Origin of the sequence: Paenibacillus sp. FSL R5-0713, assembly GCF_037973325.1 — a bacterium.
GTDB lineage: Bacteria > Bacillota > Bacilli > Paenibacillales > Paenibacillaceae > Paenibacillus.
In genome coordinates, this window is sequence record NZ_CP150229.1 from 461372 (window position 1) to 519042 (window position 57671).

The 57671-nt window shown below is 47.3% G+C and carries 58 protein-coding genes and 2 riboswitches (2 of these 60 running past the window's edge); of the genes, 47 read left to right on the forward strand and 11 right to left on the reverse strand.

The window, feature by feature from the left end:
* The 5 genes in view from MKZ12_RS02210 to MKZ12_RS02230 are tightly spaced (at most 46 nt apart) and all read left to right on the forward strand, a layout consistent with a single transcriptional unit that may run on beyond the window.
* Nucleotides 1-1355 carry the 3' portion of an ABC transporter ATP-binding protein gene (locus MKZ12_RS02210; protein WP_339258501.1) on the forward strand. It extends 145 nt beyond the left edge of the window, so only the last 1355 of its 1500 coding nucleotides appear in the window; its start codon lies beyond the left edge, outside the window; the stop codon is at nucleotides 1353-1355.
* Nucleotides 1352-2419: an ABC transporter permease gene (locus MKZ12_RS02215; RefSeq protein WP_017691012.1), complete on the forward strand. Its 1068-nt coding sequence runs from the start codon at nucleotides 1352-1354 to the stop codon at nucleotides 2417-2419. Before MKZ12_RS02210 ends, MKZ12_RS02215 begins: the two co-directional genes overlap by 4 nt.
* The gene (locus MKZ12_RS02220; protein WP_076332630.1) at nucleotides 2403-3326 is read left to right on the forward strand and encodes an ABC transporter permease; all 924 of its coding nucleotides are present in this window, start codon (nucleotides 2403-2405) and stop codon (nucleotides 3324-3326) included. Before MKZ12_RS02215 ends, MKZ12_RS02220 begins: the two co-directional genes overlap by 17 nt.
* Nucleotides 3327-3372: 46 nt before the next feature.
* Entirely contained in the window at nucleotides 3373-4044 is a 672-nt protein-coding gene (locus tag MKZ12_RS02225) for a sulfite oxidase-like oxidoreductase (protein ID WP_210109989.1), read from the forward strand.
* Between the two features lies 1 nt (nucleotide 4045).
* Nucleotides 4046-4813, forward strand: a complete 768-nt coding sequence (locus MKZ12_RS02230) for a nucleoside phosphorylase (RefSeq protein WP_339258503.1) — start codon at nucleotides 4046-4048, stop codon at nucleotides 4811-4813.
* A 436-nt stretch (nucleotides 4814-5249) separates the two neighbouring features.
* Here MKZ12_RS02230 and MKZ12_RS02235 read toward each other — a convergent pair whose 3' ends face one another.
* The 3 genes from MKZ12_RS02235 to MKZ12_RS02245 all read right to left on the reverse strand — a co-directional run bounded on the left by MKZ12_RS02235 (nucleotide 5250) and on the right by MKZ12_RS02245 (nucleotide 7028).
* Nucleotides 5250-5927 (reverse strand): hypothetical protein, encoded by a 678-nt coding sequence (locus MKZ12_RS02235; protein WP_133386949.1) that lies wholly within the window; start codon nucleotides 5925-5927, stop codon nucleotides 5250-5252.
* 108 nt (nucleotides 5928-6035) lie between these two features.
* Nucleotides 6036-6554: a hypothetical protein gene (locus MKZ12_RS02240; protein WP_105601542.1), complete on the reverse strand. Its 519-nt coding sequence runs from the start codon at nucleotides 6552-6554 to the stop codon at nucleotides 6036-6038.
* A gap of 288 nt (nucleotides 6555-6842) precedes the next feature.
* Nucleotides 6843-7028, reverse strand: a complete 186-nt coding sequence (locus tag MKZ12_RS02245) for a hypothetical protein (protein ID WP_076329734.1) — start codon at nucleotides 7026-7028, stop codon at nucleotides 6843-6845.
* Between the two features lie 135 nt (nucleotides 7029-7163).
* Here MKZ12_RS02245 and MKZ12_RS02250 point away from each other — a divergent pair, with 135 nt between their 5' ends.
* From MKZ12_RS02250 to nfsA, 9 genes are all read left to right on the forward strand, one after another.
* Complete coding sequence (locus tag MKZ12_RS02250) at nucleotides 7164-7451, forward strand: hypothetical protein (RefSeq protein ID WP_339258506.1); 288 nt, start codon at nucleotides 7164-7166, stop codon at nucleotides 7449-7451.
* 100 nt (nucleotides 7452-7551) lie between these two features.
* Nucleotides 7552-7737, forward strand: coding sequence for a hypothetical protein (locus MKZ12_RS02255; protein ID WP_036616704.1), 186 nt, complete (start codon nucleotides 7552-7554; stop codon nucleotides 7735-7737).
* Between the two features lie 122 nt (nucleotides 7738-7859).
* The gene (locus MKZ12_RS02260; RefSeq protein ID WP_339258508.1) at nucleotides 7860-8351 is read left to right on the forward strand and encodes a GNAT family N-acetyltransferase; all 492 of its coding nucleotides are present in this window, start codon (nucleotides 7860-7862) and stop codon (nucleotides 8349-8351) included.
* Between the two features lie 167 nt (nucleotides 8352-8518).
* Nucleotides 8519-8875: a metal-sensitive transcriptional regulator gene (locus tag MKZ12_RS02265; protein WP_091018657.1), complete on the forward strand. Its 357-nt coding sequence runs from the start codon at nucleotides 8519-8521 to the stop codon at nucleotides 8873-8875.
* 60 nt (nucleotides 8876-8935) lie between these two features.
* Nucleotides 8936-9136, forward strand: coding sequence for a copper ion binding protein (locus MKZ12_RS02270; RefSeq protein ID WP_339258509.1), 201 nt, complete (start codon nucleotides 8936-8938; stop codon nucleotides 9134-9136).
* 227 nt (nucleotides 9137-9363) lie between these two features.
* A complete protein-coding gene (locus MKZ12_RS02275; RefSeq protein WP_339261287.1) occupies nucleotides 9364-11841 on the forward strand; it encodes a heavy metal translocating P-type ATPase in 2478 nt (825 codons plus the stop codon).
* A gap of 353 nt (nucleotides 11842-12194) precedes the next feature.
* Nucleotides 12195-13352 (forward strand): ABC transporter permease, encoded by a 1158-nt coding sequence (locus tag MKZ12_RS02280; protein WP_339258511.1) that lies wholly within the window; start codon nucleotides 12195-12197, stop codon nucleotides 13350-13352.
* 170 nt (nucleotides 13353-13522) lie between these two features.
* On the forward strand, nucleotides 13523-14122 hold the full coding sequence (locus MKZ12_RS02285; protein ID WP_091018425.1) for a TetR family transcriptional regulator: 600 nt from the start codon (nucleotides 13523-13525) through the stop codon (nucleotides 14120-14122).
* Entirely contained in the window at nucleotides 14115-14858 is a 744-nt protein-coding gene (nfsA, locus tag MKZ12_RS02290) for an oxygen-insensitive NADPH nitroreductase (RefSeq protein ID WP_339258513.1), read from the forward strand. The genes MKZ12_RS02285 and nfsA overlap by 8 nt, the downstream gene beginning before the upstream one ends.
* 132 nt (nucleotides 14859-14990) lie before the next feature.
* On the opposite strand, the gene MKZ12_RS02295 is transcribed toward nfsA, so the two are convergent.
* From MKZ12_RS02295 to MKZ12_RS02315, 5 genes are all read right to left on the reverse strand, one after another.
* A complete protein-coding gene (locus MKZ12_RS02295; RefSeq protein WP_339258515.1) occupies nucleotides 14991-15797 on the reverse strand; it encodes a TatD family hydrolase in 807 nt (268 codons plus the stop codon).
* Between the two features lie 105 nt (nucleotides 15798-15902).
* Nucleotides 15903-16811, reverse strand: coding sequence for an ABC transporter ATP-binding protein (locus tag MKZ12_RS02300; RefSeq protein ID WP_339239239.1), 909 nt, complete (start codon nucleotides 16809-16811; stop codon nucleotides 15903-15905).
* A gap of 39 nt (nucleotides 16812-16850) precedes the next feature.
* Nucleotides 16851-17609, reverse strand: a complete 759-nt coding sequence (locus MKZ12_RS02305; protein WP_339258517.1) for an ABC transporter permease — start codon at nucleotides 17607-17609, stop codon at nucleotides 16851-16853.
* A complete protein-coding gene (locus MKZ12_RS02310; protein ID WP_017690996.1) occupies nucleotides 17609-17899 on the reverse strand; it encodes a thiamine-binding protein in 291 nt (96 codons plus the stop codon). Before MKZ12_RS02310 ends, MKZ12_RS02305 begins: the two co-directional genes overlap by 1 nt.
* Before the next feature lie 224 nt (nucleotides 17900-18123).
* The gene (locus MKZ12_RS02315) at nucleotides 18124-19164 is read right to left on the reverse strand and encodes an ABC transporter substrate-binding protein (RefSeq protein WP_339258519.1); all 1041 of its coding nucleotides are present in this window, start codon (nucleotides 19162-19164) and stop codon (nucleotides 18124-18126) included.
* Between the two features lie 219 nt (nucleotides 19165-19383).
* A riboswitch (TPP riboswitch) is annotated at nucleotides 19384-19496 on the reverse strand.
* Between the two features lie 237 nt (nucleotides 19497-19733).
* On the opposite strand from MKZ12_RS02315, the gene MKZ12_RS02320 reads away from it, so the two are divergent.
* Entirely contained in the window at nucleotides 19734-21134 is a 1401-nt protein-coding gene (locus MKZ12_RS02320) for a phospholipase D family protein (protein ID WP_339258521.1), read from the forward strand.
* A 207-nt stretch (nucleotides 21135-21341) separates the two neighbouring features.
* Nucleotides 21342-21776 carry a hypothetical protein gene (locus MKZ12_RS02325; RefSeq protein ID WP_339258522.1) on the forward strand — a complete coding sequence of 145 codons (435 nt, stop codon included), beginning with the start codon at nucleotides 21342-21344 and terminating at the stop codon, nucleotides 21774-21776.
* 360 nt (nucleotides 21777-22136) lie between these two features.
* Here the strand turns inward: MKZ12_RS02325 and MKZ12_RS02330 are convergent, their stop codons facing one another.
* Entirely contained in the window at nucleotides 22137-23372 is a 1236-nt protein-coding gene (locus MKZ12_RS02330) for an MFS transporter (protein ID WP_339258523.1), read from the reverse strand.
* A gap of 388 nt (nucleotides 23373-23760) precedes the next feature.
* Here MKZ12_RS02330 and serS point away from each other — a divergent pair, with 388 nt between their 5' ends.
* On the forward strand, nucleotides 23761-25059 hold the full coding sequence (gene serS / locus MKZ12_RS02335; RefSeq protein WP_339258525.1) for a serine--tRNA ligase: 1299 nt from the start codon (nucleotides 23761-23763) through the stop codon (nucleotides 25057-25059).
* 230 nt (nucleotides 25060-25289) lie between these two features.
* Here serS and MKZ12_RS02340 read toward each other — a convergent pair whose 3' ends face one another.
* Nucleotides 25290-25493, reverse strand: a complete 204-nt coding sequence (locus MKZ12_RS02340; RefSeq protein WP_339239248.1) for a hypothetical protein — start codon at nucleotides 25491-25493, stop codon at nucleotides 25290-25292.
* 180 nt (nucleotides 25494-25673) lie between these two features.
* Between MKZ12_RS02340 and MKZ12_RS02345 the strand changes: the two genes are divergently transcribed.
* The 25 genes from MKZ12_RS02345 to sdaAA all read left to right on the forward strand — a co-directional run bounded on the left by MKZ12_RS02345 (nucleotide 25674) and on the right by sdaAA (nucleotide 51259).
* Entirely contained in the window at nucleotides 25674-26780 is a 1107-nt protein-coding gene (locus tag MKZ12_RS02345; protein ID WP_339258526.1) for an Ig-like domain-containing protein, read from the forward strand.
* A gap of 381 nt (nucleotides 26781-27161) precedes the next feature.
* Nucleotides 27162-27713, forward strand: a complete 552-nt coding sequence (locus MKZ12_RS02350; RefSeq protein ID WP_339258528.1) for a GrpB family protein — start codon at nucleotides 27162-27164, stop codon at nucleotides 27711-27713.
* Nucleotides 27714-27717: 4 nt separating this feature from the next.
* Complete coding sequence (locus tag MKZ12_RS02355; protein ID WP_339258530.1) at nucleotides 27718-28125, forward strand: DUF2809 domain-containing protein; 408 nt, start codon at nucleotides 27718-27720, stop codon at nucleotides 28123-28125.
* Between the two features lie 28 nt (nucleotides 28126-28153).
* Entirely contained in the window at nucleotides 28154-28711 is a 558-nt protein-coding gene (locus MKZ12_RS02360; protein WP_339258532.1) for a GNAT family N-acetyltransferase, read from the forward strand.
* A 51-nt stretch (nucleotides 28712-28762) separates the two neighbouring features.
* Nucleotides 28763-29092 (forward strand): DUF952 domain-containing protein, encoded by a 330-nt coding sequence (locus MKZ12_RS02365; RefSeq protein WP_339258533.1) that lies wholly within the window; start codon nucleotides 28763-28765, stop codon nucleotides 29090-29092.
* Between the two features lie 67 nt (nucleotides 29093-29159).
* On the forward strand, nucleotides 29160-29750 hold the full coding sequence (locus MKZ12_RS02370) for a DUF1572 family protein (protein ID WP_339258535.1): 591 nt from the start codon (nucleotides 29160-29162) through the stop codon (nucleotides 29748-29750).
* Nucleotides 29747-30340: a histidine phosphatase family protein gene (locus MKZ12_RS02375; RefSeq protein WP_339239256.1), complete on the forward strand. Its 594-nt coding sequence runs from the start codon at nucleotides 29747-29749 to the stop codon at nucleotides 30338-30340. The genes MKZ12_RS02370 and MKZ12_RS02375 overlap by 4 nt, the downstream gene beginning before the upstream one ends.
* A complete protein-coding gene (locus tag MKZ12_RS02380) occupies nucleotides 30341-31183 on the forward strand; it encodes a DUF2785 domain-containing protein (protein ID WP_339258537.1) in 843 nt (280 codons plus the stop codon).
* A gap of 26 nt (nucleotides 31184-31209) precedes the next feature.
* Nucleotides 31210-31926, forward strand: coding sequence for a 5-oxoprolinase subunit PxpB (pxpB, locus tag MKZ12_RS02385; protein WP_339258538.1), 717 nt, complete (start codon nucleotides 31210-31212; stop codon nucleotides 31924-31926).
* Complete coding sequence (locus MKZ12_RS02390; protein WP_339239259.1) at nucleotides 31923-32957, forward strand: biotin-dependent carboxyltransferase family protein; 1035 nt, start codon at nucleotides 31923-31925, stop codon at nucleotides 32955-32957. The genes pxpB and MKZ12_RS02390 overlap by 4 nt, the downstream gene beginning before the upstream one ends.
* Before the next feature lie 5 nt (nucleotides 32958-32962).
* Nucleotides 32963-33751, forward strand: a complete 789-nt coding sequence (locus MKZ12_RS02395) for a 5-oxoprolinase subunit PxpA (protein WP_339261288.1) — start codon at nucleotides 32963-32965, stop codon at nucleotides 33749-33751.
* On the forward strand, nucleotides 33748-34206 hold the full coding sequence (locus MKZ12_RS02400; protein ID WP_339258540.1) for an NUDIX domain-containing protein: 459 nt from the start codon (nucleotides 33748-33750) through the stop codon (nucleotides 34204-34206). Before MKZ12_RS02395 ends, MKZ12_RS02400 begins: the two co-directional genes overlap by 4 nt.
* Before the next feature lie 641 nt (nucleotides 34207-34847).
* The gene (locus MKZ12_RS02405) at nucleotides 34848-35264 is read left to right on the forward strand and encodes a pyridoxamine 5'-phosphate oxidase family protein (protein ID WP_074093246.1); all 417 of its coding nucleotides are present in this window, start codon (nucleotides 34848-34850) and stop codon (nucleotides 35262-35264) included.
* A gap of 475 nt (nucleotides 35265-35739) precedes the next feature.
* Nucleotides 35740-37983: a bifunctional 2',3'-cyclic-nucleotide 2'-phosphodiesterase/3'-nucleotidase gene (locus tag MKZ12_RS02410; RefSeq protein WP_339258542.1), complete on the forward strand. Its 2244-nt coding sequence runs from the start codon at nucleotides 35740-35742 to the stop codon at nucleotides 37981-37983.
* Nucleotides 37984-38199: 216 nt separating this feature from the next.
* Nucleotides 38200-39258: an EAL domain-containing protein gene (locus tag MKZ12_RS02415; protein ID WP_339239262.1), complete on the forward strand. Its 1059-nt coding sequence runs from the start codon at nucleotides 38200-38202 to the stop codon at nucleotides 39256-39258.
* 173 nt (nucleotides 39259-39431) lie between these two features.
* A complete protein-coding gene (locus tag MKZ12_RS02420) occupies nucleotides 39432-41519 on the forward strand; it encodes a methyl-accepting chemotaxis protein (RefSeq protein ID WP_339258544.1) in 2088 nt (695 codons plus the stop codon).
* Between the two features lie 187 nt (nucleotides 41520-41706).
* Nucleotides 41707-42999: an arsenic transporter gene (locus tag MKZ12_RS02425; protein ID WP_339258546.1), complete on the forward strand. Its 1293-nt coding sequence runs from the start codon at nucleotides 41707-41709 to the stop codon at nucleotides 42997-42999.
* 1020 nt (nucleotides 43000-44019) lie between these two features.
* Nucleotides 44020-44946 (forward strand): phosphate ABC transporter substrate-binding protein PstS family protein, encoded by a 927-nt coding sequence (locus MKZ12_RS02430; protein ID WP_339258548.1) that lies wholly within the window; start codon nucleotides 44020-44022, stop codon nucleotides 44944-44946.
* A 142-nt stretch (nucleotides 44947-45088) separates the two neighbouring features.
* Nucleotides 45089-45997 carry a phosphate ABC transporter permease subunit PstC gene (gene pstC / locus MKZ12_RS02435; protein WP_100528178.1) on the forward strand — a complete coding sequence of 303 codons (909 nt, stop codon included), beginning with the start codon at nucleotides 45089-45091 and terminating at the stop codon, nucleotides 45995-45997.
* A 2-nt stretch (nucleotides 45998-45999) separates the two neighbouring features.
* On the forward strand, nucleotides 46000-46887 hold the full coding sequence (pstA, locus tag MKZ12_RS02440; RefSeq protein WP_339242887.1) for a phosphate ABC transporter permease PstA: 888 nt from the start codon (nucleotides 46000-46002) through the stop codon (nucleotides 46885-46887).
* A gap of 12 nt (nucleotides 46888-46899) precedes the next feature.
* Nucleotides 46900-47655 carry a phosphate ABC transporter ATP-binding protein PstB gene (gene pstB / locus MKZ12_RS02445; RefSeq protein WP_339239266.1) on the forward strand — a complete coding sequence of 252 codons (756 nt, stop codon included), beginning with the start codon at nucleotides 46900-46902 and terminating at the stop codon, nucleotides 47653-47655.
* Between the two features lie 242 nt (nucleotides 47656-47897).
* Entirely contained in the window at nucleotides 47898-48875 is a 978-nt protein-coding gene (locus tag MKZ12_RS02450; protein ID WP_339258550.1) for a phosphotransferase, read from the forward strand.
* Nucleotides 48876-49228: 353 nt separating this feature from the next.
* Nucleotides 49229-49351: riboswitch (glycine riboswitch) on the forward strand.
* Nucleotides 49346-49540, forward strand: coding sequence for a hypothetical protein (locus MKZ12_RS02455; protein ID WP_339258552.1), 195 nt, complete (start codon nucleotides 49346-49348; stop codon nucleotides 49538-49540). It overlaps the preceding riboswitch by 6 nt.
* A 62-nt stretch (nucleotides 49541-49602) precedes the next feature.
* Nucleotides 49603-50292 (forward strand): L-serine ammonia-lyase, iron-sulfur-dependent subunit beta, encoded by a 690-nt coding sequence (sdaAB, locus tag MKZ12_RS02460; protein ID WP_253429474.1) that lies wholly within the window; start codon nucleotides 49603-49605, stop codon nucleotides 50290-50292.
* The gene (gene sdaAA / locus MKZ12_RS02465) at nucleotides 50282-51259 is read left to right on the forward strand and encodes an L-serine ammonia-lyase, iron-sulfur-dependent, subunit alpha (RefSeq protein ID WP_339258553.1); all 978 of its coding nucleotides are present in this window, start codon (nucleotides 50282-50284) and stop codon (nucleotides 51257-51259) included. The genes sdaAB and sdaAA overlap by 11 nt, the downstream gene beginning before the upstream one ends.
* A 173-nt stretch (nucleotides 51260-51432) precedes the next feature.
* Here sdaAA and MKZ12_RS02470 read toward each other — a convergent pair whose 3' ends face one another.
* On the reverse strand, nucleotides 51433-53193 hold the full coding sequence (locus MKZ12_RS02470) for an alpha-glycosidase (RefSeq protein ID WP_339258555.1): 1761 nt from the start codon (nucleotides 53191-53193) through the stop codon (nucleotides 51433-51435).
* Between the two features lie 235 nt (nucleotides 53194-53428).
* Here MKZ12_RS02470 and MKZ12_RS02475 point away from each other — a divergent pair, with 235 nt between their 5' ends.
* The 5 genes from MKZ12_RS02475 to MKZ12_RS02495 all read left to right on the forward strand — a co-directional run.
* Nucleotides 53429-54112 (forward strand): response regulator transcription factor, encoded by a 684-nt coding sequence (locus MKZ12_RS02475; protein ID WP_253429484.1) that lies wholly within the window; start codon nucleotides 53429-53431, stop codon nucleotides 54110-54112.
* Between the two features lie 56 nt (nucleotides 54113-54168).
* Nucleotides 54169-55680: a HAMP domain-containing sensor histidine kinase gene (locus tag MKZ12_RS02480; RefSeq protein WP_339258556.1), complete on the forward strand. Its 1512-nt coding sequence runs from the start codon at nucleotides 54169-54171 to the stop codon at nucleotides 55678-55680.
* A gap of 85 nt (nucleotides 55681-55765) precedes the next feature.
* The gene (locus MKZ12_RS02485; protein WP_339239272.1) at nucleotides 55766-56680 is read left to right on the forward strand and encodes an ABC transporter ATP-binding protein; all 915 of its coding nucleotides are present in this window, start codon (nucleotides 55766-55768) and stop codon (nucleotides 56678-56680) included.
* A complete protein-coding gene (locus tag MKZ12_RS02490) occupies nucleotides 56677-57393 on the forward strand; it encodes an ABC transporter permease (protein WP_339258558.1) in 717 nt (238 codons plus the stop codon). Before MKZ12_RS02485 ends, MKZ12_RS02490 begins: the two co-directional genes overlap by 4 nt.
* 1 nt (nucleotide 57394) lies before the next feature.
* A protein-coding gene (locus MKZ12_RS02495) for an ABC transporter permease (protein WP_339258560.1) crosses the window boundary here: on the forward strand, nucleotides 57395-57671 show its 5' end (the start). 458 nt of this gene lie beyond the right edge of the window; the window shows 277 of its 735 coding nt (coding positions 1-277); its start codon is at nucleotides 57395-57397; its stop codon lies off the right edge, out of view.

The following is a 57671-nucleotide window of genomic DNA, read 5'->3' on the forward strand; positions in this document are numbered from 1 at the left end:
ACGGTATGGAACAGCCTACGTCAGGAACAATCAAAGTCCGTGGACGCGAAGTGAGCTTCGCTACGCCGTCCCAGGCGATGGCAAGTGGCATCGGTATGGTGCACCAGCATTTCATGCTGTTCCCTTCCTTTACGGTGGCGGAGAACATCGTGATTGGACGCGAACCGGCAGCGGCAGGTGTATTTGACCGTAAAAAAGCAGCGGCCCAGGTGAATGAGCTTGGTAAACAATATGGCATGCCGGTTGACCCGTGGAAAAAAGTATCCGAGTGCCCGCTTGGCATGCAGCAGCGTGTTGAAATTCTCAAGGTGCTGCATCAGGGCGCAGACATCATTATATTGGATGAACCTTCGGCAGTACTGACGCCTCTGGAAGTAAAGGAACTGCTCGCGAACATGAAATCACTCGCTAAGCTGGGCAAAACCTTTGTACTAATCACGCACAAGCTGCAAGAAGTCATGGATGTAGCCGACCGGATTACGGTACTTCGGGATGGTCAGGTAACGGGTACGCTCGAAGCCAAGGATACACATGTGGAGGAATTATCCCGTCTGATGGTTGGTCGTGAACTTGTGCGTATGGACAAGCAGCCATCGGTTCCTGCCGAAGCGGTGCTTCAGGTGGAAGGGGTCAATCTGTCTGGCGCCAAGGATCGTTCGGCGCTCAAGGAGATCCATATGGAGGTTCGTAAAGGCGAAGTCGTTGGCATAGCCGGTATCTCGGGTAACGGCCAGTCGGAATTAATTCAGGTGATTGCGGGACTGCGTAAGGCGGACAGTGGTCGCGTTGTGCTCTCCGGGCAGGATACAACCAATTGGCCTGTACGGCGCATTCGGGAGCATGGACTTGCTCATATCCCGGAAGATCGTTATATGTGGGGAGCGGCCAAAGATGCGAGTGTTCGCGAGAACGGGCTGATGGGACATCATCATCGCTTGCAGTCGCGCGGTATCATCAAAGCGAAAGCAGCAAGAACAATGGTAGAAAGTTGGATCAAACAGTTCAGCATCAAGACGGGTTCTGCGGAAACCAAGGCACAGTTTCTGTCTGGAGGTAATTTGCAGAAGCTGATTGCCGCTCGTGAATTCGCACAGGATACACCGTTTCTAATTGCAGCCGAACCGACTCGTGGTGTGGATATCGGAGCGATGGAGACGATTCATGCCGAATTGCTACGTAAACGCAGTGAGGGTGCAGGTATTCTGCTCATTTCATCGGAGTTGTCTGAGATTTTGCAATTATCGGATCGCATTATAGTGATGTATGAAGGCGAAATTGCCGGAGAACTGAGAGCAGAGGAAGCGACGGAGGAACAGATCAGTTTGTTAATGGCAGGAGGGAAAGAGCGGATATGAATCGGGTAAAAGAAACACTTCGCGGACTCGTACAGCCGCTGCTTGCCGTATTCATCGGTCTGATTGCAGGGGCTGTGGCGATTCTGATTGTTGGCGGTAATGTGGTGGATACGTATGCGGAGATGTGGAAAGGGGCCTTCGGCAACTTCTACTTCTTCACCAATACACTGGCTCGTTCCACACCGATCATCCTGGCGGGACTTGGCGTAGCCTTGGCATTCCGTGCCGGATTTTTCAATATGGGAGCCGAAGGCCAGATGATTCTTGGCGGGCTCAGTGCCGCGCTCACGGCGCTCTACCTGCCAGGCCCGGGCTGGTTCGTGTGTATTGCTGCGATTGTCGCAGGTATTGTTGCCGGGGGAATCTGGTCTCTGTTTGCAGGTTGGCTGGATGCTCGTTTCGGCATGAATCTATTGATTACAACCTTACTACTTAACTATATCGCTATTTATTTTGGCGGATACATGGTCTCCTATCCATTCAAGGATCGGACTGGATCTGCAGCGATGGCTCAGACACCTATGATTGATCAGAGTATCTGGTTGCCGAAGTTGTTCCAAGGTATGGGACTGCATGCCGGCTTCATCATTGCCATTGTCGCGGCTATTCTGATCTACTGGTTCACACATAAAACGGTGACCGGTTACGAGATCCGCATGCTCGGCAGCAACCCGTCCTTTGCAACCTACGGCGGTGTTCGCCGCATTCGCATGATGATGCTGTCCATGGTCATCAGTGGTGGACTTGCTGGACTGGCAGGTGCGGGGGAAGTGCTCGGTACACAGTACCGTTTCCTTGATGGATCGCTATCTTCTGCAAGTTACGCCTGGAGCGGCATTATGGCCACGCTGCTTGCCCGCTCGCATCCACTCGGTACAGCTGTAGCAGCTATTTTGCTGGCTGCGTTACAGACAGGTGCCATGGGGATGGAACGGAATACGGATGTGCCGCTTGAAGTCGGCAGTGTCATCCAGGCCGTATTGACGCTATTTGTATCAGCTCAGATCGGTTATTCATTCCTGAAGCGGAGAAAGGAGAAAAAGTCCAATGCAACAACTGTTTGATGCAGCCATGTTTGGCTCAACCTTGCGGATTATGACTCCAATCCTGCTTGCAGCGCTCGGTGGGGCTTTATGTTCCCGTGTCGGTCTGTTCAACGTGGGTCTCGAAGGACTGGTTTTGATCGGTGCGTTCTCCGCCATTGTTGGTAATTATCTGTTTGGCAATGTGCTGCTTGCTGTACTCTTTTCCATTATAATTGTGATGTTATTCTCGGCGCTCTTTGCCTTTATAAGTATTAATCTCAAGGCTAACGCCATCGTGGTCGGGATCTCGCTGAATTTCCTGGCTGCGGGGGTGACGACCTTTGCACTGCGTGCGATTTTTGATGTTAAAGGTGCATACTACGACAAAGACATGGTGGGACTTCCCAAGTGGGATATTCCGCTGATTAAGGACATCCCTTGGGTGGGCGATGTATTATCGGGACATAGTCCCTTGGTCTATCTCGGCATTGTGCTCGTAATTGGACTGCAATTCTATCTCTTCAAAAGTGTATCCGGCTTCCGCCTGCGCTCCGTTGGGGAGAACCCGATTGCAGCACAGAGCATCGGGATCAAGGTACGCGGCATCCAGTATGGCGCTGTTCTGATGTGCGGCGTATTGTGTGCTCTGGCTGGAGCACAGTTGTCCCTCGGTCAGGTGACGATGTTCACCGAAGGCATGACCGCGGGTCGTGGCTTCATTGCACTCGTAGCAACGATGCTGGGACAAGCGAATCCGCTTGGCGTGATGGGCTCCAGTGTACTGTTTGGCTTCATGGAAGCATTGAGTATTCGTCTGCAAGGCTTCTCCTTGCCAACCCATTTCACATTGATGTTGCCGTATATTGTAACGCTGGTCGCGATGTTCTTTTTCAAAGACCGTACCTATGCACAGGATGCACTGAAAGCGGGCGGAAGCTCGCGTTAATTCCTGAATGCCGATGTAGAGGCAGCAAAAGAAGGAGGAATTCCACTTGCATAACAAGGCTGAACGTTTGAAAAAAGGAAAAGCCCCGGCACCGAAAGCGGGCAATGATTATGGAGATCGCTTGCCGCCGGGACAGATGTTGACGGAGAAATTTCCGATTCTGCATGAAGGGGAAGTGCCGGAATATGACCTGTCCACATGGGACCTGAAAGTATTCGGCGAAGTGGAAGAGGAGAAGGTCTTCTCCCTGGCCGAATTGCAGGCGATGCCACAGGTGAACACGGTAAGTGATATTCACTGTGTTACCCGTTGGTCAAAATTCGATACGCCGTGGGAAGGTATTCGCTTCTCTGATTTTGTGAAACTTCTGGGGGTTAAGCCGGAAGCGAAATACGTCATGATCCATGCGGATCATGATTATGAGACGAATGTACCGCTCGAAGAACTGATGCATGATGATGTGCTGCTTGCATTCAAATATAACGGCGAGCCACTAACACCCAAGCATGGTTTTCCGCTGCGTATGGTCGTGCCACAACTCTACTTCTGGAAGAGTGCGAAGTGGATACGCGGTCTGGAGTTCATGACCGAAGACCGTAACGGCTTCTGGGAAGTGAATGGGTTCCACCATTTTGCCGATCCGTTCAAGGAGCAGCGCTTCTCGGGTGAAGATCTGCCGATTCCGGAAGACGAGTGGACGAAGAAGGAGTTTGATTGATATGTTGATGCCTATTTTGCAGATTCATTCGGAAGACATGCCGGCATATGCCATTGTCTGTGGTGATCCGGCACGTGCGGAGAAAATTTCCCGCAAGCTGGAGCAGGCGAGAGAACTGGCGTTCAGTCGGGAGTATCGCACGTTTGTTGGTTTGTACGAAGGGGTACAAATCGCTGTGGTCAGCCATGGTGTAGGTTCACCTGGAGCAGCAGTGTGCTTCGAGGAATTGATTCGCGCGGGTGTAACAACTCTGATTCGTGTAGGTACGGCGGGATCATATACAGCTGATTATCCGGCAGGTAGTGTGATTGTGAGTACAGCCGCTGTTCGTACGGACGGGTTGACTCGCCAACTGGTGCCGGATGGTTTCCCTGCGGTAGCGGACATTGGGGTGACGCAAGCGTTGATCGAAGCTGCTCGTGAGCAGGGGAACGCAGCACATGCCGAATCTGCGACTGCAGCGGGTAAAGTTGGTGTGGGTATCACGGTAACGCTGGATGCGTTCTTTGCAGGCGTGGAAGAGATTCCACACCGCAAGTACAAGCAGGCTGGAGCACTTGCAGCCGAGATGGAAATTGCGGCACTCTACATCGTCAGCACCTTGCGTGGCGCTCGTGCCGGAGCCATTGTCGCGATTGACGGGTTCGCGGACAGCGACCTGGCTGCTGAGTATGATCCGCATACGGATGCGGTTGGACAAGCGGTGGAGCGTGAGATTAATGCAGCGCTACGTGCGCTAGTCGCGCTTGCGCGTCAGGATATGCAGTAAGGTTAAACCTCGACTTTGGTGTATTTGTGGATTCAAAGAGATATGGAATTTGTAAGACGAATGGATTAACAAAAAATCCAGATTTCCTTCAAAAGGATTCTGGATTTTTTCGCTAGCAATCGAAGCATGAATAATGTAAGGTGACTGATCTATGATGTAAGCTCTCAGTAAGATTGTTTAGTTGAGCTTAAATAAAATGTGATATTACACAGCCGCAGTAAATTTTGTATTGTTAAAAATTAACTACCTGATGTCCAATTGTGCCAGAATTCGCAACAAAAAAAGGACCTCATTTTCCAGCTGAATGTGAAAAATGAGATCTTTTTTGAGATTAAAGACACTCCCTAGTGTCATTAGCAGGAATGATTGAACACTTCAACATTTAATATATGAATTCTTGATCGTAGCCATGTTAATTACAGTTACCATCGTTACATTAAGAAAAAGAAATGTATCGAATTACATTTGTATTCTTATCAACTGAGAGCTTAATTTGATTGCACACATTAGCAAACAATCGGATACTAACTTTATCTTTTATGAAATCGTTGAATTCCCAATTATCGACCCATAATACGAATTCCTGTCCTGCTAGAATGAAAGTTTCTTTAATATTGTTCCAAAATTCATTCAGTTCCTTGGCTTGTAATTTATCGATCAAATCTAAATTGATTAGATATTCTTCAACCTCTACATTATGAAAATCATCTCCTACATTGCCATTAGGAAATAAATCATATATTATTTCACTACACTTTTTTGCTTTATAAAGTTCTAAAAAACGATCCAAATAAACTTTTTTTATATTTTGAAAATAATATGATACCTGGGAACTATTCTCCAATTTTTTTACATTTTCAAAATATTGAACCAGTTGCATTATTTGATTTCCTTCTGAACTTTTATCTGTAGGAATATTTAAGAGTCCTTGTGGATCTACAAATACAAATGGGGAAATAAATAATTGTTCAAATAAATTGAAATGTAAATCTTGAATATCAGATCCATCAGAAGACGTATCTACTTTGATATACCTATTCCTTTTCCTAGCTAGGGTGTCAGGATAGTTCGCGACATCATCATCTTTAATCTCAAGTTTTTCAAATAAATTCAAGGTGTTTCCTCCCAGATCTTTATTTATGCATTTTATATCATTACTATTCGGAAAACAAAATGTCGAGACACCGGAAGGTATTCTCGACATTTTGTTACACTCAGAAACTTATTTTGTTGTAAAATATGCGTTTCCTGTAGTAATAACTTTTAAAACTCCCTTGGTAGTAGTAACAGAACCAGTTAAAGTTACTGCATGTTGACCTGGTTTAGTAAAAATGCGATCATCTTGATTTTGTTCAAAATTCTTAGTTTGGAAAGTTGAATACTTAAATGGTGTTCTCACTAAATCAGAATACGCTAACTCTAAATCTACTCTAGTAATTTTAGCCTGTGGAGTTGTTATATATACGCTCCAGTCCACAAACACATGATTACCGTTCTCTACTTCAGCTACTACATCAGCGTAACCATCAAGTGGCTTCACAGCCATAGTCGTTATAGATCCATCATTAGCCTGGGCTTGTTCACTAGGTATAAATGTCAATGGGATTCTAATTGAGACAATATTAGACTCTGACTGATCTGCAGTATTATTTACCAATTCAGAGGCATAAATACTTGATGGACCAACTAACAACACTACCATGGTCATAACAACTAAAAATAATTTCTTGAGATTCTTCACTTTTACATCTCCCTATTATTAATTTCATTAATAAGGATAACATTGAAAAACAAGGAATTCATATGATGCAAAAGTCATATAGTATCGACAAATAATGGAGCTTTTTGTCGAATCACTTTTAACTTCTCTGGAAAACGTTCGATTTTCCTTGATTCCCTCAATACCAGAGTTGGAATACGAAGTAGAGGAAATCATTTTGGATAAACAGGTTGATTTCGATTAACGGGGAACAGGATATATCATGAAAAATGACGTATGGATGATGCGCATGTACTAAGGGCGCAAAATCTATACGTCATTATGTGTATCTGGGGAAATAACACCTTGTTCTTTCTCAAATTCTTCAATATGTTGTTCAATAAGATACTCAATTTGCATTGCAATAGATCGTTTGTTTTTGTCCGCAATCACTTTAATTTTCTCAAAATTCTTTTCTCGCAGCCTAAGTGTAAATACTCTTTTATCTGTAGCCATGAAATAAAATCTCCTCAAAAAGTAATGTTCATATTGTATCATTACAAAATAATTCAATATACAATCATATTGACATCTAAGTGATGTCACTCTAATATTTATATTCATAGTGACTTCACTTTTTTGGAGGGGATCATGAAGGACTTCGAAGAAATATTTAACCAGTTCAAAGCTCTTCGTATGGAGAGTATCGGAAATCTTGTGATTTATAATTCAAAAGAATATAAAAAATTGAGTCAAGAAAGTGATCGTTTATTTATGGAGCTATGTGATTATGTTAAGCCAGAGGGGATGGCTTTATTTTTGGACTATTGTAATGTAATAACCCTTCTTCAGGGTACAGCAGAGTCAGTAATGTATGAGCAAGGGTTTAGAGATGGATTTAGCTTAATAAAGTTAATGTTTACGTCAAATAACACATAACTTGGGGACAGTCTATCCCTCGCGAAGAATGATAATGCAGAAAATGGGCACGTTATATAAAGGAACATCACCATGAATACGAAAAAGGGAGGACTCTACGATGACACAGAACAATCAACCTCAGGATGAGGCGGAAATTCGCAACAAGCTGGATGAAGACGGGGATTCCTTGATGGAGAAAAAGAAAATCTTGAGCGGAGTAGACATTGAGCCACAGGCGGACGAATGGGCAGCGAAGCCATCACCTGTTGCTTTTAATGAAGGAAATACATCTTCGAAAAAATAATCAACATGAACATCCTATGGGCTTGATGGAATGAAGATAAATTTAGCGAAGCAGGTACCCTTATGGTATCTGCTTTTTGGTTGTATAATAATGTAAAATTCAACAGACGAAAGAGTGATGGGATGAGCACGAAGGGGAATGTTAACATTCGAAAGGCAGAACTCAGGGACTACTCTGGCGTGTCATTGTTGATGGATGAACTGCACCAGATGCATGTCGAGGCGCGGCCGGATCTATACAGAGTGTTAGAGACCAGAATGGAGGAAAAGGAGTTCACCGAACTATTGGAAACGGACAAGCGATACCTGTATGTTGCCGAGTCTTTAGAAACAGGCTTGATTCTGGGTTATGGGAGTGCGCAGTTGAGTGTAATTCAGGATAACCCATTGATGGTGGATCGCAAGATGCTGTACATCCATGAACTTGTAGTGGATACCAAGCATCGGGGCCAAGGAACGGGCAAACAGTTGATCCAGGCATTCATCGAGCTAGGAAGAGAGCTTCAGGCAGACAGCGTGGAATTATCCGTGTCGACGTTTAACTCGGACGCACAGGCTTTCTATGAACAGGTGGGTCTGGTCGTTCGCAGCAGCAGGATGGAATATACCTTGTAAGATGCACTGCTCTTTATCATTCGAACAAGCAATCATCCATTTTTAACAAAATATCAAAATGAACTTGAATACCCCCATGGGGTATGTTACTCTTAGAAAAGAACGAAAGAAAAGGGGTGTTCATGATGGATCATCAGAGCCATCCCGAGGAACCTTTGCAATCCTCCATGTCCGATTCAACGGAAGCTTCGGCTACAGTTCAAGAAGCAGTATCCTGTCATACCGAAGGCAGTGATGGGAAGCATGTGCGCAAGAGTCATCATTCGCAGGAGATGAAGAGTAACCTGGTTTCTCGTTTGAACCGTGTGGAAGGTCAGATTCGCGGGATCAAGGGATTGATTGAGAAGGATACGTACTGTGATGATGTGCTGACGCAGATTGCGGCGGCTCAGTCTGCTCTTAATTCGGTAGGCAAACTTCTGCTTGAAGGCCATATGAAGAGCTGTATCGTTGAGCGTATTCAAGCTGGTGAACATGAGGTTGTGGATGAACTGCTGGTTACGATGCGGAAGTTAATGAAGTAAGCTGAATCAATTCACCTAATTAATTTTATCATTTTAATATATCCCAAGGAGGAATTTGGAATGTCTAATGTTACGTTGAACGTTACGGGAATGTCTTGCAATCACTGTGTGAAGTCGGTTGAAGAGGCTGTGAAGAATGCTGGGGCGAGTGGTCACGTGGATCTGGCAGCGGGAACGGTAGCTGTGGAATATGATGAGCAGAAAGTGAACGTGGATCAGATCAAAGCTGCAATTGAAGATCAGGGATACGACGTAGTCTAATGGCATTACAGGCTTAAACCGAACATGCTCATGGGTAAAAAGAGGTCAGAGGTCTTTTTTCCTACGAGTCAGGTTTAAGCCTAATTTTCTGTCTGGAATATACCCCTTGGGGGTATAATTGATTGCAACATATAATAATTTGAATCGACATGAAAGGAGCTGACATGATGGATAACTCAACGAATAAACCAATGGATGCATCATCAGAACCTACACCATTGCCGCCTATGGCTGACGCGCCTGGACTAAAAACAACACTTCACATCACGGGCATGACATGTGCCGCATGTTCGACACGAGTGGAGAAAGGCTTGTCCCGCATGGAGGGTGTGCATCAGGCCAATGTGAACCTTGCGATTGAACAGGCAACCGTTTCATATGATCCGAAGACAACCAACGTGAATGCATTGCGGGATAAAGTAGAGGCGCTTGGCTACGGTACGGTGTCCGAATCAGTAGATCTGAACATCACCGGTATGACGTGTGCTGCCTGTTCTGCGCGGATTGAAAAAGGTCTTTCCCGACTACCCGGGGTATCTCAGGCGAATGTGAATCTGGCGCTGGAGACCGGGCATATCGAATATGCCGCGGGCTCATTGAAACCTTCGGATATTACCGCCAAGATTAAGCAAATGGGCTACGGTGCTGAACTGCAATTGACGCAAGAAGAGACTACATCGGTTCGTGAACGTGAGCTGCAACGCAAAAAGTGGAAATGGATGATATCGGCTTTGTTATCGATTCCGTTGCTGTGGGCCATGGTGGGGCATTTCTCGTTCACATCCGGAATCTATGTACCTGAGCTGTTCATGAACCCGTGGTTCCAACTGCTGCTGGCAACACCGGTACAGTTCGTGATTGGGTGGCAGTTCTATGTAGGAGCGTACAAAGCACTACGCAACCGTAGCGCGAATATGGATGTTCTTGTCGCACTGGGTACCAGCGCAGCGTTTTTCTACAGTCTGTATCTGACGTTATCAAGTGGGTACTTGCCTTTTGCGTCGGTGGATCATGGGACAATGGGAACGGGCACAGCCGCCATGCCTTCGGTAGAACTCTATTATGAGACAAGTGCGATTCTAATTACGTTAATTTTACTGGGAAAATGGTTCGAAGCTGTGGCGAAAGGCCGATCTTCACAGGCGATTAAAAGCTTGATTGAACTGGCTCCACGTGAAGCCCGTGTCATCCGGGATGGACAGGAAGTTATGGTTCCTGCTGCATATGTTGCGGTAGGGGAGCTCGTTCTGGTGAAGCCGGGTGACAGCATACCTGTAGATGGTGTCGTTGAGGAGGGGCAATCCTCTGTGGATGAATCCATGCTAAGCGGAGAGAGCCTTCCCGTGGATAAAAAACCGGGAGATGCCGTTACAGGTGCTACGTTGAACAAAAATGGCGTATTACGACTGCGTGCGACACGAGTGGGATCGGACACGGCGTTGTCCCAGATCATCAAAGTGGTAGAGCAGGCGCAGGGTTCCAAAGCACCGATTCAACGGATCGCAGATGTTATATCAGGCATATTTGTTCCGATCGTCGTTGGCATAGCCGCGCTGACATTCCTGATCTGGTATCTGTTTGCAAGTCCGGGTGACTTTGCGGGTTCCCTTGAAAAAGCGATTGCTGTGCTCGTCATTGCCTGTCCATGTGCACTTGGGCTGGCCACGCCGACCTCAGTCATGGCTGGATCAGGCCGTGCCGCTGAGTACGGCATTCTGTTCAAAGGCGGCGAACATCTGGAGTCCGCACAACAGATTCAGACCGTGGTGCTCGACAAAACAGGTACAGTGACTCAAGGTAAACCCGTGCTTACCGACGTTATCACGGCTCCGAATTGGACGGAATCCGATCTGCTTGAGCATGTGGGAGCGGCTGAACAGAGTTCGGAGCATCCGCTGGCAGAGGCGATTGTTGCAGGTATCCGTGCCAAGGGTCTGGAGCTGACCTCAACAGAGAAGTTCGAGAACATACCGGGATATGGTGTGCGAGCTTCAGTACAAGGGCAGGAGATCCTGGTTGGTACACGGCGATTGCTTGCGGATGCACAGGTCAATGTCTCTGAGGAAACCGTTCAGCAGATGAACCGACTGGAAGAGCAGGGGCGTACAGCGATGCTGGTAGCGGTAGATGGTCAGTGGGCAGGCATTGTGGCAGTGGCTGACACCATTAAGGATACCTCTCGTGAAGCGATCGGTCGTCTTCAGGCGATGGGGATTGATGTGATCATGATCACTGGAGACAATGAGCGGACTGCTCGAGCTGTAGCGGAACAGGCAGGGATCGGTAAAGTGCTGGCTGAGGTTCTTCCCGAAGGTAAAGCTGCAGAAGTGAAGAAACTTCAGGAGAGTGGCCTGAAAGTTGCGATGGTAGGTGACGGCATTAATGATGCTCCAGCACTCGCTACTGCTGATATTGGGATGGCCATTGGAACAGGAACGGATGTAGCGATGGAAGCGGCGGATATTACCTTGATGCGTGGTGATCTGAACAGCATTGCAGATGCGATTGAGATGAGCCGGCGCACGATGGGGAATATCAAACAAAACTTATTCTGGGCACTCGGATACAACGTTATTGGTATTCCCATTGCGTCAGTTGGCTTCTTGGCCCCATGGCTGGCAGGGGCGGCGATGGCGTTCAGTTCCGTGTCGGTTGTCCTGAATGCGCTGCGACTGCAACGCATGAAGCTGAATAGAAATGGCTGACCGGCCCATGTTTACAGAGATATTCAATGCCTCATTGTAACAAAGTGAGGATATTACATGCGCGGTTCGCTGCAGGCGGGCCGCGCTTTTTGTTGAGAAGAGACAGTTTGAATCGCCAGAGAAGTACGGCCTGAATCGTTGGTCTAGATGTCCTTTTCTATGGAGAAAAGTTGGTATTATGCTATTTTGTGAAAATGAATTAATTACATTCATGAATAAATCTTATATTTTCTGAATATTTCAAAAATGAGTTGACAATATGGTCATATTCACATAAAATTTAAACGATCGTTTGATTCAAACAACTGTTTAAATCAAATTAGAACTATTTTGAGTAATGGAGGACACCTTTTATGTTACAGGCTTTACGTACATTGTTTAAAAAACCGCCAGTGATTGTAGGGATCGTAACAGCACTTATGTTCCAAGTGATCTTTAGCGTGATCTGGATGACCGCATATTCTGGAGTAAATGACCGTACGAAAGAATTAACGGTTGCGATTGTGAACGAGGATGGTGAAATGTCCAAAGGAATTGCGGATTCGCTCGCAGGAACACTGCCTTTCCATACCGTATCCAATCTGAGTGCAACTGAAGCGTTGGATCAGTTGAATCATCACAAAGTACACATGGTGCTGGATATTCCGGCTGGGTTCAACGAACTGCTTCAGACGGCTAGCTCCACCGCCGAGATTAAATACACCATTAATGAAGCGAACCCGGTTACGATTAAAAGCATGATGCAAGGTGTATCACAAAGTGTGACAAACACAATTAACAAACAAGCTACAGCACAAGGGGTACAGACGGTGTTAACCGCTTCAGGTGCGCCTGCCGAGCAGGCTGCTGAAGCCGCTACAAACCTGACCACCCGAGTGGAAGGAACGACAACGTCGATTAACCCGGTTAACGGGATGAATAACCAGATGGTGCCGATGATGATGGTATTGGCTTCCTATGTAGGTGCCATGATCATGGGGATGAATCTCCAGACAGCGATGGGTATGCTCTCATCTACCTATTCCCGATTGACGTTGTTTGGCGCAAGAGTAGTCATCAACGTGGGTTCTGCATTGGTTGTTTCCTTGTTGGGATCATCGTTGATCGTTGCACTGGGTGGACAGATTGCGCAAGGATTCGTCGCGTTCTGGTTGTTCCAGGCACTCTTCCTGTGCACGTTCATGTTCTTCTCCCAGTTCTTCCTGATCTGCTTCGGACCCGCAGGAAGTCTGTTCAACATCATCTCACTGTCCCTGCAACTGGTATCCTCCGGTGCAATGGTACCGCGTGAATTGCTGAACAGCTTCTATAGCGGCATTGGGCAGTACCTGCCTGCAACATACGCCGTTCAGGGTATTCTGAGCGTGCAGTTGGGAGGCCCAGGAGTTCAATCTGCTGCGGGCTCCATCGTGGTTGTACTGTTGGTTGCTGTTGCTTTGTCCCTGGTGGTGACGTTGTTGAAAAAACAACGCATGCCAGCTGGCGCACCAAGCCCGGCTCGCGCCAACTAATATAGCAGAAGCATTGTAATTGCTTCATAAGATAGGACAATAGGATAGGACAAGCACCCCGATGAGTTTCATCGGGGTGCTTGGTGTAATATAATAGACAGATAGAGTACATGACTGCAGCCCTTGAGCTGGAGCGAACGAAATGAACGGACAAGAGGGAGCGGGACGGAATGACGGAACCGGAGTTGGATATCAAAACGAGGATACTGCTTGCAGCCAAGAAGCTTTTTGCACAGCAGGGGTATGACGGGACGAGTGTTCGTCAAATCTGTGATGAGGCGGGGGCAAACGTGTCACTGGTCTCATACCATTTTGGCGGCAAAGAAAAGGTGTTCGAGGCATTATTTGAACATTTCTTCCCCGATCATATGATGAACTCGTTGGCGGAAGAGTCCATGTCCTCGCCTGTGGAAGGTATCCGACGAATTATTGGTGAAGTTGTGAAGTTCACGATGACAGATCGGGAGATGAGCGATATTGTGCAGCTTGAAATTACACTGCGTACACATCGCACAGCTACCGTATTTCGTTTTCTGGACCCCGTCTGGACACGCGTGAGGGAACTGCTGCAAGAAGGAAAGGACCAGGGATTGTTCCAAATCGAGTCCGTATCTTATGCAATGCTTCAGGTTATGGGTGTGGCTTTGGCACACAAACGGGCCAAGAATTCACGATTTGGCTTTGATTATCAACATATGAATACAGACGAGCTCGCGGAGCAGACCATTGAGTTCGTACTTCGAGGATTGGGAGTGAACCGCCATGAATGAAACCATTGAGTTGATGATGAAACACCGCTCTGTACGAAAATTTAAGCCAGACCCGGTAAGTGATGAGCAGCTTGCAGCCATTGTATCGGCAGGGCAGATGGCTTCTTCTTCAAGCAGTGTACAAGCTTACACCGTGATTGCCGTGACTGAATCGGAGCAAAAAGCCAAGCTGGCTGAATTGGCAGGCAATCAGGCCTACGTCAATGAATGTCCCGTGTTTCTCGTGTGGTGTGCTGACCTATATCGGCTGAGTGATGCTGCGAAACGTCATCTTCCTGAGAAGGAATCGTATGCCGATTCGACCGAGAATTTCATGGTAGCCACGATTGATGCTGCTCTGGCTTCCCAGAATGCCGCTCTTGCAGCCGAATCTCTTGGCTTCGGAATTGTATATATCGGCGGGCTTCGTACCCGGATTGAAGAAGTCGCTGAGCTGTTGGGATTGCCGGAAGGGGTATATCCGGTGTACGGCATGTGTATTGGTGTTGCAGATCAGGAAACAGGAATTCGGCCACGCCTGCCATTGGAAGCCGTTCTGCATCATAATCGCTATAATGCCGAGCAGAGCCTCAAAGGTGTTGAGCAGTATGATGAGACTACAACTGCGTACATGAAAGAACGGACCAATGGAGAACGAACGACCCCATGGTCCGAACTGATGGCGAAGCGCCTGACTGAGCCGGCACGGTTGCAGGTGAGACCGTTCCTGGAAGGCAAAGGATTCCTGAAGCGTTAAGTTGAACGGAAGGTAAAAATTTTGTTCCACTTATATATATGTAAATTAGAAGTCAGTCGGGGAAAAGTCGACTGGCTTCTTTGTGTTGTGCTGGCAGGGCAAGCGAGTGCGCTTGCTTCTACCAGATTGTAATCAAGTTAAGCCATAGAAACGCTTTGTATTCTGATAAAAGAGACGGGCGGCCCGGTCGGTTCCCATGCCGGTGATCTCACTCCATGCTTGAATGACTTGTCTGGTCATTGCAGGGTGTGTCATTCGTCCCTGAAACGGCCCTTCGAAGGGCCAAGGGCCGTCGGTCTCGGCCATGACTTGTTCTGCTGGATATTGCCGGGCGAGTTCACGAATCTCATCTTCATAACGAATATCTGGCGTGAAAGAGATGAAATAACCGTTGTCTGCCATGCGTTTTACCGTTTCGCGGGACCCTTTGAACCAGTGGAAATGAGCACGTCGGAAATGATTTTGCTCCAGCAGATCACAGACGATATCCGCATCTTCGTATACAGCATGAAGGACAAGCGGTTTGTTGTGCTTTTTCGCGAGTTGGATGAAACGTTCAAGCAGCTCGATATACCCGCTCTGATCGAAGTGCTGTCCTGCTTGCTCAGCCTCCAGTCGATTGTAATAGGGAAGGCCGACTTCTCCTATAGCTGTGGCTTGTCCCATATGCTGCTCAATCCATTGGAAGAACAGGTCCATCTCTGCGGTGGATGGCAGTTCCTGTTCCGGATGAAAACCGAAGGCTGGATATATAGTGCGTGGATATTGATTAGCAAGCTCCAGATTGGCCTGGGCAGAAGCCAGATTCATGGATACCGCAATGACCGCTTCGACCTGCTGAGACGAAAATGATAGCAACATTTCACGTTGTTCATCAGGGGTATACTGATCCAAGTGAATATGAGCATCGATCAATGGAGCAAAAGCTTGAGAATGCACGAGGGAATTCCTCCTTGTGTTCCTATATATTTTATCTATGGTACGCAGAATTTCTTGTGTTGGATCACCCATTAAAGGAAAATAATAACTTTAAAACCCGCGCTATCAAGATAGGCGGGCTTTCTGCTGTTCTTCTCTCATCCACTGTGCAATCTGCCGTTTACGCTCCAGAAAGGCGGATTCCTCCGTAATTTCTTCTCGTCTAGGGCGATCAAAAGGAACATGTACCTCATGCAACACCGTTGCAGGCCGGTTGGATAATACATAGACCCGATCCGCAAGCAGCAATGCTTCTTCGATATTATGGGTGATGAACAGCACCGAACGACGGTTCTGTTCCCAGATATCGAGCAGCCAGCGCTGCATGTCGCTACGTGTGAGTGCATCCAGCGCGCTGAAGGGTTCGTCCAGCAGCATCAACTCCTGCGGACTAAGCAGGGCGCGCAGGAATGCAGCGCGTTGCTGCATACCGCCCGACAGCATATGCGGGTATGCCTGCTCGAATCCGGCAAGACCCACGCTACTTAACCATTTTCGAGCCTCCGCAAGTGCTTCAGCCCGGGGAGGAGTATCCATAGCTACTTCACCAGCAAGCAGTACATTGTCTTCAATGGTACGCCAAGGGAAAAGGGCAGGCTGTTGTGGCATATAACTGATTTTGCCACGTTGGCCCGTAACATCGTGACCGTTCATGAGCACTTGCCCTTCCTGTGGCTTCAGCAGACCACCGATGATATGGAACAGGGTGCTTTTGCCACAGCCGGATGGCCCAACGATAGCGACAAACTCACCTTGCTTCACAGTCAGGGACAGGCCGTTCAACACCGGTAGCCTGCTCCGTCGTTCACGAAATGATGCATGAACATCCACGACGTCCAGTGCAGGTGGAACCGAAGCAGCAGTCGTATATGTCGGTAGCCCGGAATTAGTCGAGTAAATTTTTTCACCGTGCTTTGGTTCCAATGTGCGTGCTCCCCGTTCAGGCTGGACGTGTTCGTCCTGTTGCTGATTCATATGCTGATCACTTCCTAATATATAGACTTACATGCTTTGTTATCGCTTCTGTGGCCGCCAGCGCACGAGCAGCTTCTCCAGCAACGCGATGAGCAGGAAGAGCAGCAAGCTGAGCGCGACAATAATCATGATTGCCACGAATAAGCGATCTGTGCGATAAGCTGATTTTTGCAGCATCATATAATAACCAATACCCTTGTCTGCACCAATCCATTCGGCAATGATGGCACCCATCACGCTATAGGTAGCGGCAATTTTGACACCGGAGAACACGGAGGGCAGGGCATGGGGTAGTTCCAGCTTCCAGAAGATATGACGACGTTTGGCACCAGCCATGCGCATATAGTTCATCATCGCTGCATCTGTACGGGTCAAGCCGTCCATGGCCGCCACCGCAACGGGGAAAAAGCAGACTAATATGATGGTAATCAGCTTGGGCAACAGCCCGAATCCGAACCAGATTAACAGGAGCGGTGCGAGCGCGATGGTCGGTATGTTTTGACTAAGAATAAGTAAAGGATACAGGGCTGACTTGAGAAAAGGCACCAAATGCAGCACCATTGCAATCAGTAATCCAACCGCTGTTCCAGCGGCGAATCCGATCAGGGTTAACTGAATGGTTGCGGAGGCATGCATGCCCAGTCGCTCCGCTTGGGATGCCGCTTCGCGGGCGATATCGGACGGTGCGGGCAGCATCCATTTCTCGATGTGGAACAGGGATACAGCTCCCTGCCATAACGCTATAAAGAGAATAACCGCCACGAAGGGCGGCCATACACTTTTGAAATAGGCATTCATTAGCGGTACTTCTCCGTCAGGGTATCCATGCTGAAGCCAGTAGGGCTATGGGCGATTTTGATCTGGGAGATGATGCTTGGGCTGCCAGCCTCGACGAGTACTTCGTGCATTTTGCGGACAACCTCCAGCAGTTCCTCCAGTTCCCCTTCCATCGTGGTGTCGAGCGCGTTCACCTGATATTTCAGGCCAGATTGCTGAATAACTTCAATGGCGCGATCTACATAAGGATATGAGTTCTCGCCATTTGGCGTTTTTGGAATAACCTGAATGCTAAGTAATGTGCTTGCCATGAGAGATCACGGCTCCTTTCGTGATATATAAAATGAACTAATAACGGTTACACTTGCCACTTCGATGACAGAATAACCTTCCAATCGCTGTTATCCCCAGATTTTTTTGATTCCCTTTCTCTAAAGGGAAAATCCGGTGATAAAGGCGACCGCTTCGCTTTTTCACGTTATTTCTGTCCTCTCCGTCCTCGTGTAAATATTAAGTTCGTTTTATATGAGATATTTTATTGGGGTAAAAACGCGTTCGTATATGCTTTGCTCACGTCAACCTGTTCATCCAGCAGTTTTTTGCTAAACATCCAGTCGGTGTAGTTCTGCCACACTTCCTGTTTCTGTTCTCCCCAGCGCGGGGCGTCATCCGTGTACTTCGGACTCAGCCATTTCTGGCTTGCCAGTACCAATTCCTTGTCCAGATCCGGTACGGCCTTGATCAGGATATTCGCTGCTTCTTCGGGATGATCAATTGCGTATTGATATCCTTCTGAAGTGGCTTTCAGGAATGCTTTCACCAACTCAGGGTCGTTCTGAATGGTCTGCTCGTTCGTTACGAGAACAGGCGTGTAGTAATCCAGTGCATCTGAATAATCCTTCACATATAACATGTCGATCGGTTCTCCGCGTAGTTCAGCTTCAATCCCCGTCCAAGCGTAGAAAATCCACGCGAAATCAATATCCCGTTTTACAGCGGTGAAAAAGTCAGCGTCACCCATGTTAATGTTTTTCACTTTGGATACGTCGGCGCCTTCGCCTTCCATAATGGATTGCATCACGGCTTCTTCCACTGGGGAACCCCAGCCGCCATAAGTTTTGCCTTCAAAATCTTTCGGTGATTTAATATTCCGATCTGCCGGAGCAGCAAATCCGGATGTATTATGCTGAATAACTGCTGCGATGGAGACGAGTGGAACCCCTTGTGTACGGGCTTGAGTTACACTTTCCTGATAACTTACGCCAAATGGCACTTCATTGGAAGCAACCATCGTATCGGCGCCGCCGGCACCTGGCTGAACAATCTCCACATTCAAGCCTTCAGCCTTATAAAAACCTTGATCTACGGCCGCATACAAGCCGGTATGATTCGTATTTGGTGTCCAGTCGAGCACCACTTTAACATCCTTGAGGGCTGCGTTGTCACCTTCATTGCTGCTCTCCGTATTCGTGCTGCCGTTCTGTTCAGCCGGGGCAGCTTCTTTACCGCCACATGCGGCCACAGTCACCAGTAGTACACATAAGAGCAACAGTCCCATTGTTTTACGCCATTTCATCTGTGATTCTCTCCTTCGGTATGTCCGGCCAGTGGCACGGGTACTCCTTGGCTTCATATCCAAGCTTCTTGCATAAATCGACAGATTTATACCAGCTATGATCCGGATAACGTCACTTTTTTTAGCTCTCTGGCTATATAAAAGAACATTAAAAAAGCGCCCCGTAATCCGGGACGCGTGCAGGCGTTAGAGAGGTGGCGTTCAGCCATAGGGCTGTGCCATTTCGATATACTCCGATTCCTACGCTGGCATGATCCAGATCAGGTCTAAGGGTTAGTATCTTGGTGGGATACACTCTCAGCCGGCCAATTCCGACTCCCCTGGGAAACTATGAAGTTACGGGCATTACTAGGTGTAATTATAGGCCAGAGGCCCAGTCGTGTCCAGTCAGGAACTGGATGGGAACGGATTTCCGGTCATCGTCTATTTGCTTCTAAGCCGCTTTAGTTTTTGATCGTTTGGCCTTGAGCCGAGCAGCTTGATTCATTTAAACAACATAATTTAGGTACAAAAGGAGATAGTACTGCTATACCAATAAATACTTTTACATAAAAATGGGGGAGTACTGAATGATCCTTAAAACCATAATCGCAATGATTCTGTGTTATAGTGCCTACGTTTTTTTCACAGCCTACCTTTTATTTTTGGTTCCGTCTCCATCTGCTATCGAAAATACGGATATGCAAAAATCGTTAACAGAAGGAAGTACAACAGATCGCGTTATGCTCCTGGAGGACGGCTTTCAATCGGGACAGGTGAGAATCCAGACCATTCGAGAGGCAAAAACAAGCATCGACCTGGCCTATTACTCCATTCAAAAAGGAAAAACATCTCAGATTTTTTTTGCTGCTTTATTCGATGCGGCTGATCGGGGGGTTCAAGTTCGAATCATTTTAGACGGGATTTTTCACAGCATGCGCGGAGAATTGCGTGATATTCCAGATGCCATTGCAGCTCATCCCAATGTGGAATTAAGATATTATGAACCACTCCACCTATTTATGCCATGGACATGGCATAATCGTCTGCATGACAAGATCCTTCTTGTCGACAACACATATGGCATCATTGGCGGCCAAAATATTGGTGATAAATATATGGCATTGCAACCCCCAAAAGACTATGTTTTTGATCGCGATGTCCTTGTTTACAATGCAAACGATAATACGAACAGCACGGTTGTTGAAATGAAACAATATCTAGATCAGTTATGGAACCATCCATTCACCAAACCAGAAAAACATGCAAAACGTCAGCATCATGCAAAAGGGTTAAAAGAGCTGGCTCAACTGGCTGAGTTATATAAAGAAGCACAAGATCAGAGCGATCCTTTTGTTAAAGTGTTGCCAAAGGAATGGGTTCAAGGAGCGCTTCATTCCGACCACGTTGCTTTCATTCACAATCCAATCAAAAGGCTGTATAAAGACCCGATCATGTGGAGGACATTTGTTCATTTCGCCAATCAAGCAAACTCGAAAGTGTACCTTCAGACGCCATATGCCATTCCCACCAAAAAAATGGAGAAAGCAGTACATCTGTCGATGAATCCAAAAGCAGAATGGGTCATGCTAACCAATTCAATCCAGCAGACCCCTAACCCTTTGGCTTTCGCGGGATACTTAAGCTCTAAGGAACGGTTACTTGATACCAGTCTGGCCATATATGAATACGAAGGCCCTTATTCCATACACGGCAAATCATTTGTCATGGATGATTACCTCAGCATGGTTGGTTCGTATAATCTTGATCCCAGATCTGCCTTCCTAAATACCGAATCCGCTGTGGTCATTTCCGGTTCTGCATTCGCCAACCAACTTACAGAGGCTATGGATATCAAACGTGCACATAGTACACTTGCGGTTAAAGATGAACATCCAGCAGAATCTACGAATCAGAAAGGCTCTATTTTCAAACGAATAGCAATCACAGCGTTATCCAAACTGTCTTTTCTCTGGAAATTTATGTTGTAGAAAAAAATCGTATTCTCTTGAGCTTAACTTTTTCTCCGGTTTATCAAAACTTGAAAATCAGATTTGTTCACGGAATGTTCACTTATGTGGTGGGGGTCATCATCTCTATAATTACGAAGGTAAACAGAGAGGATGAGAGAATTGCCAACGAGCAAGAAGGAACAAATTATTTTCGGCTTAATGATGTGTACAGGAATGGTCCTGGTGATGATGACTTTCAATTTGTGGCACACTGGGATACTTGGCAAGTTGTCCCCGCTTGAGATCCTGTTTCAATTCCTATTGTGTTTTGTCATCGCTTTTCTGGTAGAGTCCTTCATTGTTGGCCCAGTAGCGAGAAAAATTGCATTTTCCTTACCTTTTGACAAGTCCAACAAGATCCTTGGTGTGCTGGTCATGTCATTTTTTATGGTGATTGGCATGGTTCTGATCATGTCTTTGTACGGAATGATTTCAGCGTATCTTGCGGACCAATTAAATGGGGTATCCGTACTTGGTACGTACCTGCATACAATCGCTCGTAATTTCAGTCTGGCACTTCCATATCAGTTGATCATTCTAGGGCCGCTCGTACGATATGTATTCGGTAAATTCATCAAGAGCAACGGGCATATAATGCCTACTGTTAACAAAAGTGTGTAATTCCGATGGCCTTAAAGTATTTCCTGGGCAATCTTGTGCAAATGAATAGATCGTAACGAATCGAGAACACTTTATTAAGTCGGTTCTTGGGGAATGAAAAATCTAACGAATCTCAGCGGCGTTAATATGCCAAAAAAATGCAACAAGACCTTGATTTGAAGCTAATTATCTACAATAACTTCTCTAAGGTTCGTTAGATTTCGAACATACAGAAATGGAGCGGAATAGCGTGTGCTGGGTTCGTAAAAAACAGAGTAACGCTACCAAAAATGTCTACCGTCAAGTCATGACAGTAGACATTTCGATTTCTTTAATAGGTAATTCTGATTCTGTGGCTCTGGACTGTATCACCCATAGCTGTTAAGTTGCTGGATCGACCACATGTTTGTTCTGCCACTGGTACGTGATCACGCTAATGACAAGCAGGCCAACTGCAAAGATAGCAAGCATCCATGCAGACTGATTAACCTCCAGATGATCAAGACTCCATCCCGTGGTCAAAGGCAAAATGGCACCGCCAACCCCACCTGAGGCAATCAAAATGCTGGGTGTGGATTCTTCGGTTCCAGGCAGCAGTTTACTGGCGAAGACTAGGGCAATCGAGAAAATGCCTGACATGGCAAGTCCGAGCAGCAAGATGATGAGAAACGCAGACCAAATTTGGTCTGTAAATGGAAACACCATTAACAAAAGCACAGATGCAAGACAACTGTACAGCACATAGACGCGGTACTGGAATTTCTCTGCGATATATCCCGCGAAGAGTCGTCCTACAGACATGGCAATCCAGAAGCAGGTGACACTAAGCGCTGCTCCGGCTTCCTTCATGTTCATTTTCTCAATCAGGATCGCTGGCATGAAGTTTGCAAGGCTCATCTCAGTGCCAACATAAAGGAAGAAGAACAGGACGAACAGTACCAGAAGAGTCAGGTTGCGTCCACGATAGGTTGGACCGTGTATAGGGGTATCTGCGGAATGCGGTTCACCTGATGCACCGGCAGTGTGAGTGTGTCTCGAAGCATCGGCTGGCTTTCGTCGCTCCAGAACCTTGTCCAGCTCACCGAATGATCCTTTCGCCCAGAAAGCAAAGGTCAGCGCTGCACAGATCGCAACAACGAGAAAGGATAAACGCCAGTATCCGGCAGCAATCAGACCGCTGGCCATGAGCGGCATGACCATCGCTCCGATCCCGAATAACACTTCCAGTCGGCTCATGGCAACAGCCGTATTGTCTTTGATTGCAGCGATGATAATGGTGCCAATGACAGCTTCAACCATTCCGAATCCGAAACCGGCAGCGGGTGCGATGACGTACATCCAGCCCCATGGCGGCAACAGCATGTAGGATAATTCTGCGATACAGAGCAATGCTGTCGCGATTAACAGGCCTCCCCTTTTACCAAAGCGTCGGTTCAGCCACGGAGATAACAATACACCGCCCAGGAATCCGGCAAATTGAGCGAAGATCAATGTCCCGCCCTGGCTATAATCTTTGCCGTAATGTTCCAGTGCAACGGGCAGAATGGAACCAAGCACAACGTGGGCAAGTCCAATGAGGAAATAGGAGAGACACCCGATCCAAAGTAATTTTTTCATAAAGAACTCCTTCTACATATATACATAAATTGAGGATCACAATAAAGCGCAACCATGAAGACAAAGTCTATCATAACAGGACAGGTTACGTTGTGCCATGAATTCCTGATCGATACTAAAGGTTGCAATCTGGTCTATCGTTCGTATATACTGAGACACAACAATTACAGATCGGACCATGCCGTTGATGAGCATCCAACTCGGAGGCGTTTTCGCCAGGGGAGCGATATTTCCCCAAGTTAACCGGAACCGCCCGTTATCGCGGACCAAGAGGCTGGAAGCAGGATATCCTGATTCAGCAAGTTGGGTGGCACCGCGAGCAGAGCGCTCCTCGTCCCAAGGGATGAGGGCGCTCTTTGTATTTTTACAGCCAAAGGAGACGGTGACCATGTTGGAAATGAAGTGGATTCGGGCACACGCAGAAGAGGTTCAGGCGGCAGCAGACGGGAAAAAAATCAAGATTAACATTCGCACATTGCTGGAGCGGGATGAGGAACGCAGAGCACTTTTGCAGGAATCGGAAGAAGGGCGCAGATTACGCAATACGTTATCCGCAGACATCGGCAGACTCATGCAAGCCGGGAATCGGGAAGAGGCCGATGGTTTGCGGGCGCAGGTGAAACAGATCAATGAACAGTTGGAACAGGTGGAAGCGAAGCTCGCCCCTGTGCAGGAGGAAGTAACCAGGCTGCAATGGCTGGTACCTAATATCGTATCCCCGGATACCCCGAAAGGCACGTCGGATGCGGATAATGTGGAATTGCGACGTGTGGGAGAGGTTCCAACGTTCGAGTATACCACCAAAGATCACGTGGAACTTGGGGAGTTGCATGATCTGATCGATATTCCCCGTGGCGTTAAGATTGGTGGTACAAGAAGCTATGTATTGAAAGGCGCTGGCCTGTTATTACATCGGGCAGTACAGCAACTGGCGCTGGATCTGTTGCTGAAGCACGGCTTTACACCAATGGAGGTTCCGCTGATGGTCAGGGAGGATGCGCTGGTGAACACCGGATTCTTCCCAACGGGTCGGGATCAGGTCTACGAACTCGAAGGGGAGAACAAGTGGCTGGTGGGGACTTCTGAAGTGCCGCTTGTCTCGTATTATGCGGATGAGATTGTCGATGTGAAGGAGCCGGTGAAGCTGGCCGCGGTATCGACGTGTTTCCGTAGTGAGGTTGGCTCCGGCGGACGTGATGTACGCGGATTGTACCGTGTGCATCAGTTTGCCAAAGTCGAGCAGGTCATTCTCTGTGCCCCTGATGCGGAAGAATCGGAGCGCATGCTGCAAGAGATTACGGGACACGCTGAGGAATTGCTGCAATTACTTGAACTGCCGTATCGTGTTGTCGCCGTGTGCACCGGAGATATGTCGCAGAAAACGTACAAACAGTATGACATCGAGACCTGGATGCCGAGCCGTGGTGCATATGGGGAAACCCATTCGTCGTCGAATCTGCATGATTTTCAGGCTCGCCGTTCGAATATTCGTTGCCTGGATGCCGAGGGTAAGTTGGCCTATTGTCACACGCTGAATAATACGGCGGTGGCATCGCCGCGTATCCTGATTCCGTTGCTTGAGAATCATCAGCAAGAGGATGGAAGCATTCGCATTCCGGTAGCCCTGCGGCCCTATATGGGAGGCGTGGAGAGCTTGATTTTGCCAGAGCAGGATGAAGTGAAGTAGAGAGGTTATGTGACGCTTTAGGCAGTAGAAAAGGGGATGTTCCACACGTCAAGTTACATGTGACGAGGGACATCCCCTTTTAAACGGTAACGCTATTGAATCAACCAATCCCCTAAAAATTTGTGCCAAATTTAACAGATTTGGTTAGTGCTCGGACCTAAGGTATAGCTTACTTTCTTGATCACAAATTTCTTCGTTATATGTAAGTAAATGAAATTATTTCTTAAATGTTAACGCAGCTTCCATTCACGCTCGTTAATGATTTCAATTTGTCCAGATTCAAGGGCCTTTTTGAAACGATTGCGGGCTGTTTTCATCAATAGAACCATTTCGTCTTCAGGACGAATCATGGTGGATGTCGAAGTGACGATAGCTTTCATACGTTTACGATTATTTTTAGGTGAAACCATATCAAGCAAATTCTTTTCGATCATACATATCCCACCCCCATCTTTTAGGTTTATTAAAACAGTATTACGCGACCTTCCCATATTATACAATGAAAATCATGAATTGTTCCAAGCCTCCCACTTACGTTATTCAACTTTATGCTAATCGTATCCGATATAATATAATAGAAGTAAAATATTGGATTATGGGAGATGGAGATAGAAATGAGTAGAATCAAACTGGCGCTTCGAGGCACGCTTGCTCTAATTATGACATTAACAATACTTGTCCCTTCGTTGGCCTTGGCGGCTACAGGTGATGTGACATCGATTGAAATAACCAATAACAGTCCGCAGAAGATGAGTGTATCCGAAACAGCTACACTTCAGGTGATGGCCACGGTAGAAGGTTTTGATAATAAGCAGGATGTTACCGAAGGCGTGACTTGGTCCACCAGTAATGCAGCAGTTGCAACGATGGTGAAAGGCAAAGTCAAGGCTGTGGCCGCAGGCGAAGCAACCATTTTTGCAGAAATAGACGGGGTTAAGGCCCAGTTGGTTGTGCAAGTTCAGGAGAAGATTAAAAGCATCAAAGCTTCACCAAACTCCTATAATTTTGTTAAAGGCAGTGAAAACACCCTCCCGAAAGTAAGCATTACACGTGCGAACGGAAAGGTAGAGGATGTGACGTCTGAGATTGTATGGTCGGTATCAAGTAGCGCGGCTGTGCTGGAAAACGGTAAAATCAAAGGCGTTACGCCAGGCAGAGTATTGCTTCAAGGCAAATACGGAACAACGATTGTGAAAGTGCCCGTTGCTGTGACGGACGAAATTACCAAAGTTGAGGTTACACCTGCATCCATGCAGCTGAACATCAAGAAGTCCAAAGCGTTGAAGGTGATTGGCACCTATGCAAACGGCAAGACGATCAACCTTTCAAAACAAGTGATATGGACCTCTTCCAATACAAATGTAGCTATCGTAAAAAATGGAGCAGTCAAAACGCTGACTGAAGGAAAAGCCACCTTGACAGGAACTTATCAAAATCAGACAATAAAGGCAGAGGTTACCGTTGTATCTTTGCTCAAAAAGCTGATTACAGGTCAGAAAAAACTGGTTTTATCCCCACAGGGAAGTACAACGCTGAGTGTGATGGCCCAGTATGATACGGGTAAAACCACTGTTGTGACTGACAGTGCGGTGTGGAGTAGCACAAAGCCGAGCGTAGCGACAGTAACGAATGGCAAGATTGTAGCTGTAGGCAAAGGTAAAACATCCATAACGGCTAAGTGGGGCAACAAAAAAGTGACCATCCCTGTTACGGTAAAATAAATTTATATATAATGAAGCACTTTGCATCAATCCAAAAATTCAGTACATCGTCACGTTAATAGCATTATATGATCAAGGGTATCAGACAATTAGGGGCGTAGACATACGCTCCTTTTTGGATATATAGAAATAGGGATCTGGAATGCCTTCTGTTTTAACAACAATATAACGGGAATGGGTGGGATGAATATGAAAGCTTCGATTATCAGCTCGGACCCTAACTCTAGTGATCTGGCCTACCTGAAATATCTTCTTCTATCCCTAAGTTCCATACTTACATTTCAACGGAGTACAACGATTGAATGCATGAAGCAACGCACCTATGAAAAATACAGAGAAGGTTACCATTTAAAAATGTCATGTGGAAGAGGAGATACCTGAATGACAGATCCAATGCAACCGGAAAACTGGCCTGCCTGGGCGACAGAGTCGGTAGAGATCGCTCCGCCCAATCCGAATTGGGACTTGCAGGCTCAGGAAGAAATTCGGCAACTTCAACACCTTTTAGAGCAATTTAATATCCATCAATTCGAACATATTGGAAGTACATCCATACCAGGGTTACCCGCCAAACCCATTATTGATCTGATGGCAGAGGTTCAGTCATGGGATGACATGGATCGGATTGCCGATCAGTTGAATCCGTTGGGCTGGAACTACGTTCCGCCTGAACTGGATGGTCGGGATTATAGACGATTCTGGGTGAAGGTTAAGGATGGCAAGAGATCTGTACACCTTCATCTGATGCGCCCGGGAGAAGAACGTTGGAATCGTCAAATGCAGTTTCGGGATGTGCTCAGAAAACGCCCTGATCTGGTGGAAGCTTACGCCGCCCTTAAGATGAAGCTTGCTGATGAGAATAAGGAAGACAGGGAATCGTATACCGCTGCCAAAACGCAATTTATTTTACAAGTGCTTGATGAAGGCGTGTGATTGATTGAAAAGCGTACTGATGAAAGACAGGCTAATCTATTTCTTTGCAGTCATGGTGACCATGGCGGCAGGACTCGCCTCCAGACACTTTGGTGATCGATTGCCGAATTGGGTGCATGAACATGCCGGAGATGCATGTTGGGCGGGTATGATTTATTTCGGAGTACGCATGGTGTGGCCTCGTCGCAGTTTGGTATGGGCGATGTGTTTGAGCTGTGCATTCAGCTGGATGATTGAGTTCACACAGTTGATTCAGACGCCTTGGCTGATTGAAATACGTTCAACCGTATGGGGTGCACTTATTTTGGGACATGGTTTTCTGGTGATCGATCTGATTCGATATACGGTCGGTATTCTATGCATGGTTATGATCGATCGTTATTTCCTGAGAAATAAGATGGGTGGAACCTGAACTCAAGTGAATCATGGAGGTATGCTGAATGAATGTAGAAAAACTTTTTGCCGAATCACCCGAATTCGAAACACAGCGCTTAAGACTGAGACGTCTTACGATGGATGATCTCGATGAATATTATGCGTTTGCCTCTGATCCAAGGGTGAGTCAGCAAAGCTTGTGGAATTGCCATGAGACGGTTGAAGATTCAATGCAATATATTCAGCGGGTACTGGATAATTATGAACGGAAAACGGTCCATATCTGGGCTTTTGTCCTGAAGGAAACAGGGACGTTAATCGGGAGAGGTGGCATTTTTCATCTCAACGAAGACATGCAAAGTGCTGAATTGGGATACGCGATAGCCAGCAGTCAATGGGGCAAGGGGCTCGCAGTAGAAGCGATGCAACCCATCGTGGATTATTGTTTTCAGGAACTGGACTGCAACCGGCTGGAAGGGAAATGTAATGCAGGCAACATAGGCTCAGCACGTGTCATGGAGAAACTGGGCATGTCGTATGAAGGATTGCTGCGTAAACAGTTGAAGATCAAAGGTATCTTTACAGATCAAAAAATGTACTCCCGTATCCGGGATGATCTATAATATTTCCAACGACACATAGGGTACATACCAGAAAATGAAGGAGGCGGAACCATGATCTATAGTATTATTTCCCGTTCATTGTGGGAAGAAGTGTCCAAGGGTAGTGAGTATGCACCAGACAGCCTGGAGACAGACGGATTCATTCATTGTTCCACCAAGGAACAGATTCCATGGGTAGCCGGGCAATATTATGCAGGTCGTACGGATCTGTTATTGCTTAGTATTGATGAGAAGGCGTTAAAGCCGGAACTGGTGTATGAAGATCTATACGAATTGAATGAACTATTTCCACATATTTATGGAGAACTTAATTTGGATGCGGTACGTAAAGTCATTCCATTTGAACCGAATGCTGATGGTACATTCTCATTTCCTGAATAAAGGCAAGTGACGTATCGGGCTGAAGGTGATCAGGGCGATATTACTTTTTTCGAAGGGTGGTTAACGGATGGATATGAATCAGGTTTTTCTGGAAACGGCGGAGAAGCAATTTCTGTATTACAAGCAGCTCGGGGAAAAAGCTATGGCGCAACTGGAGTCCGAGCAGTTGTTTCAATCCTGGAATGAAGACGCGAACAGCATCGCGGTGATTGTAAAACATCTCTGGGGCAATATGCTGTCCCGTTGGACAGAGGTACTGACAACAGATGGAGAGAAACCATGGCGTGAACGGGACGCCGAATTCGTGAATGATATTGCTTCCCGGGAAGAGTTGATTGCCAAATGGGAGGAAGGCTGGACATGCCTGCTCGAAGCCATTCGTTCATTTACCCCGGAACAATTGTCTCATATCATATATATTCGCAATGAAGGGCATACCGTCATGGAGGCCATTATTCGGCAATTGGCGCACTATCCATATCATGTCGGACAGATTGTATTTGCCGCAAAAATGCTTAAAGAAACAGCGTGGGACAGTCTCTCGATCCCGAGAAACGGATCTGCTCAATATAATGGCGGCAAATTTGCCAAGCCAAAGGCACGCAAACATTTTACAGAAGATGAACTTCATATCGAAAAAGGTGAGGAACAACAATGACTGAAATTGCACTGATTCGCCATGGAAGCACAGCGTGGAATAAGGAAAAACGTTCTCAGGGCCAGACGGACAATCCGCTGGATCAGGAGGGAAGGGAACAAGCGGTTTTACTTGCAACGAGACTGGCAGAGGAATCATGGGATGCCATCTATGCAAGTGACTTGGAACGTGCAAGTGAGACGGCTCGCATCATTGGTGATCGCTTGGGCATTCAGGAGATCCATCTGGACTCCAGACTTCGCGAGATGGGGGGAGGACAGGTCGAAGGAACGACGGAAGAGGAACGGTTAGCCAAGTGGGGAGCGGACTGGAGCACCCTGGATCTGGGACGGGAGCTTGCAGATGCAGGGACTGTTCGAGGCAGTGCAGTGCTTGAAGAGATTGTACAGCAGCATCCTGATGGCAAAGTAATCGTGGTCAGTCACGGAGCCGTCCTGCGGAATACATTACGAGGTCTGGTGCCTGAGCTTGATATTAGCGTGAAGCTGTCCAATACATCCATTACGCGGATTGCCAAGAAAGATGATACATGGCAATGCGAACTGTACAATTGCAGCGTGCATTTGAATTCGTCCAAGGATGCACAATAGATGGATGCTCTGACGTTAAAGCAAAAATTGCAGCATATCCAGTCAGCTAATCGGTCCATAGACCATGTGGAACAACCTTACGAATTGGCGCTGCATATGATGAAACATATTGGCAGTCCTGACCCTGTCCTGCGGGATGAATTGATCTATACTACGTTTGCAACCTGGATTGGAAAGGGTGTATTTACCGAAGACGAGCTGATGCATCTGTTGCAGTTGGCTCTGGATGATCAGCACCTCTTCCATGGCATCGGAGAGCAGGGAACGGACAGTGTGTTTACACGGACGTTCTCCATATTGTTACTGCCTCCAATCCTGAATCTGGATCGTGAGAAACCTTTCCTGAACAAGGTGGATATCGCAGGGATTCATCAACGGTTAATTACATATCTGGCATGTGAAAAAGATCTTCGCGGCTATGTCGATGATAAGGGCTGGGCGCATGCCCCCGCACATGCGGCGGATGCGGTTGAAGACCTGGCTCAGTCACCATATCTGGAGCGAATGGAACTGCTGGAACTTCTGCATGCAATCAGCCGGAAAATAACCGAATCAAGTGAAGTTTACATCCATGATGAAGATCAGCGAATAGCGCATGCTGTAGTGACCATTCTTCGTCGCAATCTGCTGGAGCAAAAAGATATTACGTTGTGGATCGATTCCCTTCATCAAGAAACTAAGGCAGTAAACAGATCATTTCTGGATACCAGTCATAGGGACCTGAATATGCGTCTGTTTTTGCAGACACTGTATCTTGCGATACGTACAGAAGAAGACGAGCCGTTTCCGGCGGTTCGTTCACTAGTATTGCTGACATTGGAGAGAGAAATAACGATACGCTAAACGTGTGGACAGAGGGGAGATCGCGCATGAGCGAATTACCGTATGCTTGGACAAAGGAGATTTTGTTTCCGCTGGGTGAGACAGCCGTTATCATCGATTGCGGGGATCACTTGTCTGTCGCGGTACAGCGCAGAGTGGCGTCTGTATGTGCTTTGCTGGAAAAAAGAACTCTGCCTGCCATGATCGAATGGGTGCCTTCATACACATCCGTTACACTATTTTATAATCCGTTCATCTCCCCGTACCCCGAGTTGTGCCGCGCTCTGCTTCAACAGTTGAACCAAATGAAGGAATCCGTACAAGACAAGCCCAGAACGGTCACGATTCCCGTATGTTACGGTGGCGAATGGGGGCCTGATCTGGACTATGTTGCCAGTGAGCATGGACTGACCTCAGAGGACGTTATTGCAATTCATACATCCGGGGATTATCTGGTCCATATGATTGGATTTGCCCCAGGTTTTCCGTATCTCGGTGGGTTATCTGAACGGATTGCTACGCCCAGACGGGCAACGCCAAGGCTTCGGGTAGAGGCCGGTACAGTAGGGATTGGGGGCAAACAGACGGGAATCTATCCGGTAGATACACCCGGAGGATGGCAATGTATTGGACGAACGCCCCTCCGGTTGTTTCGGCCGGATGAGAAGGTACCAAGTTTGCTGGCAGCAGGTGATCGGGTTCGATTTGAACAGATTACGAAGCAGGACTATCTGGCGTTGAAGCGGATGGAGGATGAACGATGAGTGTCGAAGTGATTCGTCCTGGGCTGTTATCTACCATTCAGGATGAAGGCAGAACCGGCTATCGCCGGTATGGTATTCATCCTGGCGGCGTCATGGACACCTTTGCAGCCAGAGCCGCCAATATGCTTGTGGGCAATCCCCGAAATGCAGCACTGCTGGAGATGACGATGACGGGGCCGGAGCTTCGATTTCAGGAGAGCCAGCTAGTCTCATTATGTGGGGGGGATCTGACAGCAACGGTGGATCATCTGCCTGTACCTTTGTGGCGTCCTGTGCTGGTGCGGGCTGGAAGTGTAATGAAATTTGGCCCGTGTCGTCATGGCTTGCGTTGTTATCTGGCGTTAGCGGGTGGAATAGCTGCACCGGAAGTGATGGGCAGTCGAAGTACAGATCTTAAGACAGGTATTGGCGGTTTGGCAGGAAGACCCCTGCGTGTGGCAGATCTGTTATCTACAGGTGAACCTTCTGGTGAAGCACAAGTATGGATGAAGCGTATGGAGCAGCAGGTAGAAGAAAGTGAGCGGGGCCGCCGAATATTGGCGCCTGCGTGGTTCTTATCTGAACGTGAAAGACCTGACTATTATGGGAGAGCTGTTATTCGTGTGATGGAGAGCAAGGACAGCTCGCTGTTCAGCGAGGCGAGTCTGGGACATTTCTATGCCGAAAAATACGTAATCTCTCCGCAATCCGATCGGATGGGCTATCGCCTGCAAGGCTCCAGACTGGAGTTGAATCAGCCGCTGGATCGGCTGTCAGAAGCCGTTACCTATGGCACGGTGCAGGTGCCACCCGATGGTCAGCCGATCATCTTGATGGCAGACCATCAGACGATTGGAGGTTATCCTGTCATAGCACAGGTAGCCCAGGTGGATATGCCAATCCTGGCTCAGGCTAGGCCGGGAACTCGAATTTCTTTTGCACAGATTACGCATGATCAAGCCCGGCAGTTGTACATGGAACAGGAGATCAATATGCAGCTCATGGATAAGCTGATACGCAGAAGAATGGCAGGAATGGAGGGCGCTCAATGAATACCTTGAAAACCTTGGATATCAATTGTGATCTGGGCGAAAGTTATGGTATATATCGCACGTTATCGGACGAAGCCATTCTGCCCTTAATTACGTCAGCCAATATAGCCTGCGGGTTTCATGCAGGGGACCCGGCTACGATGCGGATCACGGTGGAGAAGGCATTGGAGCATCAGGTGGCAATTGGCGCTCACCCCGGATTGCCGGATCTGCAAGGGTTTGGCAGAAGACGTATGGACATTACGCCACGGGAAGCATATGACATGGTGGTGTATCAGATCGGTGCGCTGGATGCCTTTGTCCGTGCAAGTGGGGGGCGAATGCATCACGTGAAACCGCACGGCGCCTTATACAATATGGCTGCAGAAGATACGAAGCTTGCTGAAGCCATCGTGGAGGCGATCTATAAAGTTCAGCCTGATCTATATTTGTATGGTCTGGCGGGCAGTAAGCTGATTCACGCTGCGGATCGCATCGGTCTGCGCAGCGTGAGCGAGGTGTTTGCGGATCGAACCTATGGGGCGGATGGTAAGCTAACCCCTCGAAGCCAAGCGGGGGCTGTCATTGAAGAGTCTGGACAAGCGATTGCTCAAGTGCTCCAGATGGTGAAAGACGGCGTGGTTGTATCCACGGGAGGCACGCGGGTTTCCATGAAGGCAGAGACGGTCTGCATCCACGGTGACGGAGCGAATGCTCTAGCATTTGCTCAAGAGATTCGTCGTGTGCTGGAATCGGAAGGCATTCAGTTATCCGCGCATAATTTTGGAATGACAAGGAGTGAAAGAACAGAATGAAACCCATACGCAACTCGGCGAAGGCCGTTATTGTGCAGGATGGACGATTGCTGGTCATTCGGCTGGAAGACCAATATGGTACCGCTTATGTGTTCCCGGGTGGAGGACAGGAGAAAGGTGAAGAACTCAAGGATGCAGTCGCACGTGAATGTCTGGAGGAGATTGGCCAGGCTGTGAACGTGGGAGAGTTGTTGCATATTCGAGAGTATATCGGAAAAAATCATGAATTCGCCGAGTGGGATGCAGATATCCACCAGGTTGAATTTTATTTTGCGTGCAGCCTGATCAATCCGGAGGCAACTATTTTTGAAGGCTCCAATCCTGACGACCATCAAGTCGCCGTGGAATGGATTGCGCTGGAAGAGCTGTCTCAGGTTCGTTTATATCCAAAAACCATTGGTGAGCTACTGCTTCAATTAGGCTCATCTTCTATTTATCTTGGAGATTTGAATTAAAATGATCATAGGAGCCATAAGGGCTAATCCCTGTATGTAAACATTTTCATAAAGGACTTTTCCAATTTTGTCACGTTTGCAAACAGGTTCATGGGATTCACCATAGGTGAGGTGGGTACACTATAAGTACAGGCTTATTACAGAGCAGCATTAAGCTGGCGCTAGTGATAAGCGATTAATGAACTGTCATTAAACAAAAGAGAGAGTAACAACTACACTTCTCTTGTACTTTTTATTATTCACCCTTAATTGGGAGAACGGTAGACGTAGTGGAGGGGACGGAATCGATTCTGAGGAAGCGAAGCGTTCGCATGTATCTTGAATTTTTATTCATATATCCTTTGGAATTAAGCATTCACACGATAACGGAGAGGACAGAAGAAACCTGAAAAAGCGAAGCGCTCGCCTTTATCACCGGATTTTTCCCTTTGAGAGAAGGGAATCAGAAAATCTGGGGGTAACAGCGATTGGAAGGTTGTTCTGTCATCGTAGTGCCAGTGTGAATCGGTTTTAATCCAATGTATATGAGGAAGAGATCAGGATCATCGTGAGATAACAGCGATCCAAAGAACGATCCGTACCCGGAACGGCCGCCTACATAGTCCTCCCAATATTCCCCCAAACCGAAAGGAGCACTTCCCATGAACCAGACTGAATTGGAACAAAACATTGTAAAAGCATTGGAAAACAACCCTTTTTGCAGCTTCTCGACTGTAGAGAATGGTAAACCGAAATCCCGCTATATGGCGCTTTTCAATGATGGACTGAACATTCATCTGGCAACGAACCGCCGTACACACAAAGTAGAGGAACTGGAGAATAATCCGAATGTTAGCCTGCTGCTTGGTTATGAGGCTGGTGGTTCCAAGGAAGTCGTTGAGATTGAAGGAACCTGTGAAGTGACCAAGAACGAAGGTTTGCGTGAGCAAGTATGGAATGACGAACTGAAGGCGTGGTTCGATGGACCTAATGATCCGAACTATGTCATTCTGGACATCACTCCGACTCGTATTGAATATACAGGGAAAGATCATGAACATCATGTGTGGGAACAATAATCCAACGATGAAAATAACCTCTGCCAAATAGCGTCCTTATGCGGAATGCGCGCAGAGTTCACTCCAACCGTGAAAGCCTTTAAGGTTTCACGGTTTTTGATATGAGTGAATAATGATGAATGGATATACATGTAAGAAACATGTAATATACGTATTTTAAAGCTAGTGAGCACTAAATACCTACTAAAATGTTGAAAAAAATGTCGAAATCACGCATGATAATGTAAACCGGCCTAGATATGTGCGGGTAATGTAAAAAATAATGCTTTTCAATGGCTGAACATTGCGTTATGATTTGGAATGTAAACGACAAGCACAGACATAAATAGATGTTCATGTGAGATAAACTTACCTGAAATTCGGATGCATGTCATCAGAGCGTCAGTACGCACAACCCATGAAATCTATCTTTTTTCTGCGCTCTTCGTTTGCCCAATAATGCATGATTCAATGTACATAACCGGGAGGGGTTATTTTGAAAACGAGTAAAAAAGTATTATCAAGCCTGACTGCCGCTTTGGTTGCATTAAACGTGCTTGCGGTGTTTCCGGTACCTGTATCGGCTGCGGATGCTGCCAAAGTTAAACTGCGGATCATGGAGACAACAGACATTCATGACAATCTGATTAACTACGACTATTATTCCGACAAAGAGACAGACCAGTATGGCCTTGCCAAAACAGCTACACTGATCAAGAAAGCGCGTGATGAAGCCAAGAACAGCTTGCTGTTCGACAATGGTGATCTGATTCAGGGTAACCCGCTGGGAGACTATGTGGCGAAGATTGATCCACTGAAAAAGGGTGAAACTCACCCTGTATATAAAGCGATGAATCTGCTCGATTATGATGCAGGTAACATCGGTAACCATGAGTTCAACTATGGTCTGGACTTTCTGGACATGACGCTGGAGGGAGCGAACTTCCCTTACATTAATGCCAATGTCTATGTAGACGATGGTGATGATGATGAGACGAATGACAAGAATTACTTCACACCGTATGAGATTTTGGATAAAAAAGTAACGGACGAGACTGGCAAGGAACATACGATCAAAGTGGGTGTGATCGGATTTGTACCGCCACAAGTCATGCAGTGGGACAGCGCTAACCTTGAAGGCAAAGTCATCGCCAAGGATATTATTGCTACCGCTAAAAAATTCATTCCAAAAATGAAGGCCGAAGGTGCGGACATTATTGTAGCTATTCCTCACTCCGGATTTGAGGATATCCCTCAAACGGACCTGATGGAGAACTCCGTACTGTACCTGAGTCAGGTAGAAGGCATTAATGCCATTCTGTTTGGACATGCTCACAAAGTATTCCCAAGTGCTGATTTTGCCGGCAAAAAAGGGGTAGACCTTGAGAAAGGCACAATCAATGGCGTTCCTGCTGTTGAGCCAGGTTTCTGGGGTGATCATCTGGGTATTATCGATCTGGATCTGGAGCTGGTAGATGGCAAATGGAAAGTGGTGGATTCCAAAACGGAAGCACGCCCGATCTATGACACTGAGAACAAAAAGCCACTGGTAGATGCGGATAAAGACATCATTGATGCGGTTCATGAAGAGCATGAAGGTACATTGGAGTATGTTCGTGGTCCAGTAGGCGAAACGACAGCACCGATCAACAGCTTCTTCGCTCTGGTTCAGGATGATCCATCCATTCAGATCGTAACGAATGCACAGAAATGGTATGTCGAAAAACATATGCAAGGTACGGAATATGAGAAAATCCCTGTATTGTCGGCAGGTGCACCATTCAAAGCGGGTGGACGTTCAGGCGCTTCATATTACACGAATATTCCTAAAGGCACCATTGCGATCAAAAACGTTGCTGACCTGTACGTGTATCCAAATACGGTACATGCTGTAATGGTTAACGGCGCAGAACTGAAAGAATGGCTGGAATGGTCTGCAGGCCAGTTCAACCAGATCGACCCGGCTAAAGGTGGACAACAGCAACTGATCAATAATGACTTCCCAACGTACAACTTCGATGTTATCGATGGGGTAACGTATCAGATTGATGTGACCCAACCAGCCAAATACGATGGCAAAGCTGCGATCGTTAATGCATCTGCAAGCCGGATTAAGGACCTGAGCTTTAACGGCAAACCGGTTGACCCAGCGCAAAAATTCATTGTAGCGACAAATAACTACCGTGCTTCTTCATCCAAACTGGCTAACCCGGACGGCAAACGGATCGTTCTGGCTGCACCGGATGAGAACCGTCAAGTGATCATCGACTACATCCGTGAAAATAAAACGATTAATCCGGCAGCGGACGGTAACTGGTCCCTGGCACCAATCAAACCATCTGCGGGTGTAACTGCAGCGGCGTTGAACGATCTTGAAGTTGTGTTTGCTTCTTCCCCGGATGCGAAAGGTCTGGTTGAAGCGAATCCGGCGATGTCGTTCATCGGCACGAACAAAGAAGGTTTTGCAGAGTATGGCTTGAAACTGACAGGTGAAGCAACGACAACACCTGAAACAGGTACGGAGCCAGCACCGACGCCTAAACCAACTCCAACGCCTAAGCCACAACCTGAGAAACCGGCAACTAGCAACAAGGTTGTATACGTGGTGAAAAAAGGGGATAACCTGTACCGCATCGGTTTGAAATATGGTGTGGACTGGCGCAAGCTGGCAACAGCTAACAAAATCTCAAATGTGCATAACCTGAAAGTTGGACAGAAAATCGTGATTCCCGCTTCATAACGTTTAATAAGCGGAGAGGAGGAGACCGACAGTCATCAGACTGTCGGTCTTTTTTCTGCAAATTTTGAATATATTTGTTTCAACAACCGTCATATACGAAGTCATCAAAACAGTAGAGATTAATTTTAAGACCCATGATATAATATTTACAAACTTTGGGTATATACCAGTAATCATTAATGGACATGGAATCATAAATTGGCAAGGGGGTCCTACATGAATTGCAGTGGCTGCAGTCCAATCTATCCTATAGAGGGCCAAGGTACCTTGTACCTGCGTCCCATTTCCCCCGCTTTGCTGGAAGCGCTGCAAACGCCGGGAAGACTTATCGAGACGTCGGATGATATGATGTGGATGCATTTTTCGAATCTTGAGGCGGTTCAGAGCTTAATAGAAAAGATCAGCGAAATGGATTCGACATTACGTGATTCCCTAACCGTTCAGATTATGCCTTTATACGAACAGGCGAATGAAGAAAGCTGGATTAGTCTAAGCATGCAAGAGTCACGTTTCAGGCATGCGGAGCTTGTTTCCATTATTCTGGAGCATGAATTCAGCAGTCATATGCAGCCCATCGTTGATGCATCGGAGCAGATTATCGGATACGAGTTTTTGCTTCGTCCTGCTGAGAATGGCAAATCCTTCAGTTCCTATGAATTATTTGAAGTTGCACGCGAGACTGGACTACATTCTTTTCTGGATCGAATGGCGCGAATTACTGCCATTGAGACCAGTGCTGTTTTTTTGCCGCATGGTGTGAAACGCTTCGTAAATTTCCTGCCTTCCTCCATATATAATCCCGAATATTGTCTGACACATACGTTTGAAGCGATTGAACGTCTTTCGCTGGACCCTAAAGATTTTGTGTTTGAAGTCGTGGAAACAGAGCAGATCCAACATATGCCCATCTTGCAGCAGATATTTGAGGTGTATCGTTCCCGTGGAATGTCGGTTGCACTGGATGATGTGGGTGCTGGATATTCAACAATAGAGTTGATGAATCGGTTAGAACCGGATTTTGTCAAAATAGATCGAAGTCTTATTGATCGTTGTGATCAGGATTCGACCAAACAACAGCAAATTCTTCATATTGTTGAGATGTCGAGTCGATTTGGAGGTCAAGTCCTTGCCGAGGGGATCGAACGGATGGAAGAGTTTGAATTCTGTCGCTCCATAGGTATTGAACTTGCACAGGGCTACTATTTTGGTAAACCCTCGGCACAACCTCCAGGCGATCCGTACTCTAATACTTCATCTAATACATGGAATAATTAGTAATCCGTACCTTGTACAAGTCACTTCTGATCAGAGGTGGCTTGTTTGGCGTGCCTGCACATTTTTCTCTCAAATAAATCCCCTCATTTAGCCGATATATAAGATAAGCCTTTTAGATTGATTCATACATACAAAGAAAGAGGGCATTTTTACATTTAGAGGGGGATAAAGACATGAGTGAAACTCAGGATAATACACCAATGAAAGCAGCGAAACCTGCTAAACCAAAACATAATCAAAATAAAAAGAAGAAAAAGAAAGGTTTCGTCTGGAATATAAGGAACAAACTATTGGTCTCCTTCCTGGCCGTTCTGCTCCTGCCAAGCTTGGCGATCGGCTTGATCACACTAACGATGGCTGAAGATGGCGTACAAGGACAATTAGTGGATAGTGCCAAGCAAAGTGTGAGTACGGCCAATACCATTGTAGAAAGCCAAGTGAATTACAAGATCCATGACATTAACTATTTTGCGGATGCCCTTGATCCGAGCTTGGTCAAAGGGGAGAACGATAGTCCAGAGCTTCAGTTGAAGCTGGAGCAATATCTGGGCTTGCATCCCGATGCCATGAACATTTTTGTGGGAACAACGGAAGGAGTCATGGTTCGGGGTAAAGCAACAGCAAGCAGTACGCGGGGAGATGCATATGATCCTAGGGAGCGGGAGTGGTACAAACTAGCGATGGAAAAGCCGGGTACAGCCGTTGTATCCGCTGTGTCTGTTAATACCGATGGCGTTGCCGTTGTATTTATCTCCAAAACATTAAAGGACCAATCCGGTGTTGTCGGTTTGTCTCTGGATCTAACAGACTTGCAAGAGCAAGCATCCATTAAGGTGGGTAAAGAAGGCTACGTCATTATTTTGGATGCAAACAAAAATTATGTCGTATCGCCTGTAGCAGATGCAGGTACACAGGAAGCTAGTGGTTTGTTGGATGAGATGTACGAGGGTAAAGAAGGTCAATTCGATTATGTATTCAATGAGCAACCGAAAATGATGATCTTTGCTACCAATGAAGCAACGGGCTGGAAAATTGCCGGCACGATGTTCAAAAACGAAATAACCAATGCGAGCAAGGACATTCGCATGATTACATTTATAGTGATCCTGGCGGCCACGTTCCTTACGCTCATCTTCATTATCTGGTTTACACGCTCCATGCTGCGTCCAATCAAACGACTTCAGGAATCGGCCAGAGCGGTAAGTAAAGGCGACTTGACCGTGAAAATGGAAACTGGACGTAAAGATGAAGTCGGGGAACTGGCAAAATATTTTGAACGTATGGTCGATAACCTGCGAATGATGATTCTTGGTGTACAGGAAACGACAGAGCAAGTATCTGCTTCTTCTCAAGAATTGTCTGCCAGTGCTGAACAAACCACCAAAGCGATTGAACATTCAACACAGGCCATTCAGGAACTGGCCGAAGGTGCTGAGCAGCAGGTAAACAGTGTGAAAGATGGATCGGGACAGATGAGCCGAATGGCAGAAGATGTTCGGATGATGTCGGAGCGTGTGCAATCGATTACGGCGAATATGCGGAATACATCCGGAGCGGCTTCTTCTGGTAATGAGGCAGCAGGACAAGCTGTAGAGCAGATGAACAGCATCCAGGAAACCGTAGAGCAGCTAGGGACTGTGGTTCAATCTCTGAATGCCCGTTCCGTTGAGATTGGTAGCATGGTGGATGTCATTGCATCCATCTCCAAACAAACGAACTTGCTCGCATTGAATGCTTCCATTGAAGCGGCCAGAGCAGGTGATGCGGGGCGTGGGTTTGCTGTTGTAGCCGGAGAAGTTCGCAAATTGGCAGAAGAATCCGGAAGTTCGGCAGCGCAGATCGGTGAGGTCGTTCATAATATCCGTCAGGACATGGATGCCGCTCTAATCGCCATGAATGCGGCTCAGACGCGTGTGGGAGAAGGGATTCAGGCCGTGAATACGTCTGGACAATCCTTTGCCCAGATTCGGGAGGCGGTGGAAGAGGCGGTTCATACCTTGGATGACTTGTCTGAAACAACGAAACAACTGGAGAGTGGGGCATCCCACGTTGCCAAGGCGATGAGCGATATCTCGAATGTGACCCAGGAATCGGCTGCGAATACAGAATCCGTATCTGCATCTTCGCAAGAACAACTGGCATCGGTAGAAGAGATTGCATCCTCATCGGCACATCTGAACAGTATGGCGGAACAACTGCAGGGATTGCTTGGTATGTTCAAGATGGTAGAGGATACGCCGAAAGATAAAGGCAAAGAATAAATCCCAACACTTTAAACCATAATTTACCACAACTTTTATAATAGAAGAAAAATAAAGATAGACAATGTTCCTGTAGCCCTGTATAAATATATCGTCTGGTTATTCCGAGCATATAGCGGTGTAATCTAACAACATAAGATTGAATAAACGAAATAATATATGAATACAGGGTACAGCAGGAGGCTTTATGGTATACGTAGCAATACTGATTTTTGTAGTGACAATCACTTTGGTGATCTGGCAACCTCGTGGGTTGGGAATTGGTTGGACTGCATCGGGTGGGGCTTTGGTTGCCTTGCTGTGTGGAGTCGTCAGCTTGAACGATGCCTCGGATGTAGCGTCCATTGTATGGAATGCAACGTTGGCCTTTGTCGGTATTATTATGATTTCTCTCATTCTCGACGAGACGGGTTTCTTCGAATGGGCCGCTCTTCACATGGCTAGACTCGCTGGAGGAGACGGTCGCAGATTGTTCTTCTACTCCATTTTACTCGGTGCTGCAGTGTCGGCCCTGTTCGCAAATGATGGTGCAGCGCTCATCCTGACACCAATTGTGCTGGCGATGGTGCGTGCATTAAAGTTTGATGAGCGGATGGTACTGGCTTTTGTAATGGCGAGTGGATTTATCGCAGATACCACATCGTTGCCGCTGGTCGTCAGCAATTTGGTTAACATTGTGTCTGCCGATTTCTTTGGTATTACCTTTGTGGAGTATGCGGTACGCATGGCCGTGCCGAATCTGATCTCGATCGTAGCGAGTACGGGAATGTTATTTTTGTTCTATCGCAAAAGCATCCCCCTTCGCTATGACATCTCTGCGGCTCGCGACCCGAAAGAGGCAATACGTGATCCACGGATGTTTCGCATTGCCTGGTTCATGCTAGGGCTGCTATTGGTGGCTTACGCATCCAGTGAGTTCCTGCCAATTCCCGTGTCGGTGATTGTGGGCTCGGTTGCACTGCTGTTCGCTTTACTGGCACGCAAGAGCGAGGCAGTTGATCTGAAACGGGTCATCAAGGAAGCACCGTGGTCGATTGTGGTGTTCTCCGTGGGTATGTACATCGTCGTATATGGACTGCGTAATGCAGGATTAACGGCTCATCTGAGCCGCTGGCTAGATGCCATAGCAGAGCATGGCCTGCTGGCCGCTTCGCTCGGAATGGGCATTATAGCGGCCGTATTGTCATCGCTGATGAACAACTTGCCTACCGTATTGATTAACCTGCTAGCCATCCAGGGTGCGCACACCGAAGGGATCATCCAAGAGGCATTCATCTATGCCAATGTCATTGGTTCCGATCTGGGTCCCAAAATGACGCCGATTGGTTCACTTGCCACATTGCTATGGCTGCATGTGTTATCCCGTAAAGGTGTGAAGATCACATGGGGGTATTATTTCAAAGCAGGCATCATCCTGACCATTCCAACCTTGTTCATTACCCTAGCAGGTCTGGCATTGTGGTTATGGATTCTGGGTTAGTAAAATTAGTTTTTACAATAGGAACATCTAATAATTATTCAATGTATTGTAAAAGGCTGCTCTCCAGCTGGTGCTACGCACTGGCAGCGAGGCAGTTTTTTTGTTCCTCTTCTGTTTCTTCTAAAGGAATGAAAATTCTCTATTTCTATTATGCACCTAACCAATTACATAAAGGGCTGTCTCAAAAGGAATTCTGCTTCGCTCCAAGCGCTAATGAACCTACCGCACCTTAAAAGGCGGATCATCAACGGTTGCGAGATTTAACGAACTTCAGTAACGCTATTTCGTCATAAAAGGACTTCAAATCCTAAAAAATCAACTAAATCGACGAAATAACGTGTCTGAGATTCGTTAGTTTTTAGATCTGGGCAAATGGGAGCGAATAGCGTGTGTCAGGTTCATTACAATAACACGAAATGAGGATGTCCCCCCGTCATATTCATGACGTATGGGACATCCTCTTTTTTGCATACTAGCCAGGATCATTGATATGCCTGAGATACAACGAGCGCTGACACAGCGCAGGGAACGGAACGATTGTATTGCGTTTTTGCCTGTAAGAAAAGAATGATATTTTCCTTGAATCTTAATGTGCAGATAAAACCACGAGCGTAGTGGAGGGGACGGAATCGATTCTGAAGAAGCGAAGCGTTCGCCTTTGTCTCCAAATTTCAACAATCAAATTGTTGATCAGAGAAATTTGGAGACAACAGCGATCAGAAGAACGATCCGTAACCGGAACGGCCACTCAGAGTGTTAAATTTATATTAATTTATTAATGTGTAAAATCTTCATGGAAATCTGGACACAATACGGATTGAAACAACGTCCGTTCCCGAAGCGGCCACTTCAGCGCAATTTGTCTCAGATAAATTTCAATATGCAGCCGATATTTTTAACATTGCGTTTACAAAACACTGATTTTAAGATGACATACCGAAACTACAATGATTAAAGAGTTGATGGTGAACAAACAAATTCACAAAACGCCATCACTACATTGGGGGAGGAAAACAAAACATGTTTAAAAAGTTGCCGTTTATTTTGATGACCTTAACGTTCGTACTGGTGCTCGCTGCATGCGGATCGAAAAATGACGCGGGTACAGAGGGTGCTGCAAGCAATGGTTCAGGGGAAGCTACTGCTGAGCTTAGCGGTAACATTCTGGCAGTCGGATCGACAGCATTGTTACCTCTGGTAGAACAAGCTGGACAGAAATTTATGGCAGTTGATGAATATAAAAACGTAACGGTTCAAGTTCAAGGTGGCGGTAGTGGTACTGGTTTGACACAAGTATCTGACGGACAAGCTACAATCGGTAACTCTGATGTATTCGCAGAAGAGAAGCTGGAGGACGAAGCCAAAGTAAAAGAACTGGTTGACCATCAAGTAGCCGTAGTAGCTATGGCGCCAGTTAGCAACAAAGATGCAGGTGTAGAAGATTTGACGAAGCAACAACTGGTCGACATTTTCTCCGGTAAAGTGACGAACTGGAAAGACGTTGGTGGCGCGGATAAAGCAATTGTTATTGTAAACCGTCCAAGTAGTTCCGGTACGCGTGCAACGTTCGAGAAGTATGCATTGGGTGCAAAAATGGATGATATCCAAGGTTCGATTCAAGAAGATTCTTCTGGTAACGTAAAAAAATTGGTAGCTGAAACACCAGGTGCTATTGGTTACCTTGCCCTGTCTTACTTGGATGACAGCTTGCAAGTGTTGAAATACGAAGGTGTAGAAGCAACAGTTGAGAACGTGGAAGCAGGAACTTATCCAGTGTGGGCTTACGAGCACATGTACACCAAAGGTGAGCCGGATGCAGCAACAAAAGCGTTCCTGGACTATATCCTGAGTGACGAAATTCAACAAAACGACGTGACAGAACTTGGATACATTCCAATGTCAGGCATGAAAGTAAAACGCGATGCAGCAGGTAATGTGGTTCAATAATCTTTGAACTTGCGCATACAGCGAAAGAGGCGGACTTAGGTCCCGCCTCTTTACGCGGTTTGCTCTGAAATAATCCCATATTTTGCATTAATTCTACTATAGAAGGATGGTTGTTATGGAACAGACCGAAGGGGGAACGGTAATGAATAACAAGTTGAAACCGCGCCGGCCCTTAAAAGAAAAACATTATTGGGAAGAGTGGACGGGACGGATCTATACGTCGATTTGTGTCGTTTTCCTGATCGTTGTCATGTTTTCCATTGTTTATTTTGTAGCGTCCAAGGGACTGTCCACATTTTTCCAAAATGGAATAAGCATAAGCGAATTCCTTGGTGGAAAGACGTGGAATCCAACTGGAGAACCTGCGTTCTACGGGGCATTGCCGTTCATTACAGGTTCTTTCATTACAACCTTGCTTGCAGCATTGATCGCTAGTCCACTTGGTCTGTGTGCAGCACTCTTCATGACAGAGATTGTACCGGGTAAAGGGAAAAAGATATTGCAACCCGCGATTGAGCTCTTGTCCGGAATTCCGTCCGTTGTGTATGGATTTATCGGTCTGAGTGTCATCGTACCTTTGCTGCGCAGTATCTTTGGTGGAACAGGCGTTGGGATCGCAGCCGGATGTCTTGTTCTCGCGGTAATGATTCTTCCTACGGTAACAAGTATTATGGCAGACGCTTTGTCCGCGTTGCCAAAAGGATTGCGTGAATCCTCGTACGCACTGGGTGCCACTCGCTGGCAAACTATCTACCGTGTCATCATCCCAACGACATTGCCAGCTTTGTTGACAGGTGTCGTATTGGGTATGGCCCGTGCTTTTGGTGAGGCCCTTGCTGTGCAGATGGTTATCGGTAATGCACCGCATGTTCCAACATCCTTGCTCGAATCGGCTTCAACATTAACAAGTGTAATTACACTCAGCATGGGTAACACCACGATGGGTTCTGTTCATAACAATGCACTGTGGAGTATGGCGCTTGTCCTGCTGGTGATGACATTTGTCTTCGTCATTCTGGTTCGCCTGCTTGAAAGGAGGAACCGGGTATGAAAATGAAGGCAAAGACGGTAGATAAAATTGCAACATCCGTTATCGTTGTATTGGCCCTGTTCATTGTTATTATATTGCTCGGTCTGCTTGGCTTCATCATGTATAGAGGCATTGGACATATTAGCTGGAACTTCCTGACGAGCGCACCCCAGTTGCTTAAAGGTGGCGGGGGGATTGGTCCACAGCTCTTTAACTCCGTATTCCTGTTGATTCTGACGTTGATTGTGACCATTCCGCTCGGATGGGGTGGTGGGATTTACATGGCGGAATACGCCAAGCCAGGCAAGATCACCAGCTTCATTCGTCTTGTCGTTGAAGTGTTGTCATCATTCCCTTCCATCGTTATCGGTTTGTTTGGTCTCTTGTTGCTAGTCAATCAATTTGGTCTTGGTTTCTCCCTGATCTCGGGTGCCCTGGCTCTAGCGATCTTTAACTTGCCACTGATGGTGCGGACAACGGAGCAGGCCTTCCGGGCCGTTCCGAAGGAACAGAAGGAAGCAGGTCTGGCACTTGGACTGTCCAAGTGGAAGATTATCACTTCCATTCTGCTGCCTGTGGCATTGCCGAGCTTGATTACGGGTACGATTCTGGCATCTGGCCGGATCTTTGGTGAAGCAGCAGCATTGATGTTCACCGCAGGTATGAGTAGTCCGCCATTGGACTTTACAGATTGGAATCCGACGAGTCCGAGATCACCGCTTAATCCGTTCCGTCCGGCAGAGACACTTGCTGTCCATATCTGGAAAGTGAACAGTGAAGGCATTGGACCAGATTCCAAAGAGGTGGCAGCAGGGGCATCCGCCGTGCTTGTCATTCTCGTGCTGGCGTTCAATCTAAGTGCGCGCTGGATCGGTCGGGTTGTATTCCGCCGCATGACAGCTTCGAAATAAGGAGGAACCAACATGGCCATACCTTTTGGTACGGAACAGTTAAGCATATATTATGGACATTTTCAGGCGGTCAAGCAGATCAGCCTGACGTTTCCCGAATCGAGTGTAACGGCACTTATCGGGCCGTCTGGGTGTGGTAAATCTACGTTCCTACGGTCGCTTAACCGAATGAACGACGAGATCGCCGGTTCCCGCACAGAGGGACATATCTGGATGGATGGTAACGATCTGAATGAGCCTGGAACCGATGTAATCAAGCTTCGCCAGAAGATTGGCATGGTGTGGCAGAAGCCGAACCCTTTTCATAAGTCCATCTACAACAATATCGCGTTTGGCCCCCGCTACCGTGGTACGAAGAGTAAGAAGGCACTGGATGAGATTGTGGAAAAAAGCTTGCGCCGTGCTGCGCTCTGGGACGAAGTGAAAGACAGGCTGAATGAATCAGCCCTGTCTCTCTCAGGTGGACAACAGCAGCGGTTATGTATCGCCCGCGCCCTGTCTGTTGATCCGCAGATTCTGCTGCTCGATGAGCCTGCATCTGCACTAGACCCGGTATCCACGGGTAAAGTTGAAGAATTGATTACCGAGCTCAAGAAGGAGCTGCGGATTGTTATTGTTACCCATAACATGCAGCAGGCAGCACGTATTTCGGATTATACAGCTTACTTTTATCTGGGCAGCATGATTGAGCACGGGGATACAGAGCATATTTTCACGAACCCGGACAATCGTTTGACGCAAGAATACATTATGGGGCGTTTCGGATAATTGGATCATGGAGTGGAGTGTCACATAGAGCCACAGACAGAGAGATGAAGAAATAAATAGAGACAAAAGAAGCACAATGCCTGGACGTTTGTTCGGGGGTTGTGCTTTTTATTTTATAATTACAGTGGGATTTTCTGTATGCAGGATCAACATTATGCTACGATATTTAGTACAAAGATAGCGTTTACATAAATTTAAAGGAGATGTTGATAATCACTACGGATCAGAGGTCTTACGACCTTGTGGCAACACAGGTCATACAGAATTACGCGATTGAAAAACCTGTCGTTTCCTATATTCGTCACAACGAGAATCTGACGTATCATGTCGTTGATGAAGCAAGCGGGCAGAAGTATCTGCTCCGTATCCATCAAGCTGCATATGCAAGTATGTCAGGCATTCAGCACACGCCTTCTGCATTGGAGGCAGAGATGGACCTGCTTCATGAGTTAAATGCAACAACAGCATTACGCGTCCAACATCCGGTACGCAATGTATCGGGAGATTGGGTCACGTTATGGACAAGTGAAGAAGGTAAAGAAATCTGCTGTACAGTACTGGAATGGATTGAGGGCAGGGACATCCAACAGGGAGAACGCCTGACAACAGAGCAGATATATGATCTTGGTGCTCAGCTGCAGATGCTTCATCAATATGGACGTGTGCAGAATCAGACAGATCGAACTAAGGTACGCCCGGCATATGGTAATGTCCATGAGAATTTGGTCATGCTAGGGCAGCTGGAAGAGGGAGTTCGATTGGGAATTTTTACAACGGAAGACTTCGATCTGCTTCGGGAGACGTTTGAGAACATTAACGAGCAGTTAGGAGCGTACCCTCTCGATGAAAAGACCTGGGGCGTTATTCATGGAGATATTACTCGCAATAATCTGCTGATAACGGATCAGGGGATGTCCATGATTGATTTTTGTCTACACGGTTATGGTTATTATCTTTTCGATGCCGGAGGGGCAGCGCTTATGTTCAATCGGGAGGAACGTGACATATTCTTATCTGGATACACAAAACAGATCGCACCACTGACGGATCGAGATATCCGTTTAATGGAAGGGTTCATGCTGATCTTTACACTTGGTTATTATGCTTTTCAGATGGCGAACGAGTCTAGGCACGAATGGATGAAAGATCGCATGCCGAAGTTATGCAGCAAGTATTGCAGACCTTATGTACAGAACGAGAGTATCTTCTACGAACTGTGAATTATAATTCAGATGTGCAGATCCGGAAGGGCTATGAACAGGTAGTTCAAAAATCATGGTTGCCTGAATACCCGAACAGTTTCGTGGATAATTTCATAAATAGTAGTAAGCGCTTTATGAATTGAAGCGAAATGAAATAATCTGTTTAAAAAATTTCTTTTACCGAGTTAATGTGATGAAAGCTGACAAAATATTCTGGTTTTCATCGATTCAATCGAAAATGAAGGAAATACATCCAAAGAAATCGTTAAGTTTGTTGACACTGATCTTCCGGTCGATTAATCTTAATGAAGAAGAATGAACGATTTCCATTACTGTTCTGACATACGCTCAGAATGGTTCCATACAGCGGATGATAACGAGCGGGAGAGACCTGAGTTAGCCGAGCAATGGCTAGTGTTCAGGCACCGAAGGAGCAAGCTGCTGCGCACCCGGCCCAGTGGTTAATCTCTCAGGTAAATGTACCATCGTTGGACGCAACTCTGGAGAGTGCGCGAACTGCGCCACCCAAGGGGTATATGATCAGTCAGTCTGGTGACTTGTCTGCAATTGCAGGGCATGCACCCTGTCGTGAGACACTGCTGATCGTGAAACTCTCAGGTATCGAGGACAGAGAGAGGGCCTGTGGCCTTCTTCTGTCCTTTTTTGATGTCATCATTCAGTAATAAAGGAACATTATGGCATGGGATCTGGATGGAAATGACGAATACAATTGGAGGGTTATGAGGTGCGATTTAAAGATGTTTTCTCAATTATTGGTCCGTCGATGACGGGGCCTTCAAGTTCACATACAGCTGGAGCAGCAAGACTGGGAAGAATTGCGCGTCAGTGGCTAGGTTGTACGCCTGAACGTGCCCGGCTGACGCTCTACGGTTCATTTGCTGATACGTATCAGGGCCACGGAACAGATCTGGCACTGATCGGCGGTCTGCTGGATTATGTTACAGACGATCCGCGCATCCCAGATGCGGAGCAATACGCAGAGGAAGCGGGTATGGAGGTTGAGTTTTATACAAGCGGTCTGCCTGCTCCTCATCCCAATACGGTCAAAATTGAGTTGTGGCATGAAGGGCGTACATGTTCCTTAATCGGTGCTTCTATTGGTGGTGGTAGTGTGTCGGTGCATGCGATGAATGATTTTCGTGTCCAGATTAGTGGTGAGTTTCCGACACTCGTGCTGCGACATGCAGACAAGGCAGGGGTGCTTGCCTCGGTAACGTCCACGATCAGTTCATCTGGGGTTAACATCGGGTATATGCAGGTTGATCGGAAAGCCCGTGATGGCGAAGCACTTACTGCGATGGAGATGGACGGCGTGCCGAATCCTGATATGCTCAAGCGTCTAAAAGAGCTGGATCATGTACTGGACATTCGTGTCATCGATTTGAAGAGAGGAGTTGATTCGGATGCGATTTAAACATTTACATGAACTGAATACGATCTGTACAGCGGAATCCAAAACGATTGCTCAATTGATGATCGAGGAGCAGGTTCAGGAGACCAATACACCGGAAGCGGATGTTGTGAAACAGATGTCTGAATATTATCAGGTGATGAAGGAAGCGGTGCGTAAAGGGTTAACGGAAGATACCACATCACGCAGTGGATTAACGGGTGGAGACGGTAAAAAAATGGCCGAGTACATTCGCAAAGGTGAGACTTGCTCAGGAGATGCTTCCGCACTTGCCATGGCGTATGCCCTGTGTGTATCTGAAGTGAATGCCTCTATGGGCCGGATTGTGGCAACACCTACAGCCGGTTCCTGCGGCATCATCCCTGGTGTTTTTATCAGCTCACAGGAGCGATTTGGCTGGACGGACGAACATTTGGTGAATGGGTTGTTCTGCGCGGGAGCAATTGGTTATGTTATTGCCAACAATTCATTTATCTCTGGTGCAGAAGGTGGCTGTCAGGCAGAAGTGGGTTCCGCAATCGGCATGGCTGCGGGTGCCATGGTTGAACTGCGTGGAGGTACACCGGAACAGGTCGTTCATGCCGTTGGTCTAGCGTTAAAAAATACACTGGGCCTGATCTGCGATCCGGTCGCAGGTCTCGTTGAAATTCCATGCATCGTACGTAACGGACTGGGTGCCGTTACGGCGCTGGCTGCGGCCGACATGGCATTGGCCGGAGTACGTAGTGCTATTCCGTCAGATGAAGTCATCGACGTGATGCTGGAAGTAGGCAGTGCGATGCCGAGCCGCCACCGGGAGACAGCCCAAGGCGGGTTGGCTCAGACACCAACGGGTCGCAAAATGATGCAGAAGCTGGCTAAACCGAAGGCCAAGCGAGCAGAGCCTGAGACGGAGTCGAAGCCAGCGGATGCTGACACAGCTACAAGTGGGGCAGATAATGTTCAAGTGGACACGGACCCTCAGGTTTAATCTGAACGGGGGTCCCCGAGGAATAACCAGTGACATGATGATGTATAACGGCGATATAGAAACAAGCGTCCGCGAACCCGAATTCGGGTTCTGCAGGACGCTTGTTTAATGCCGCCAAATGATGTGAAGCTAGGCTACTTATAAGTGACTTCAGATATATCTGTATTATGAATCTAGTCCTGGCTTACAGCCGTACTCAGTACGGCATATCCATACGCGGGCAATTCAACGGCAAACACGCCATCATCCTTGGCGGTACGATGGTTTCCACCGAATAGCGCGGTCCATTCCTCGTCACCCGCCTCCAGCTCGACAATAGCCGTCTCTTCCGAGCGATTGAACAGAACCAGAATGCGTTCCTCTTCATTCTGCCGTTCGAATACCAATTGGCTGCCATCCGAGCGAGCCTGCAGGAAACGAACGGTGCCTTCTGCACGCAGGGCAGGATGAGCATGACGCAGGGAGATCAGTTTCTGATAAAAGTCGAGCAGCTCACGGTCCTGCTTCGCTTCATCCCATTCCATGCATTTACGGCAGCCCGGATCATGGTCACCGTCCATTCCAATCTCGTCTCCGTAATAGATGCACGGCGCGCCCATGTAACTGAACTGGAATAACGCAGCTAGCTTCATCTTGCGCTGGTCGCCTTCACATAGCGTGAGCAGCCGCGGGGTATCGTGGCTGTCCAGCAGGTTGAATGCAACTTCGCTGGCTTGAAGCGGATAACGGGACAACTGTCGTCCGATGGAGTTCGCGAACTGTTCGGCGTGCATTGTGTTTTTCACAAAGAAAGCATTCACGGCATCGGTAAACGGATAGTTCATGGACGCATCGAACTGGTCGCCTTGCAGCCAGGAAGAAGACTCGTTCCATACTTCGCCCAGAATGTAGGCATCCGGATTAGCGGCTTTGACCACACGGCGGAAATCACGCCAGAAGGCATCATCCACTTCGTCGGCAACATCCAGTCGCCATCCGTCTGCACCCACTTCCTTAATCCAGTACTCGGCAACCTCCAGCAGATAGGCCTTAACCTCGGGATTCTCCGTATTCAACTTAGGCATGTGCGCTTCGAATCCGAAAGTCTCATACGTAGGAATGCCGTCTTTCACGTCCAGCGGGAATTCATGTACATGGAACCAGTCCTTGTATTTGGATTGTTCTCCGTTCTTCTGCACATCCACAAACGGGGCAAACGTCTTCCCGGAATGGTTGAACACAGCATCCAGCAAGACGCGAATTCCACGTGCGTGGCACAGCTCGACCAGTCGCTTCACGGTATCTGCGTCACCAAAATGCCGGTCTACCCGCAGGTAGTCTTCGGTATCGTATTTGTGATTGGTGGTAGCTTCAAAGATGGGGGTGAAGTAGATCGCATTAATGCCCAGATCACTGATGTAATCCAGATGGTCGATCACACCCTGAAGGTCACCGCCGAAGAAATTGAAAGGTGTCGGCTCGCCACCCCACGGTTCCACCTTTTCCGGACTAATATCCGGGTTGCCGTTCGCAAATCGTTCGGGGAAAATCTGATAGAACACGGCATCCTTGACCCATGCAGGGGGTGTGAATACAGCTCCTGCATGAATATAAGGGAACTGGAACATACGACCCGGATCGTCCGGTTCTTCTTCCTGGAAGTCCGTTTCGGTCATCCAGATCTGTTCATCTCCACTTTTGAGAAGAAAAGAGTATTTTAGTCGGTGGTAGGGAGGTTTCACCTCGCCCTCGAAGTAATCGAACATCGAGTCAGAGGTGAACATTGTTAAAGGAACCAGCGCTTTGGTTGCATCCCATGCATATTTGTCTCCAGTCAGGGCATGTACCTCAGTCAGATCATTCTTTTTGGCGCGTAGGCGCAGATGAATTGTGTCTTGGTCATAGGCATAGGCCCAATTGCGTTTCGGTTGATGATAGATGGCTTCCAGCAGCATAATGAAATTCCTCCCGTCAGGTGTAGGTATAATATGTACTTGGTCGATTTAATTGATATAACATTCCCCACGTTAATGGATAAGCTATAATTAGAATGTGTGGTAACGTAAAGGAATTCAACATGGCTTCAACAAGATAACAAGATTTGAATCCATCTGTTATAGATAGCTTTTTTATGATGAGGCTCAGATATATCATTAACCCAATGGGGGCGGAAAGGAAACGAATATTCGAATGAAAACCAAACTGTTATACATTGAAGATGATACGGAAATTGCAACTTGGGTCAGAGCCGATCTGGAGGAGCGCGGTTATGAGGTGGTATGGCTCGGCAGTGGTGAAGGTGCAGCGGAGGCTGCTGTTGGTTGCTCACTCATCATTCTGGATGTCATGCTGCCCGGGCTGGATGGATTTACGGTGGGCCAGCGACTGAAAAAAGAACATCCAGCCGTGCCCATTGTCATGCTCTCGGCCAGAACGTCCATTGACGACAAGTTGCACGGTCTCGATTTTGCCGATGACTATGTAACGAAACCATTTCACCCCGATGAACTGGCTGCCCGGATTGAGGTCCAACTGCGTAAGGCGGGAACTGCGGTCTCATCGGATACAGCTCTGAAGCTGGATCATCTCTCCATCTATGAGAAGGACAACCGCATCGTCAATGAGGAGACGGGGGATGAGATTGTTTTATCGGGGAAACAGTTCCACATCTTCGCTTACCTGCTACGACATATGGGCATGATTCGAACCAAAGAGCAGATCTATGAAGCCGTCTGGAACGAGCCTTATCTGGATGGGGACAAGACTTTAATGGTACATATTCGACATCTTCGCGAGAAGCTGGAGCTTGACCCGGCCAATCCAGTCGTTATTCAGACGGTCCGCGGTGTGGGATATCGTGTGAAGAAGCCATGATCCGACGGTTCAGAGCACGGAAGACGATGAATGGAGAATGGAAAGGAGAACCGCGCATGGATCCTAAGCATAAGCAAACCAGGCAGGGCAAGCTACGCTTTGGGCGGTCCTTGATGTCCAGATATATCATCCTGATTCTGGCGGCCGTATTATTCGTGCCTGTCGTTCTGCCGATCATATCCATCATATATGTTGTCGTAGTGAACAACACAAATACGAATCAAGCGGCACCGTACGGTGATGTTACCCGGATCAGTAACCTATGGTCGCGTGAAGCGGTGAACCTGAATGGTGCTTCAGATGAGGAGATTAAGGCCCGTTTGGAGCAATTACATGCATCGTACCCCAAGTCTTCCATGTATCGTGTGAATGCGAGCGGTGAGACCCTCTTTATTCTCGGTGGTGAAGATGTAACGCTTCTGAATTCCACATCGCCGGATGGCGGGACAGACACGACATTGAGATGGTCACTGGATTCCGGGAAAACGGCAGAGACTCGAATTCCGGCCATATGGAATGTGAGCAACACGGTTCAATTCATGAAAGAAGCTTCCTATCGAGATCCGCTAACCGTAGTTACATACATCGGTGGAGGTGAAAAGGACAAGGGACAGGGCTTCATGATCATAGAAGTGCCGCGATCACTTCTGCAAACGACACAGAGTAACTGGCCGATGGAGCTCCTTTATCTTGGCATTGTGATGACGATCATCTTCATGATTTTCATCATCATGTCGATTCTCTTCTTCGCGCGCATTCGCAAACGACTTATTCGCTTACAGACGGCGATGATGACCCCGGGCAAGGAGGGCATTCCGCTTCCGGTTGATATCCGCCGGTCAGATGAGATCGGTCAACTGGAGGAATCATTTAACCAGATGGTGCATCAACTGTCCGATAGCCGCCAGCGTGAGCGTGAGGAAGAACAATTGCGCAAACGTCTGATTGCGGGGCTTTCCCACGATCTACGCACCCCGCTAACGGTGATTCGTGGACATATGCATGCTTTGCATAAGGAAGCGCTAAGCGAGCAAGGTGACCGTTCATTACATCGCATGGAAGCGAAGATGGAGGATCTCGGCGGGCTCATTGACAACATGTTATCCTATAATTTGCTCACGAGCGGTAAATATACGCTGAAGCTGGAAGAGAAAGATATGCTGCGGATTGTCAGAGAAACGGCAGCGGCCTGGTATCCGGTCTGGGAGAAAGAGCAATTCGAAATTGATATTGATCTGCCGGATGAACCGTTGATCTGGCATATGGATGAACAAGGCATGCGCCGTATTCTGGATAATCTGTTCCAGAACGTGATCCGCCATGCCGCCAGCGGGAAATATATTGGCATCTCAACCCGGGAGATTCAGGGGGAGACGGCTATCGTTATTCAGGATCTCGGTCCGGGAATGCAGCAGGATTCCGACACCAAAGGCACAGGTCTGGGTTTATCCATTGTAGACCTGTTAATTCGTGAGATGGGACTGCGCAAGCGGGTAGACAGTTCCGATACGGGCGTTCGGACATACATCTACAGTGGTAAGGGAAGTAAGGACACAACGAACCCTTAAGATCTCTTTTTTAAACTAAACTTAAACTGGAGACCACCTTGGCTTTAACCTTGGAAGGTTACGATAGTTCCGAGGTGATCATACAGTGAGTGAAAATATTATTCAAACAGCGAATCTATGGAAAACATACCGGGACCGTGCAGCGGTCCGTGAACTTGATCTGCATATTAAAAAGGGAGATATCTACGGCTTCCTCGGTCCCAACGGTGCCGGAAAAACAACAACGATTCGCATGCTTCTCGGCTTGATTAAACCAACCAAAGGCGTGATCCGTGTCTTTGACAAGGATATCCGCAAGGAGCGCATGGACATTCTGCGCCGTGTGGGTTCCCTGGTGGAATACCCTTCTTATTACGGACATCTGAATGCGGTAGAGAATCTGGAAACTTTGCGCCGCATCCTCAATGTCCCGAAATCAAGAATTGCTGAAGTGCTGTCTATTGTAGATCTGACCAAGGATGCCAAACGTTCAGTGAAGGGGTATTCCCTTGGCATGAAGCAGCGTCTGGGTATTGCCAGCGCTTTGCTGGGTGAACCGGAGCTGCTGATTCTGGACGAACCAACGAATGGGCTTGATCCGGCCGGTATTCAGGAGATTCGTGAACTGATCAAACGCATGCCTCTGGAACATGGCATTACCGTTCTCGTTTCCAGCCACTTGTTGAGTGAAGTTGAACAGATGGCAAGTCGTGTCGGCATTATCCGTGAAGGCAAGATGGTGCTCCAGGATACCATTGCGAGTCTGCATAGTCAGACGGGTAGTTCTATCCGCTTAACGGTTTCCGAGCCGGAAGAGGCCATGAAACTGGCGAGAGAGCAGGGGCAATTTGGTCAGCGACAAGGTTCTGCGTTAACGTTCCCTTATATGGATAACCCTTCGGTTGCACTGCTTGTGCGCCGATTGATTGAACAGGATCATGATGTGTATCGTGTTGAGGAACAGCGTCAGTCGCTGGAAGATCTGTTCATGCGGGTCATTGGCGAGGGGGCTTCCATATGACCGGACGTGCATTATCGTCGGACTGGCTCAAGATTCGGGGCAAGGGAATTTGGTTTCTCGTTTTTCTGGCTCCGTTTGGATTGACAGCGATGCAGGCGCTTAATTTTGGCTTACGGTTGGACTATCTGAAAGAACAGTATGCGGATAACCTGTGGGGCGGATTGTTGGGCAATGTAATTGTCTTTGTACCGTTGTCCCTGATGCTGGGAGCAACCATTCTCAGCTCCATGATCGCGAGTGTCGAGCATGAACAGGGATCGTGGAAACAGTTGCTAGCGATGCCAATTTCAAGACCGGCCGTGTATCTGGCCAAGTTCTTGCTGGCTTGTCTACTGCTGGTAATCTCCTGCCTGCTGCTAACCGCAGGAATTATAGGTCTGGGTCTGATCCTCGGATTCCATGCCAGTGAGATCCCTTGGACACATGCCATCAAGCTGGGGCTGCTGCCTTTGGCTGGTGCGCTTCCCGTGTTGTCGTTGGAGTTATGGCTCACAATGGTCAATAAAAATCAGGCGCTTCCCGTCACTCTGGGAATTGTTCTCGCGATAACAGGCATGTTCGCGCTCAGTATCTCACCGTATTTTCCACTTGCTTGGGCACAGATGGCTTGGAATGGACCTAATCCATATCTGTATGCAGGCATGGGGGCAGGTCTGGGTCTCTTGATCCTGTTGTTGGGTATGGTGCATTTTAGCCGGAAGGATGTGGCCTGATATGAGCTTTGCGACAACGTATTTTCGCATTCTATCGGCTGAGCGCTTGAAGATGGGCAAGTCACCCATATGGCTCCTGATTCTGTTAAGTCCACTTATTGCACTGCTCATCGGACTGTTGTCCACTCCATCAGGGAGTTGGCAGGTTTTGATGGGCACCATGGTCTTCTTGCACGGATTACTCCTGTTGCCGATGCTGACTGGCGTGTTTACGTCCTTTGTCTGTCGTTTCGAACATGCAGGAGGAGGGTGGAAGCAGATGCTGGTTCTGCCGCTCA

Excerpts from the sequence above, each read along its gene's own strand:
- MKZ12_RS02215 (WP_017691012.1), top strand. The coding sequence starts at position 1,352 with ATGAATCGGGTAAAAGAAACACTTCGCGGACTCGTACAGCCGCTGCTT.
- MKZ12_RS02220 (WP_076332630.1), top strand. The coding sequence starts at position 2,403 with ATGCAACAACTGTTTGATGCAGCCATGTTTGGCTCAACCTTGCGGATT.
- MKZ12_RS02230 (WP_339258503.1), top strand. The coding sequence starts at position 4,046 with ATGTTGATGCCTATTTTGCAGATTCATTCGGAAGACATGCCGGCATAT.
- MKZ12_RS02245 (WP_076329734.1), bottom strand. The coding sequence starts at position 7,028 with ATGGCTACAGATAAAAGAGTATTTACACTTAGGCTGCGAGAAAAGAAT.
- MKZ12_RS02250 (WP_339258506.1), top strand. The coding sequence starts at position 7,164 with ATGAAGGACTTCGAAGAAATATTTAACCAGTTCAAAGCTCTTCGTATG.
- MKZ12_RS02255 (WP_036616704.1), top strand. The coding sequence starts at position 7,552 with ATGACACAGAACAATCAACCTCAGGATGAGGCGGAAATTCGCAACAAG.
- MKZ12_RS02260 (WP_339258508.1), top strand. The coding sequence starts at position 7,860 with ATGAGCACGAAGGGGAATGTTAACATTCGAAAGGCAGAACTCAGGGAC.
- MKZ12_RS02265 (WP_091018657.1), top strand. The coding sequence starts at position 8,519 with ATGTCCGATTCAACGGAAGCTTCGGCTACAGTTCAAGAAGCAGTATCC.
- MKZ12_RS02270 (WP_339258509.1), top strand. The coding sequence starts at position 8,936 with ATGTCTAATGTTACGTTGAACGTTACGGGAATGTCTTGCAATCACTGT.
- MKZ12_RS02275 (WP_339261287.1), top strand. The coding sequence starts at position 9,364 with ATGGCTGACGCGCCTGGACTAAAAACAACACTTCACATCACGGGCATG.
- MKZ12_RS02280 (WP_339258511.1), top strand. The coding sequence starts at position 12,195 with ATGTTACAGGCTTTACGTACATTGTTTAAAAAACCGCCAGTGATTGTA.
- MKZ12_RS02285 (WP_091018425.1), top strand. The coding sequence starts at position 13,523 with ATGACGGAACCGGAGTTGGATATCAAAACGAGGATACTGCTTGCAGCC.
- nfsA (WP_339258513.1), top strand. The coding sequence starts at position 14,115 with ATGAATGAAACCATTGAGTTGATGATGAAACACCGCTCTGTACGAAAA.
- MKZ12_RS02300 (WP_339239239.1), bottom strand. The coding sequence starts at position 16,811 with ATGAATCAGCAACAGGACGAACACGTCCAGCCTGAACGGGGAGCACGC.
- MKZ12_RS02305 (WP_339258517.1), bottom strand. The coding sequence starts at position 17,609 with ATGAATGCCTATTTCAAAAGTGTATGGCCGCCCTTCGTGGCGGTTATT.
- MKZ12_RS02310 (WP_017690996.1), bottom strand. The coding sequence starts at position 17,899 with ATGGCAAGCACATTACTTAGCATTCAGGTTATTCCAAAAACGCCAAAT.
- MKZ12_RS02315 (WP_339258519.1), bottom strand. The coding sequence starts at position 19,164 with ATGAAATGGCGTAAAACAATGGGACTGTTGCTCTTATGTGTACTACTG.
- MKZ12_RS02320 (WP_339258521.1), top strand. The coding sequence starts at position 19,734 with ATGATCCTTAAAACCATAATCGCAATGATTCTGTGTTATAGTGCCTAC.
- MKZ12_RS02325 (WP_339258522.1), top strand. The coding sequence starts at position 21,342 with ATGATGACTTTCAATTTGTGGCACACTGGGATACTTGGCAAGTTGTCC.
- MKZ12_RS02330 (WP_339258523.1), bottom strand. The coding sequence starts at position 23,372 with ATGAAAAAATTACTTTGGATCGGGTGTCTCTCCTATTTCCTCATTGGA.
- serS (WP_339258525.1), top strand. The coding sequence starts at position 23,761 with ATGTTGGAAATGAAGTGGATTCGGGCACACGCAGAAGAGGTTCAGGCG.
- MKZ12_RS02340 (WP_339239248.1), bottom strand. The coding sequence starts at position 25,493 with ATGATCGAAAAGAATTTGCTTGATATGGTTTCACCTAAAAATAATCGT.
- MKZ12_RS02345 (WP_339258526.1), top strand. The coding sequence starts at position 25,674 with ATGAGTAGAATCAAACTGGCGCTTCGAGGCACGCTTGCTCTAATTATG.
- MKZ12_RS02350 (WP_339258528.1), top strand. The coding sequence starts at position 27,162 with ATGACAGATCCAATGCAACCGGAAAACTGGCCTGCCTGGGCGACAGAG.
- MKZ12_RS02360 (WP_339258532.1), top strand. The coding sequence starts at position 28,154 with ATGAATGTAGAAAAACTTTTTGCCGAATCACCCGAATTCGAAACACAG.
- MKZ12_RS02365 (WP_339258533.1), top strand. The coding sequence starts at position 28,763 with ATGATCTATAGTATTATTTCCCGTTCATTGTGGGAAGAAGTGTCCAAG.
- MKZ12_RS02370 (WP_339258535.1), top strand. The coding sequence starts at position 29,160 with ATGGATATGAATCAGGTTTTTCTGGAAACGGCGGAGAAGCAATTTCTG.
- MKZ12_RS02375 (WP_339239256.1), top strand. The coding sequence starts at position 29,747 with ATGACTGAAATTGCACTGATTCGCCATGGAAGCACAGCGTGGAATAAG.
- MKZ12_RS02380 (WP_339258537.1), top strand. The coding sequence starts at position 30,341 with ATGGATGCTCTGACGTTAAAGCAAAAATTGCAGCATATCCAGTCAGCT.
- pxpB (WP_339258538.1), top strand. The coding sequence starts at position 31,210 with ATGAGCGAATTACCGTATGCTTGGACAAAGGAGATTTTGTTTCCGCTG.
- MKZ12_RS02390 (WP_339239259.1), top strand. The coding sequence starts at position 31,923 with ATGAGTGTCGAAGTGATTCGTCCTGGGCTGTTATCTACCATTCAGGAT.
- MKZ12_RS02400 (WP_339258540.1), top strand. The coding sequence starts at position 33,748 with ATGAAACCCATACGCAACTCGGCGAAGGCCGTTATTGTGCAGGATGGA.
- MKZ12_RS02405 (WP_074093246.1), top strand. The coding sequence starts at position 34,848 with ATGAACCAGACTGAATTGGAACAAAACATTGTAAAAGCATTGGAAAAC.
- MKZ12_RS02415 (WP_339239262.1), top strand. The coding sequence starts at position 38,200 with ATGAATTGCAGTGGCTGCAGTCCAATCTATCCTATAGAGGGCCAAGGT.
- MKZ12_RS02420 (WP_339258544.1), top strand. The coding sequence starts at position 39,432 with ATGAGTGAAACTCAGGATAATACACCAATGAAAGCAGCGAAACCTGCT.
- MKZ12_RS02425 (WP_339258546.1), top strand. The coding sequence starts at position 41,707 with ATGGTATACGTAGCAATACTGATTTTTGTAGTGACAATCACTTTGGTG.
- MKZ12_RS02430 (WP_339258548.1), top strand. The coding sequence starts at position 44,020 with ATGTTTAAAAAGTTGCCGTTTATTTTGATGACCTTAACGTTCGTACTG.
- pstC (WP_100528178.1), top strand. The coding sequence starts at position 45,089 with ATGAATAACAAGTTGAAACCGCGCCGGCCCTTAAAAGAAAAACATTAT.
- pstA (WP_339242887.1), top strand. The coding sequence starts at position 46,000 with ATGAAGGCAAAGACGGTAGATAAAATTGCAACATCCGTTATCGTTGTA.
- pstB (WP_339239266.1), top strand. The coding sequence starts at position 46,900 with ATGGCCATACCTTTTGGTACGGAACAGTTAAGCATATATTATGGACAT.
- sdaAA (WP_339258553.1), top strand. The coding sequence starts at position 50,282 with ATGCGATTTAAACATTTACATGAACTGAATACGATCTGTACAGCGGAA.
- MKZ12_RS02470 (WP_339258555.1), bottom strand. The coding sequence starts at position 53,193 with ATGCTGCTGGAAGCCATCTATCATCAACCGAAACGCAATTGGGCCTAT.
- MKZ12_RS02475 (WP_253429484.1), top strand. The coding sequence starts at position 53,429 with ATGAAAACCAAACTGTTATACATTGAAGATGATACGGAAATTGCAACT.
- MKZ12_RS02480 (WP_339258556.1), top strand. The coding sequence starts at position 54,169 with ATGGATCCTAAGCATAAGCAAACCAGGCAGGGCAAGCTACGCTTTGGG.
- MKZ12_RS02490 (WP_339258558.1), top strand. The coding sequence starts at position 56,677 with ATGACCGGACGTGCATTATCGTCGGACTGGCTCAAGATTCGGGGCAAG.